The organism is Paenibacillus sp. FSL K6-1330 (assembly GCF_037976825.1).
Taxonomy (GTDB): Bacteria; Bacillota; Bacilli; order Paenibacillales; family Paenibacillaceae; genus Paenibacillus_AQ.
On the sequence record NZ_CP150269.1, the window covers coordinates 664,042 to 721,712 of the forward strand.

Here is a 57,671-nt window from a genome sequence, read left to right on the forward strand (position 1 = left end):
CAAGAAGCTGGCGGAATGACTTACACAGTGCAATCATGAGTTATGAGTTATGGGTTATGGGTTTTGAGTTTTGCGTGCAGACTACCGTCTGCACGCTTTTTTGTATTGGCGTTTAAAATAACGGTTGACAGAAGGATGTATATCAGATATCTTAATATTAAGTTAAGTGACTATATAAAAGTTAGTTGGTTGAAAGGGGTAAGTTTAAAGTGTTCAAACGTTAGCGAAGATGAAGCAGGTTAATCATTCTATATGTATATATCTTTAAGTTAAGATATCGTAAGAATGGTATCGATGAATTTCTATAAATAATAAAAATGAATATGGAGGCGTATAAAATGGCTATAGATATTGGATTGTTGTTACTTCGTTTGGTGGTTGGGTTGTCGTTCATGGCGCACGGTGCACAGAAGCTGTTTGGATGGTTTGGCGGTTACGGGCCGAAAGGGACAGGCGGCTGGATGGAATCGGTTGGCATTAAGCCTGGTGTCGCAATTGCGGTGTTGTCAGGTCTGATGGAACTGGTTGGCGGGCTGTTGTTTGCTGCCGGATTTCTCACGGTGCTCGGTGCAGCGCTGATCACACTAACGATGCTGGGTGCAATTGTGAAGGTGCATGGCCGGAACGGGTATTGGTCTACAGCGAATGGATATGAGTATAATCTGCTGTTGATCGCAGTCGCAGTTGCACTGGCACTCACGGGTGCAGGTGCATATTCACTGGATGCGGTAATCTTTAACTAATCGATAATGGGGGCGTGCAGATATGAGTGATCTGACAACATTAATTAAGAGCCGGAGATCGGCTAATCTGTTTATGGAAGGGATTGAAATCCCGGATAAGGATTTGAATGATATATTTAATGAAGTTAAATATGCACCTTCGGCTTTTAATTTGCAGCATACACACTATGTTGTAGTTAAGGATCCCGATATCAAGCACAAAGTTTATGAAGCCGCCAACAAGCAGCATAAGATACTCACTGCATCGGCCGTTGTCGTTGTGCTGGGGAATAAGCAGGCCTACCGGGAAATCGGGAAAATGAACGAGGGCTTTCTGAATTTGGGCGTGATCGACAAGCTCGAATATGACATGACGGTTGAATCCGTCACGAACTTTTATGAAGCGGGTGGAGAATCCTTTATGAGGGATGAAGCGATTCGCAATGCCAGTCTATCCGCGATGCTGCTGATGATGGTGGCCAAGGACAAGGGGTGGGATACCTGTCCGATGATCGGTTTTGATCCCGTGGCTCTGCAGAAGGAACTGGATATCCCGGATGCTTATGTGCCTGCCATGCTGATCGCGATCGGCAAGGAAGATGCAAGAAAGCCACGTCCCCGGGGTTACCGCAAGCCTGTACTGGAATTTGTAAGCTATAATCAATTTTAAATGATGCATGATATGAGAGGGAGCTCCCGCTGCAGGTCTTTAGATCTGACGGGAGCTTTTTTTCATCCGCTTTGATAAACAATCCTCTCCGTTTTGACGATGATGAATATAAAGAGATCGGTGCAGCGCCAATCCTAAATACGATTGTATTCATTATATATGGGGGTGAACGAAATGAAGACGAGGAAGCGGGCGTATCAGCGATCCGGACAGATCATAGTGCTGGCTGTCATGACAATTATGTTACTGGTGGCATGCACGAAGGAGGTACCGGGATCCATACCGCAAAATAGATCGACTGCCGCCGAGCCGAGCGCAGGAGAAGCTGGGAATCCATCGGAAATGCCGGCAGCGGCAACGGTAAGCTCGCGTACGGAATTCCAGTCGGAAGATCAAAGCAATCACCAGGTTAAGCAAGAAGCGGAGTCGCCAGAGGGGGAGTCCAATTATGACCCGATTGAAGCAGTTCTCAATATGTATGAGGCGCTTCAGGCTAACGATTCTACATTATATTTCCGTTATGCTGACATTCCGAGCGTTCGTATGTCCCCCGCCAAGCTGAAGGTGTTATTCGAAGAGGCTGGCAAGCGTGAAGTGAGACCGGAACGGTTCAAGCTTTTTGATAGAGAAGGGCTGGATCGGGAGAGCCGTCAGATGTTAGCTCTTACGTACGGCAGCCAAGCCGAAATTGTGCTGGAAGAGCTTAGTCAGGGCGATCATAACCTGTGGTTTGTGACGGCGTTTACGGATGGACTTAAAGTGGTAGAGCAATCCACGGTCTATCCCGGAGCCTACGAGCTTGGAAGAGAGGCGACAATGGAAGAACTTATCGCGATAGAGATCCAGCATACGGCTGAAGATAGGGAATTTCTTGCGGCAAAAGCGAAGCAGCCTGTATGGAACCCGGTGCAGACCGTTTCCTTACTGTACCAGGCAGCGCAGGCGGAGGATGCAGAAGCCTTTTATGCGATGTCCGGTGGGGGCGAGGGATACTTTTCGGGTCAGTACGCCCGGGACATGGTGGAATTTACGGAATGGATGAAGTCTTTTGAAAGCGTGCAGCATATTTCAATCGAATCGGTTCCGCCGGAGAATATGGCCGGGAGTTATAGAGAAGAATATAATAAAAGCTTTGGCGACACATGGCAATTCATTGTGGCTTGGGACCCGAAGCATGAAGCAGGCTACCAAGGGACATACTGGATTATGGCGCCTAGCGAAGACGGAATTCAATATGTGGTAAAGCAGACGCTTACCGCCAATCTGGAATCTTTTTTCAAGTGAGGAATGGAATACATACATAACGAAGACAAATATAGCAGCGCCGCTCATGAAGTGAACGATGACCAAATCGGGTCACAATTCAAGAGCAGGGCTGCTATATTACCGTCAATGGGCTTGGTTGAATTACGGCTGAAGATTCTGGAGCATATCCATCGTTTCGTTTATTTTAGTAATGGTTTGAACGATGTTGGAATTCTGGAAGTCGGTCACTCCGTTTTGAATTTGATCCATGTAGCCGTTGATGTCAGTCAGCAGCGTGTCATTTAAACCGACCAGATGTTCATGGATGTTCTGCGCAAAAGCAGGGGCTTCAATGCCGTTAAACTCCGAGATCCGGGTTTTCATCGCTTCGAGTTCCTTGGTCAGCGTTTCCTTGGCATCTGTATTCGTAGCGGCTTGTTGGGCAAGCTCCGGAATAGACTCGGCAAATTGGGATGTTTCATTAATAAACGTGGTAGCTTCTTTTGTATAATCCAAAGAATTGTTCACGCTGTCCACCAAGGAGCAGCCGGAGAGAACTCCCAGTACAAGTGAAATCAACAATAATCTTTTGATCATTCTCATCCTCCTGTCGTCTAAACGCAGTTCTTATACGTTGTATACGTATGGCCAGGAGAATGGTTGTATTTTTTTCGCGGATTAATATTTCCCCAGCAGCCAGCGAATAAGCTCAATCAAACCCGCCAGGATGCCGCCGGACCAGGGGCTTTCGACTGAAGGAGCAGGCTGCTCGGGCTGGATGCCTTTCCCCAGCGAAGTCACGTCAACGGAAGAGGAGGAACCGGTATTTCCGCATAGATGGGGTTTGAGCTTTTGTCGGCGAACACGATATATTCCTTGCCTGTTTCAAAGGATTCCCAGCCATTGGAATAAAGAGTGACGGTATGGGAATCAGAATCTCCTTTCCACCATTCGGCAACCTGAAATACATAGCTGCTTTTGGATATATCGGCTTTAGGGTTGGACGAGGCCAACGTGCCCCTGAATACCGCATCCGAGGTTTTTAATTCTTCGGTAAGCTTTCGAGGCTCCGCGCATGACAATGCGGATGCCGTGGAGTGATCTGCGCCTAGCCATAATCCGACAGTAAGGGAAAGAGCGATCATGGCGAGAGACCCTTTTTTCATATCGACGCCTCCTTTCGGGATGATTATGTATTTAGACGAGGAGGGTTTCACCATTGTTGCAGCGTTACTTGGAAATAAATTCGACGCAAAAAGGCTCCGAGGAGGATTAAGTATTGAATTCTTAGTTTCTGCCAGAAGCGCAAATACCCCGCAAGCCAAAATGGCTGCGGAGTAGAATTGAAACTGGGCGCGCGTATCGCGGGTCGATTGCTTTTTTCACGATCAGGATTAGTGGTCCAGCATGTGAGCGGGAATAGCAGTTAGATCTGCTTTGCTTCCAGCCGTTTGGCGATGATGGACAGAAGATAATTCAGCGTGAAGTACAGCAACGACGCAAAAACAAGGGCGGGAATAACATAGTCATAGCTGGAACCGCTAAGAATTTGTACGTTGCGCATCAGCTCAGGCAGCGAAATGATCACGGCGAGCGAGGTGTCTTTAATGAGCGAGATGAACTGGCTCACCATGGGAGGGGACATCCGGCGCAGCGCTAGCGGGAGAATCACGTGCCGCAGTGTCTGCATATAAGAGAGACCCGACGCCCGGGCCGCTTCGATCTGGCCTTTATCCACCGATACGAGGCCGCTGCGGACAATTTCGGCGATCATGGCTCCTTCAAAAATGCTCAGGCCGACGACGGCCGCCCAGAAAGTGGGAATTCGAATCCCGGTCTGCGGCAGAACCATGCCGATGAAGAAAATGATCAGCAGCAGCGGCAGATTGCGGATTATATCCACCAAAAAGGCCGTTGTCCTCGACAGGAAGGGCGTTTTCGTATATCTCACGGTCCCGAGCACGGTTCCAATGATGAAGCTGAACACAATGGATAAGCCGGCAACCTGCACCGTGATCCAAAAGCCTTGAAGGAGATATCGCAGATTCGGCCAGGAGTACGCACCGATAAAATCCATCTCATGCCACCTCCTGTTTATTAGGCACACTTGCGTTTAATGTCAATTGCTTCTCGCAAAGCGGCGCTCCATATAATGGACGGCCAGGCTAAGCGGTATGGTCAGGAGCAGGTAGAACAGGGCTACAAACGTATAGACGGGAATGCCTTTGAACGTGCTCAGGTTAATCAGATCGGCATAATACATCAGGTCGAGTCCGGCGATAACGCCGAGGACCGAGGAATTCTTGACCAAATTGATCAATTGGTTGCCGATGGCCGGCAGTACGATTTTGATCGCCTGCGGAAGAATGATGTAGCGCATATTCTGGATATAACTCAGCCCGGAAGAGCGGGCCGCCTCCGACTGTCCGGAGGGCACCGCCTGGATCCCCGCCCGAATGGCTTCGGCAATGAATGCAGCCGTATACACCATCAGCCCGAGCGTACCCGAAGTAAACGGGTCAACCGGTATGCCGAGAGAGGGCAGGCCCAGGAAAAAGAAAAAGACAACCACCAGGAGCGGAATGTTGCGGATAAACTCTACATAGATGGTGCCGATGGCTTTCAATATGCGGAATGGGGCAATCCGCAGGATGGCGATCAAGGTGCCCAGCACCAAGCTGCCGATCAATCCAAGCAGGCTGGCGAGAATGGTCTGGCCCAGGCCAGCCATGAATTGATCCCAATGCTCTACCAGAATGTTAAAATCCCACAAGGTCAAAATGCCTCACCTCCAATGGGGGATGATGATCGGGTGGCTGGTCGAAAGAAGCCAGGCAGCTCCGCCCCGCAATAGGGAGGAACCTGAATGGAGCCATGACGTCTTAGGACCGGCCCGACCATTACATGCTTGCGGTTATTCCGGTTTCACGCCCATCCATTGCTCATACAATTTGTCGTATTCACCACTATCCTTCAGCTCCTTCAACAGCTCGTTGACGGTTTTCACAAACTCTGGATTTCCTTTTTTGATGGCCATGCCGTATGGTTCATCCGTAAAATTGCCGCCGACCAGCTCAAAGCTCGGGTCCTGCTGCTGCATGCCGAGGAGGATGGAATTGTCGGTGGTCAGGGCATCCCCCTGTCCCGCCTTGAGTGCGGTGAAGGCGTCCTGATAATTCTCGAATTCGAGAATGACGGCGTCGGGCGCTTTCTCACGAATATTTTGCGCAGAGGTAGAGCCCTTTACCGTGAGCACCTTCGTATCCTTGTTCAAGCTTTCCAGACCCGTGATCGGGCTTCCCTTCTTCACCAGCAGCGATTGGCCGGCTTCAAAATACACATCGCTGAAGTCCACCTGCTCCTTGCGCTCCTCCGTTATGGTCATCGTGGCGATAATGATGTCGATGTCCCCGTTCTTCAGCATGTCGATCCGGGTTTTGGAGGTAACCTCCTTCAGCTCGACCTTGGTCTCGTCACCGAGAATCTTTTTGGCCAGCGCTTTGGCGATGTCGATATCGAAGCCCTCTACATTGCCGGTGGCAGGGTCCTGCAATCCGAACAGCTTCGTATCATATTTCACGCCAGCTACAAGCTTGCCGCGTTTTTTGATCGCCTCGAGGGTATCCGTATTGCCGGAACCCCCGCACCCTGATGCGACCAGCATCATCACTAACACCAGAAGGGCCGCACTCCACCTGAAAGGCCTCGTAAATCTTTTCTTCATACACCAGATCCCCCTTAAAGATATGAATTCTCTGAACAAGCAAACTCCTAACGGCGCGTTGTCCGAGCGTGGACTCCTTGTCTCTTGCGGCAGCCATCATGACAATCCTAAAAAGCAAAGCGGCAATTCCTTTTCCACCCCTACGCACCAAGTCCGGGTTAGTGATGCAGCAGGCGGCTCAGGAACGCCCGTGCTCTCTCTTCCCGCGGCTGATTGAAAAAATCGGAGGCGGGTGTATCCTCGATAATCCGGCCTTCGTCCATAAAGACGATTCGATCTGCGGCTTCGCGGGCGAAACCCATCTCATGGGTAACCACGGCCATAGTCATGCCTTGATGAGCGAGTGAACGCATGACATCCAGCACTTCGCCGATCATCTCCGGGTCAAGTGCGGACGTCGGTTCATCAAACAGCATAATCTTCGGATTCATGGTCAATCCGCGGGCAATCGCCACCCGCTGCTGCTGACCACCGGAGAGTTGGGAAGGATAGCTGTCCGCTTTGTCCGCAATTCCGACTCGCTGCAGGTACTTCATCGCTTTTTCCGTCGCTTCCGCTTTGGACATCCCCAGCACCTTCATGGGTGCGAGAATGATGTTGTCGATCACCTTTTTGTGCGGGTACAGGTTGAAATGCTGGAAGACCATCCCGATATCCCGCCTAAATGTATTGATGTCGATCTTTCGGTTATGCAGCTTGACGCCATTCACGACAAGCTCGCCATCCGTAATGCTTTCGAGCCGATTGATACACCGCAGCAGCGTGCTTTTACCGGAGCCGGAAGGTCCAACGATGACAACGACTTCCCCCTGGGAAATGGTTAGGTCGATTTCTTTCAGAACATGGAAGGTTCCGAAAAATTTGTTGACGCGGCTAAATTCAATCAGTAGAAATCCCCTCCTATTCATTTCGAATTGGACGCTTGCATGCATGTAAGCTTGTGACCTGTCTTGGTGCCAGGCCCTTTTTACACTGGTATGGCAAAGGGAGCTTGTTCCATGCCACTTTTAGGAAAATTTAGTATCCAAGCGGTGGGGAGTGAGATATAATAGGGGGCGTATTCATATGAAGGAGGCCACATGGATAAACGTGCAAAAATAACTGAAATCGACCTGGTTCGGGGCTTTGCGATGATGGGCGTGCTGATGGTGCATGCGACGTCGTTCGCCACAGTTCAGATGCGCGGGGACGATTTTTTTGGCTTGTATAACTTCCTGAACATATTCTCGAAGGTTGGAACGACGACTTTCATATTTCTGAGCAGCTTTGTGCTGTTCTATAACTATTATCACCGCCCGTTCAAAGGCCGTGACTTGGCACGGTTCTTCAAGAACCGGCTGATGTATATTCTGGTGCCGTATCTGCTGTTCTCGGTGTTATTCTTTACGGTGGCCTGGTATCATCGCGGGGGGGAGTCAAATCTGGCGGCAATGCTGGAGAGCTTCTGGCCCAAGCTGGCGACGGGGAAATCTTACACGCACTTATATTTCATCTTCATTAACATCCAGTTCTATCTGCTGTTCCCGCTCGTGCTGATGCTGCTGAAGCGATTCCGCGGCTTCGCGGCGGTCTGCGTGCTGGTCGGCATTGTACTGCAGTGGGTGTTCTATATCGGCAATGATGCCTGGTGGGACGTAACGAACCGGAACAGCTGGTCGCTGTCGTTTCTGTCGTATTATTTTCTCGGGGCATGGATCGGCATTTATTATGACCGGGTCAAGGATTGGCTGACTTCAGCGCAGCATGCCGCAAGACCAGCCCTGCGCAAGCTGGGCTGGGTCGCGCTCTGGGCGATTTGGCTGGGCGCCGCCCTGGTGCATATCGGCCTGCGATACAATCAGCGACTGCTAGGGACGGAATATCATCCGCTGCTCTACGATGCCTTCTGGAATGTGCATACGTTAACCACTGCCCTGGTCATGCTCCAGGTCGCGCTGGTATTCGGGAATAAGAGGGTATGGTGGTTGAACGGATTCAGACGGCTCGGGGTGTATTCCTTCGGCGTTTATCTGGTGCATCCGCTGGTCCTGCTCTTCTACCGGGACTTTCCTCCGCAGACGGAGAATTCCTGGCTGATGCTGGCTTGGTATGCCGGCGGGCTCGTCTGCGCACTGGCGGTTTCGTATGTAGTGGTCTACAGCATTAGCCGTCTCGGGGGCTGGACCTGGATCTTTTTCGGCAAACTGCCGGGCAGCTTGCGGACGGGAAGATCACCCAATCGTCCTGTTCCGGCTCAGCCGGTTACGGAGGCATCATCGTAAGTTCGATAAAGTGGAAAAGGCGCAATCTTCGCAAAGAGGAGAGCGCCTTTTCTTTTTGCCCGAGTGGCGATATTTCAGAATGATTCTCTGATTTTCGGAATGAGGCTTATCATCTGGGATGTCATGCTATATTTGGTTTGATACTCGGTCTGTGGGTGGTACGAAGACGTTGCTAAGTACAGGTCAATTACATTCGTTACAGACATGAAAAGCGAGGGAGTGCCAATATGAAGGATAGCAGAGATTCCTTAGTAAACGGTTTCATAAAGGCGGACGGCAAGCGCATAGTTAATGGAGATGGTCAGGAAATTCTGCTGCAGGGAGTCGGGCTTGGCAGCTGGCTGCTGCCGGAAGGGTACATGTGGAAGATGCCGGAGCAAGGAGACCGACCTCGGCGCATCGAAGGCATGGTTAGGGACCTGATCGATGAGGAAAAGGCGGCGGCTTTTTGGGAAGCCTATTATGAGCTTTATATCGCGGAAGCCGATATCCGGCAGATCGCTGCCGAGGGCTTTAACTCCATCCGGGTGCCGATCAATGCCAGGTTTATGATGGCGGAAGGACAGCAGCCGCCTTTTGTATATCACGAAGGCCATTTGAAGCTCATCGATCGGGTGATCGATTGGTGCAGGACGTATTCGCTGTATGTTATTCTGGATTTGCATGGCGCGCCAGGCGGACAGACCGGCGCGAATATCGATGATTCCGAGCGGGATTTGCCAGAGCTGTTCACGGATCGGCTGAATGTGGAGCGAACCGTGGCGCTGTGGCGTATGCTGGCAGAACGCTATAAAGACGAGTGGATCGTGGCCGGTTACGACCTGCTTAACGAGCCGCTGCCTGACTGGTTCAGCGAGTATCATGATCGGGTGATGCCGCTGTATAAGGAAATCACCGCGGCTATACGCGAAGTGGACAAGCGCCATATGATCATTTTGGAAGGTGTCCACTGGTCAACGGATTGGAGCATTTTCGACGAGAAATTTGACGATAACCTGATGCTGCAGTTCCATAAGTACTGGAATAATCCTGACACGGAGAGCATTCAGAAGTATCTGGATCTTCGCGAAGAATGGAATGTGCCGATCTTCATGGGTGAAGGCGGCGAGAACAACCCGCAGTGGTATACGGGCGCATTCCGGTTGTTCGAGGATCATAACATATCCTGGAACTTCTGGACCTGGAAGAAGATGAACACTCAAAACTCGCCGTTCTCGATCCGCATGCCGGAAGGCTGGGAGAAGCTGACGGGTTACCTGGAAGGCGGAGAGAAGCCCTCTTCAGCCGAAGCGGAAGCGATTCTGGGCGAATATCTGGATCATCTTCCACTGGCAGCCTGCGATGCTTATCCGAACGTATCCCGGTCATTGCTGCGCCGGCTGCCCATTCAGATTCCGGCAGAGTTTTACGGATATCGGGGTGAGGGTGTCTCTTATCATATTGAGGCGAAGGCCAGTCAGGATATCGGGTTCCGGGTTCATGACGGTGTTCCGATGCGGATGATGACGGGCAAGGCGGAGAAACCAAGCTACGCTCCGGAAGGCGGCAAGCCATGGATAGAGGATAACCTGGTATGCGTGCAGCTCCGGGAAGGAGATTGGCTCGCTTATGATGCGAATTGCGCTTCCGCAGACGTTTTTCATCTGGACATTCGGGGACGCATTCCCGAGGGGACGGTGGATTTGATGCTCCAGATCGGGGATCGGGAGCCTGAGCTTATCTCCTTGTCTGACTCTGACTCTGACTCTGGCGAAGGACAGTGGGACATCCATAGGGTGGCTGAGGCTATGCCGATTGAGGAAGGCCCTGTGAATCTGGTGTTCATGGTAAATAAGGGCCGAATCGAGCTGGATTGGCTGGAATTTATTGAAGCGCGTATAAATTTATAAGGTGAAGGGAAGATAGAGCTATGACGAAACAAGCTGTAATATCAGAAGGGTTGTGCCAATGGCTGGATGGCTCGGATCTGGAGTCGAAACAGTACGAAGCGATGTTGCTGTTGAGCGTAACCGAGGATGGATGGCCGCATACGGCCATGCTCAGCGTGGGGGAGGTTTTGGCCTTAGACCGAAGCCGGCTACGACTTGCGTTATGGCAGGGGACGACTACGACTGGCAATCTTCTTCGGTCCGGACAGGGTACGTTGGTGGCGATTCATGATGGAGCGGCCTATTATGTTCGGCTGCGTCTTCAAGCGCTTCCCGATCTGCCGGATGCTAAGCATCAGCTGCAGCGTTTTGATGCGGAGGTAGTGGCTGTTCGCGAAGATACCGCCAACTATGCGGATATTATTTCGGCCGTGAAGTTTCAACTGCACAACCCGGAGGAAGTCTTGCAGCGCTGGAAGGAAACGCTGGAGGAATTACGAAAGTAAACGTTTACGGCGTGAAAAACTTGCTCAAGATCTAGCTCCCGGCATATGCCGGGAGTTGTATATGCCTACTCATGCCTAATCGGAATGATGCCGAAGAAAATAACTTTAATTTTTCCGCAGAATCTTTTGCATTGGTATTTGCTATCGGCAGTAAAATGTGTTAAGATATGAATATCGAAATCGACCTGAATTCACATATTGTAGAGGGTTGTCATTTCTGGTAACCTTGTGCAATATGTGAATTTTTTTATTCCGTCTGCGAAGAAAAAAGGTCATGTAAATATATATCAAGGAGGATTCCCCCATGCAAACAGGAACTGTTAAATGGTTTAATGCTGAAAAGGGCTTTGGTTTCATCGAAGTTGAAGGCGGTAACGATGTATTCGTTCACTTCAGCGCGATCCAAGGCGACGGCTTCAAAACGCTTGACGAAGGCCAACGCGTTGAATTCAACATTGTTGAAGGAAACCGTGGACCACAAGCTGAGAACGTTGTTAAATTGTAATTACAATTGAAGACTGCCCTTAATGTGTGACATTAAGGGCAGTTTTCTTTTATACGGCGTTTCTATTTTCTAAGACGAGAATAAGGAGGAGCGTTCATGTATTCGCGTAAAAACTCGATGGAGAGTATTCCTGAAGAAATAACAGAAGTATGGGCATGCACGAAGGAAGACTGCAAAGGGTGGATGCGGGACGATTTTGCGTTCGACACGGAACCAGTATGCCATTTGTGTCAATCCCCTATGGTCAAAGAAACGAGAAGCCTGCCGCAGCTAGTTAATACCAATAAACAACAGAAATCTCTGGCTAAGGGGATTCAGATCGAGCGCAAATAGCAGCTAATACCTAGAGAAAGCGCTGGGCAAACACAAATTCTTCTTGAAGCTACCTTCGGATTTTATGGTAAATCCGTCTATTTCTGTTTCATTTGAAGGAGAATGGTTAGTAATATGTGTACCCTTTCGTTCTCATTCAGAATGATTTACAGCATAAGGGACGCAAAATTCAAAGGAGTGAAATGTATTGAACACGCAAACCGAGGTACTGAAGCGAAACATTGACAACATGATCAGCCAGGATAACCAAGGCGGCTTGAACGATCAGGAGAAATTCATCATGCAAAAGCTGATGCGTGAGAAATACCAACAGGAACACGAAAGCAAACAGGAACAACGTGAGGAAGACAAAGGGGAATAACTGGGGAACCGTTTGATATACTTGAGGATATAAACGATAAACGTCGCCGCGACGATCCAAGGGATCGCTTGTGGCGAACAATCGTTAGCAAGAGGGAAGGCATGAATGGCAGCTATGGAGGCTGCTGTTCATGCCTTTTTTTTGTGCCTGGAATGAGCACAAGGCGCAATATTTCGTTTTTAGGATGCATTTTTTCGTAAATGCCGAAGCCTACCCGAAAAATGAGCCCCTTGAAACGAAATCTGAAACCTTTCGTGCAGAGAAAGGACGATCTACAATATAAACATAGAGAATGTAAAGGTTTTCAAAATGATAGGATCAACTTGGAGGTCATAACCATGCAAAATCAACTTCATGCCGATGTTTCCGAAACCGGTGTCGGTCCCGCAATGGAGCCTTCTGTACAGAAGAAGCTTGACAGAAAAAGATGGCTCAGAAAGCTCTATGGCCAACGACATCTTCAAATTATGGCGCTGCTCGGCGTTGCGTGGATGATCATCTTTAACTACATTCCGATGTACGGTGTCATCATTGCATTTAAAGAATTCAATATCGTGAAGTCCATCGGCGAAGCTCCATGGGTTGGACTTGAGCATTTCAAGGAGTTTTTCTCAGACGAGGACTTTACGAACGTGATGCGGAACACGCTCGGGATCAGCTTGCTGAAGCTGTTTATCGGATTTCCGCTTCCGATCATTTTTGCACTCTTTCTGAACGAGATCCGGTCCGTTCGCTACAAGAGGACCATTCAGACGATTTCTTATCTGCCTCACTTCTTGTCATGGGTCATTCTGGGCGGCATTCTGATGACCTGGCTTGCGGATATCGGGATTATCAACAATCTCTTGTTGGCTCTGCATATTATCGATGAGCCGATCACCTACCTGGCCGAACCGAAATACTTCTGGGGAATTATTATCACTTCGGATATATGGAAGGAGCTTGGGTGGTCCGCGATTATCTATCTGGCGGCCATTGCCAGCATTTCGCCTGAAATGTACGAGGCGTCGACGATTGATGGCGCAGGTCGGTTTCAGAAGATGTGGTACATCACCCTTCCCAGTATCAAATCGACCATATCCATTCTCTTCATTCTTGCGGTTGGTGGTGTGCTGAACTCCAACTTCGATCAGATTTTGGTGCTCCGAAACACGCTGAACGAAAGCGCGAGCAACGTCATCGATATTTTCGTCTACCACACCGGGATGCAGAACGGACGATACTCCTACGCGCAAGCCGTTGCATTGTTCAAGTCCGTCATTGCGATTATCCTGCTGTTGATCGCGAACAAGGTGACCAAAAAACTGAACGACACATCACTATTCTAGCGAGACCAGCGAGAAGGGAGACGAATAATCCATGTTTAAACGCAGAACCAAAGGCGAAGCCTTCTTCGATATATTCAATAATTTCGGCATGCTGATCGTATGTTTTCTGACGATCTACCCGATCTGGTACGTGCTGGTGAATGCCTTCAACGACGGGCAGGATGCCATGCGCGGAGGGATCTACTGGTGGCCGCGGATGTTCAGCCTCGAAAATTTCAGCGCGGTGTTCCAGAGCTCTGGCATCATGACGGCGATGGGCATTACCGTAACCAAAACGGTGATCGGCGTGTTCATTCACGTCCTCTTCACCGCCATGGTCGCTTATGCATTTTCGCGGAAGGGTCTTATTGGCGGTAAAATCTATATTTTGCTGGGAACCGTAACGATGTTTTTCGGCGGCGGACTGATTCCTACTTATCTGTTGATCAAGGATTTGAATATGCTTGACAGTTTCCTGGTTTACATCATACCAGCCATGTTCAGTTTCTTTGATCTTATTATCTTCATGACCTTCTTCCGAGAAATCCCGGACGGTTTGGAGGAGGCTGCGAAGATTGACGGGGCTAACGACTGGTCGATCTTCCTCCGGGTCGTGCTGCCGGTATCCATGCCGGTTATCGCGACAATCGCGTTGTTTCATGGGGTGTTCCAGTGGAATGACTATTTCACCGGCGTCATCTACATCAACAATACGGATCTGCAGCCGATCCAGACGTACCTATATAAGGTCGTCGCACAATCCAGCTCCAATCAGATGATGGCTCAGGTTCCGGGCGGCGTTGCCAAGACAGTCACCTCCCAATCGATCAAAATGGCGACCATGGTCGTAACGACGGCGCCGATCGTATTTGTCTATCCGTTTCTGCAGCGGTACTTCGTCAAAGGAATGATGATCGGCTCCATTAAAGGTTAATTCTCGGTCTCTGATCATGCAGCTTTCCTCTCCCGGGGGGAGGGGAAGTTCTTACAGGTAGCTTCTCTTGCCTAATTTGGCGGGAGTTCTATATAATCATATTTTTAAATAAGAAAAGGGGTAAACACATGAGCAAGATGCTTAAGCCAAAGAGCCTTCTGTTGTTGATGTTCGCACTGGTCATGGCCTTTACAACAGCATGCTCGTCCGGCGGTGATAATAGCGGCGCGTCGGAAAAAGAAAAAGAGGAAGAAAAGCCGGCAGAAGAAGTAAAATTGACTCAGGATCAGCCGGGATGGGAAGTCGACACCTCCCCGATTACATTTGACTGGTACATCAACTTTGCCTGGTTCCCGAACAAATGGGGCGAGGACATTACTTCTCAATACGTAACCAAAAAGACAGGGGTTAATCTTAATCTGATCGTACCTGCGGGGAACGAAGCCGAGAAGATGAATACGATGATCGCTTCCGGTACATTGCCAGATTTTATTACGCTAGGGTGGTATGAAGACGCTGTCAAAAAGATGATTGAAGGCGATCTGGTCCTGCCGCTGAACGAATTGGCTGATCAATATGATCCGTATTTCTATAAGGTAACGGACCCTGCGAAAGTGTCATGGTACACCAAGGATGATGGTAACATTTACGGTTATCCGAATGCCTCCTCATCACCGAAGGACTATGAGAAGTTTGGCGACAACATCACATCGAACCAAACCTTCTTGGTACGCAAAGACATGTATGAGGCACTGGGAAGCCCGAATATGCGCACACCGGAAGGTTTCCTGAAAGCGCTTGAGGACGCCAAGAAAATGTTCCCGGATGTGAACGGGCAGCCACTCATTCCGTTTGGATTGCATGATTTCCATGAAAAAGGAAACAGCTCTTTGGAGGGTTACCTGCAGAACTTCCTTGCCATTCCACAGGATAAAGACGGGAAATTGAATGACCGTACAACAGATCCGGAATATGTAAAATGGTTGAAAACCTTGCGTCTTGCTAATGAAAAAGGATTGATGTCTAAGGATATTTTCGTGGATAAACGTCCGCAGATGGAAGAAAAAATCGCACAGGGACGCTATTTCGCGATGCTGTACCAACGCAGCGATATGGCGAACCAGCAGAACGCGTTGTATGCAAACGATCCGAATTCCGTCTATATCGCTGTGGATGGGCCGGCTAACACCAATCTGGATCAGCCGACGCTGTCGGGTCCTTCGATCTCCGGTTGGACGGTAACCTTGATCTCGAAAAACGTAAAAGACAAAGCGCGTGCCATTCGCTTCCTGGATTACCTGATCTCCGAAGAAGGTCAGCGTGATACTTACCTTGGCGAGAAAGGCGTGACATGGGATACGATCGATGGCAAAGACCAATTCCTACCAGAGGTTGCAGAGCTGTTGAACAGCGACCGCGGCGCATTCGACAAGAAGTATGGAGCATCCCATACCTTCTGGATGATGATGGATAACAACGTTACGCAGCCTTGGGCGCCTCCGGCCGTGGAACCGTTCAAGCAGATGGAAGACTGGACTCGTGGAAAGACCGAGAGCTTCTCACAATTTGATCAACTGGATCCGGATGCAAGCTCCGAGGAAGGCATCATCAACGACAAGGTGTTGAACGAGTGGGGTAAAATCCTGCCGAAGCTGATCTTTGCCAAAACGGATGCCGAGTTCGATCAGATTTGGAACGATTACCAAGCGAAGCGTGAATCGCTGGGATTTGCGAAAGTGCAGGAATACAGACAGAAAGAATACGAAGAGAACGTGAAGAAGCTTGAGGAATTCTTGAAGTAAGGATGATCCGCTCAGGCGGATGAACAAAATGAAGACTCAAGGTACCCTATTATCGATTTTGTCGAAATAGGGTGCCTTTTGTCGCATCACGAGCTAATATAGGAGGGTATCCGATCGGCTGATGCAGCCTTACCATTCATGGCTCGGCTGCGGTCATACATAGAAAACGGGAAGTGACAGTCATGGTGACACGAATAAGATCGCTTATTCAATCGTTTACTTATTGGTTTGGCCGCAGGTCGATGCAGAGTCGTTTGGTTGCTGCGTATATCTTGATTTTGCTCATTCCGAGCATTATCGTATCGAACTATTTTTTCAAGCAGATCCGCGATACCTATATCAGCGATGCGCTCAACCAGAACTCGTTCCTGTTAGAAATTGAGAAGATGAACATGCTGAACCAGATTGAGGCGATTGAGATGGCCGCTCAGCTGGCAATTTCGGATGACGGGATCAAGGATTATCTCCGGATCAATGAAGAACCGGAGCCGGCGTGGTTAATCGATTTGGCTTGGGGGCCCTTCAAGGATATCCAACGGATCCAAACCAACAATCCGAATATCACGCACCTTCGGTTATATACGAATAATTCCAACGTAACGGAAATGTGGCCTATCATTTTCCAGGAGAAACGGATCGCAAGCGAGCCGTGGTTCCCTAAGATCAAGGATTTGAACGGTGGGGAACTCTGGGTATTCAACTACAGCGATCCCGATATTCTGCAGCGTTACGCTGCCGATGCCTCCGAGGAGCTGCCGAAGGTGTCCTTGATTCGCCAAGTCCATAGCGGGAGTTACCGTGGCGTGATCCAGGTGGATATGCTGCTCAAGCACTTTGCTCCGAAGACCTTTGCCGGTATCGTGGATGACAGCTCGCAGATGGCCATTGTCGATCAGGAAGGACAGCTGTTCATGGACAGAAGCCAATCGTTTATGACCAGTCACGAGGGACTCCGAGATGAGGTGGCGATCCAATTCGCCAATCTGAAGCAGCAGGCGGGTGACTTCGAGGAAACAGTACATGCCCGGTTCAGTTTAAACGGCTCCTCGTTCCTGCTGATTGCGACACCGATGGAACGGCTTCATGCCCATGTGCTGAATATCGTTTCACTGGAAGGGGCGCTGAATAACGTATCCAAAGCCCAGGGGCAGATTATCGCGGCGAATATTGTATTGATTTTTCTGCTGTCGATCATTACGTATTACCTGAATTCCATTATCCTGAAGAGTTTACGCCGTTTAACGGAGACGATGAAGAGAGTCCGCAAGGGTGAAGTGACTGCGACGATTGCCATCCAGGGCGGCGGCGAGGTGGGAGAGCTGGCGCATCATTTTAACAAATTGATCCGCACCATCAATGAACTGATTGCCCAGGGTGTACGCAAGCAAGCGGTGACCAAAGAAGCGGAGCTGCGAACGCTGCACAGCCAGATTGACTCTCATTTCCTATACAATACGCTGGAAAATATAAAGATGCTGGCCGAAATCGAGGGGCAGCGCACAATTTCAGACGCGCTGACCTCCCTTGGTGGGATGATGCGCTATAATTTCAAATGGTCGGGGGAGTACGTCAAACTGAAGGATGAAATTCGCCATATTCGCAATTATATTGATGTCATGAATATCCGGTTTGATGAGCCGATCCGGCTTGAACTTAACATTCCGTCTGAATTCATGGAGCTCGAGGTATTGAAAATGTCGCTGCAGCCCATCGTGGAAAATGCCGTCAAGCATGCCTGGCCCGAGTTCCCGGATCAGGAGAAGCGGATCAAGATCGATGCTATTGCCTGGGAAGAGAACCGGATCACGATTAACGTCACGGATAACGGCATCGGGATGGAGCCTTATCGGCTGGGCAGGCTGAGCGAGATTCTGCGAACGGCGGACAACGAGGAACTCCCCTCCGTAGATTACGGGCGAGGTGGAGTGCAGGCTGGAGGAATCGGACTTCGGAATGTGCACCAGCGAATCCGGTTGTTCTACGGGAATGAATATGGAATCGAAGTGAAGAGCGAAGAAGGGGAGTTCACGCAGGTGACCATGACATTCCCTAAGGTTCTGTTAACAGGAGGAGGCAGTGGACATGAGAAGTCTGATGATCGTGGATGATGAGAAGAATATCCGGTATGGGCTGAGAACGATGATTGAACGGGAATTCCCGGATCAATACGAGATCCGCTTGGCTGCCCAGGGGCAGGACGCGCTGGATTCCTTCCGCGAAGAACCGGCTGAGATCGTCATTACAGACATTCGGATGCCGGTCATGGACGGGATACGCCTCATTGAGGCGCTTGCTGGACTGGAAGAAACAACGGGGGTTAAACCCGTCGTTCTAATCCTGAGCGGATATGACGATTTTGAATATGCGAAGGCGGCGATCCATTACCAGGTGAAGGAGTACCTGCTTAAGCCGATTCGACGGGATGAGCTGTTCGCTGCCCTCCGAAAGACAGAAGAAGCCTTGATCCGGCAAGCGGAAGTGCACAACCAGGTGGCGGCCAGTGAAGTATATCTTCAGCAGCTGCAGACCCATCGGCTGAAGGAGCTGCTGGAGCTGCCCCAAGGGCTGGGGATGGACATGGAGGCTGCCGCGAGCGAAATCGGGTTTGAATCATTCGTGAAGCCATTCCGGGTAGCGGTGATGAAATACAAGTACGAAGACGGCAATTCCATGAATAAGGATGAGCTGAAGCAATTGATTGATAACATGAGAGCTTCAGTGGAAGGACGGATCAACGCTTGCTTTCTGGACAGCAAGGGGAGGGTCGTGCTCATCGGTAGTCCGGACGGGCAATTCGAGAAGCTGGCACGGCAGTTTACCGAGCGGGAGATGGACGGGCTCTTCGTTGGCATTAGCCGGGAAGGCTTCCGGATCGAAGATATCCGCATCTGTTACATTCAGGCGCTGAACGCCTTGAGCTACACATTCATCCATCCCAACGTCAAGCTGATGAGCCATGATGATATTCAGGGAGAACTGCGCACGTATCCGGTGCCGGAAGAGAGTATCCGCAAGCTGGGAAACATGCTCGGCACAGAGCGGGAGCGGGAGATCCAGGCGCTGCTGCTGGATATTTTTCATATCGGAGATATGCCGCATGTGGCCATCGATTATTTGGAGTTTGTCAGCAAGCGGATCAATGAGCAGGTGCTGGATGAGGTATTCCGTGTGTACGGGGAATCCATGGTGGAAGTGTTGAAGCTGTACCGAAAGGTGGGAACGATGGACAATTACCGTCATTTTCACACCTATTTCAGAAATCTGGAGCATTTGCTGCTGCACGTGAATGAATATGTTAAAGGGATTCGTTCCGCCCACAGTGAGCATTCCGAGATCAAGGCAGCGGTGAGTTACATGGAGGAGAATTATCACAGGCCGCTGAACATGGCGATGGTCAGCAATTATGTGTCTTTGAATTATTCATATTTCAGTGAAGCGTTTAAGGCCCATACGGGTGAGAACTTTGTGGTATATCTTAAGAAGCTGCGGATTACGAAGGCCAAGGACCTGCTCCAGGATGGTGCCATGAAGCTTGCTGACATTGGCAAAGCGGTCGGCTTCGAGAACACCAAACAATTCTCGCGCGTATTCAAAGAGCTGGAAGGGATCTCGCCGCATGAATATCGGATCAAGGTACAAACGGGTGCGGGATTGCAGCATGAATAGTCCGGCTAACGTTTTGGCATGGTCCCGCCGCATATCTTGAATTGGCGGGATCGATTTTTTTTGCGCTGGCGACGATAGATCGCATCTCGTTTTATCCTTAATATGGTAAAATAGAAAAGTCGGAGGTGCGTTATGTCGAATGCAGCGAAATGGATCTGGGTATGGATTGTTGCATTGGTGCTGGTATGCACCGTGTTTCTGATTGAACATCAGAAGAAGATCGAACAGGGGACACAAATGACCTTGCAAAGCATATTGGGCACATCTCTATTTCAAATATGGAGTCATTACACCGACATTCTGGAGTTGAAGTCCATGCCCCTTCATGAAGCGCGCCTTGCAGAAGTACGGCTGAAGCTGGCAGCTATCGAGGCGTATTCCAAGACAGCGGATGAAGCCGTCCGTTCTCAGCTGCTTAACCCCATCGCTGCAAAGTTCCTGGCTCTGTCTGACAGCATAAGGGAGAGTTATGTGGAGAACGGGCGCTTTTCGGACGAAGATATCGAGAAATACGCGATTATTATGCGGGATTCGGAAGCATTGATTCCTCTGATGTACAAGGTCTATTACGTTTCGGAATCGGTTGAGGGGGGCGAAGTCAACCTGGACATCTCCGATTACGGCGAATTGGTAGCGCTTAACAACCGGTTAAAGCAGGATCTGGATGGTTTTACTACGAAGAAGTAATTTAGTGAATCCAAGGACCCAGAGAAGAACGATAGGATGATAGAAAAAAAGACACCGGATCGGCTTTCCTGGGACATACCTGGAATTCGCGATCGGGTGTCTTTTCTATATGCAGGATTATGTAATCCCCATGTTATTTATTGAGCTGCAGTCTCTAATGTGGACAGCGTCATTTCCATTTTGCGGGTAATTTCTTTCTGCCATTTCACATCTCCAAGCTGGATCGCAAGGTTCAGCAGGTCCAAATAATCATCGATTTGCAGAGAACAGCGGCGGGAAGTCGTCTTCATAAGTCAATCGGCTCTCCTTTATATATAAACTCTCCAAGCGAAGCGTGTAGGAGCTCAAACGTCCATTCTCAACACATTCTCACTTGTCCGGTAATGATAATCATTATCATATGGCTAATTCTCATTATAAAGAGTTCCCGCACAGGTTGCAAGTCACTTTCTTAGATTTTTGCGTAAAAATGAATTAATTCATAAAGAACCGCTGCCTGTATTTACGCGGCGAGATCCCTTCCTGCTTCGTGAAACAGGAGGTGAAGTACGCTGCATGATTGAAACCGACCTCTTCAGCGACCCGACTGATGCTGAAGTCCGTCTGCATGAGGAGCATTTTGGCCTGCTCGATCCGGTAGCGCTGCAAATATTCAACAGGCGAACAGCCGAATTCCTTCTGCATGCAGCGTGCGATATAAACAGGGTGGAAGTTAATGCGTTCGCCAAGATCCTGCACCTTGAACTCCTCACGGTAATGCTTCCGCAGATACGCCGCGGCCTGCTCGGCACAGGCAGAGGAAGGGGAGGACACCGGTGTATCCAGTGCGGCGGCCAGCTGTTCGATGAGCTCTTGGAACACCACCTGCTGCCGCCATAGAAATTTGGCCTGGTGACCGTACTGAACGAGCGAAGACATGGTAGCCAGGAGCTCCAGGGCCTTTTCCGGTTGAGGAAGGGTGCCAAATTGGGGGATATTAACGGAAAAATAGTTCGGCGTCATCGCCTTCAGCTCCGGAGCCTCTTCTCTTCTAGGCGTTTGGCAGGCCTCGTCCGCATGACACTCCCCGGAGGTTTGGAAATGAAGCCAGTAATAATCGGTCTCCACCGTGCATCCCTTCGTGCCGAAATGATGCGTATCGGGACGCAGGATGAGGAACATGCTGGGTTCGATTTCATAAGGAATGCCATTCTCTGTGACATGGAGCTCCCCCTTCATGACCACGAGCAGGTCAAAGATACCGATGTTTTTACGGTTGGGATGTCCGCTATGAATAGGAGCGCGGGTGAGCCCGCTATTGATATATTCCGGCAGCGGCGGAACGGTAAAATTCAGGATTGTCATAAGAAAGCCCTTTCGTGATTCTTGAGGTTTGAATTTTGATAGTTTTCGTTCGGATAATGATATTATAACTCCAGTATACCATCTATAATCTGAGAAGGTTAAAGACCGTTTCATCATGAATTGTGTTTAACCCTTACATCATGGGCGGAGGTTGGAATGTTGGATAAAAACACAAACAAATTTACATTATGGGTTCTCGCATGGCCCATATTCATCGAGCTGTTCCTGCAGTTTTTGCTGGGAGCGGTGGATACATTGATGGTCAGCCGGATTTCCGATGATGCGGTTGCGGTGGTTGGCTTCTCCAATCAGTTGTTTCAGGCTATGACAACGTTGTTCATGACGGTTGCCAGCGGTGCCGGCATTCTCATCGCTCAGAAGATTGGTTCGCATAAAACGGGCGATGCCCGAACGATCGGCATCATGGCGGTGAGTGTCACCACGATTATCGGATTGGTGTGCAGCGGGATATTATTTGCGATGCCGGAGGCCATCGCTTCGGTCCTCCAACTGCCGGACCATTTGCTTCCGCTTGCCGGAACGTATATCTCCATTGTCGGCGGCGGGATGGTGCTGATTGCCATGATGGCTACGATGAGCACCGTCATCCGGAATACCGGCAATACGCGTGCACCGATGTATGTCGCGATCGGAATGAATATCATTCACGTTGTTATGAACTATGGGTTTATTTTCGGCGCTTTCGGGTTCCCGCAGTGGGGACTTACCGGTGTCGCGATCTCGACGGTGGTCAGCCGTCTGCTCGCTGTGCTCTTACTGCTGTATATATTCCTTCGTTCATTTGAATATCGGATCAAATGGAAGGAATTCCGTGTGTTCAACCGTCCGCTGTTCGGCGAAATTCTGAAGATTGGATGGCCGCTCGGCATCAATATGTCTTGCTGGGTGTTCACGCAGCTGATCATCTATTCCTTCATTGCAACGTTGGGCGCTGCCGAGCTGGCTGCCCGTACGTATATGAATACACTGGAATCCTTCTGCTTCTTGCTGGGTTCTTCGATTGCGATGGCTGCCCAGATTCAGATCGCGCATCTGTTTGGCGCGGGCCGGATCAAGGAGGCTTATCGGAGCGCGTATCGCGCGCTGGGCGTCGGGGCTGTTTATGTTGTAGTCAATGCCTTCCTTCTGTATGTGTTCGGGAAGCAGCTGCTAGGGCTGTTTACGGACGATAAGACGATCATTGCGATAGGCGCATCGCTCCTGGGCATGAATCTAATTCTACAGCCGGGCAAAATGCTCAACATGGCCCTCGGCAACTCGCTTAACGCCGTCGGAGACACGAGGTTTACAATGTATATTTCCCTGGGCTCGATGTGGCTGGTCGCGACCGTGCTCTCTTATGTACTTGGCATTCACATGGGATGGGGGCTCATCGGCATATACTCCTGCATGATTGCCGACGAGTATTTGCGGGGCGTGCTGTCCTTCTTCCGCTGGCGCGGGCAGAAGCACTTGAGAAAGGCAGAGCAGGTAGAGCCGGCGAGCCATCAGGGGGCGTCAATGGAGCCAATGCCAGCGCAAGCATAATGATGGGTTATGATATGAAAAAGGATACTTCGGCCGTGCGGCATCGGGGTATCCTTTTTTTGCCATACTATAAAAATAACGCATTCGAAAACTTTTTATCCGCATGGCGGGGTATTGTAAGTGATTGGCCAAGTGAAAGGAGGCAAGTACGGTTTGGTAAACGACCTTATACAACGATTAAAGATGGAATACAGCGACGAACTGTTTGAACAACTGTATCGGTTATATGCGGATCGGGCGATTCGAACGGCAACCGCAATCACCGGGAGTCCGGCAAGCGCCGCCGATGTGGTCCAGGAAACGTTTATCCGGGTTTACCGCAATCTGGAGTCCTATGATTTGAGCAGGCCCTTTGATCCGTGGTTCAACCGGATTCTCTATAACGAGTGCAACCGGTATTTGAAGAAACATGCGAGGGTGGTGCCTTCCGAGATTTCGGAGGAGAGGGATATTCCCTCGGAGAACGACACCTACGATTTTGACCGGCACGGCGAGGTATATGAGCTGGTGCAGCGGCTGGATGATCAGCACCGGATTCCCGTCATTTTGAAATATTTAAATGATGTTACCGAGAAGGATATCGCGAACATGATGGAGCTGAACGTCAACACGGTGAAGTCCAGGCTGTTCAAAGCGAGAAAGAAATTAAAGGAATGGATGCTGCAGAATAGGGGAGGGAATCAGCATGGGACATGATCCATGGGATCAAGAGATTGAAGACGGCCTGAAAAAGGGTACGGATGACGCGATGCGACATAAAGACGAGATTTGGATGGTGATCAAGGAGCGGATCCATAGCGAGCAAGCCCAGCGGCCTGCGGAAGCTGAGATTCCCTTCGCACCGCGGGAATCGAAAGGGCGCCGCCGTTCGGGACGAAGAGCGGTAGGATGGATCGCGGGAACCGCCGCTGCGGCAGCCATTGTGCTGACCGTCAGCTTCCAGACGGCACCGGTTCAGGCATTTATTGATCAGGTGAAGGAATGGTTTGCTCCCCAGAAAACGGTCGAGCAGGAGCTTGAGGGCACGCCGGAAACAAGCGTAGATCAGCTGCATGAGGGTGCGGATTACGTCATTTACATTGATGAGAGCCGGTTTAAAATGGTTCATGAATCGGGCGTGGACCGCATTGAATTGAAGGAGAAGCCGACGGATGATCGCTATCCGGAAGTGTTCATGGAAATCTCGCAGGAGGGCATCGATCCAAAGACCGCCGCGGAGCGGATCCAGGCGGAGCTGCAAGCGTATCCGAAGGTCGAGTCGAATTCGGTGGATGAACCGATTCAAGGCTGGGAAGTGCGTGCCGTTGGCGGAACCGGCGGCAAAGAGTGGGATGATCCGGTTATACGGTATTACGTATTTGATAACGGGCAGGGCGGCAGCTTTGTCGTGAAGCAGCAGTATTTCCTGGAGGCTTCCGAAGGCTTCGGTGCGCGTTTTCATAACATGATGAAGGAATTCCATATTACGACCAATACAAATGCAGAGTCTGACAGTAAGTAGATAGCTTCAGTTCATGATATAAACAAGGATAGTCCAATCGAATGATGAGAGGCTATCCTTTTTAAGTGATTAAAGATCGGTTAGAAGTGCTAGCAGATAACTATATGTAATGTTATATAACATTATCAAGGTCTAATGAATATATTGAGCACTCCCTAATTCTGGGATATATTGTTTTTAATTTATTGAAAATGCCCATAAATCAAATGATAATGATGGATATCTTTAATTGGAAACGCTTTTCCTATTGCATGTTCGATTTGTTATATTAAATAACATTAAATAGAATAGCTCTAACGAAATCATATTTTAATGTTATGTATTATGACATAAAAAGGAGAGTGCCATAATGAAACCAAAGTCAAAACGTCCTTTAGCGGTCTGGAGTACCGCTGCATTCACCGCTTTTGTTGTTTCTTTATCTCCTCTTGGAACCTATGCGGCACATGCTGCCACAGTGACGGAAGTGAAAGGAACGGTTAGTACGGCTGCACCCGTACAGACTCCTGCAACGCCGGGAAGGAATACGACGGTACCTCCTCTATCGGAAGCTTCTAAGCAATCGACCAAGCCGAATGTGCTGGTCATTGCGACAGGCGGGACTTTGGCAGGCCAATCGACGGATGCCACCAGTTTTCAATCTTATCGGGCGGGTACGCTGAAGATTGAAGATATGGTGGGCGAACTTCCGAATACGGACAAGATTGCGGATATCAGCACGCTCCAGTTCGGCAACTCCGGGTCAAGCGCTTATACCATGGCGGATTTATACGATCTTTCCCGGACCGTCGACAAAGCGTTGGAGGTATACGATGGCGTCGTTGTGACGACGGGGACGGATACGATGGAAGAGATCGCGTACTTCCTCGATCTGACGGTGCAAAGCGACAAACCCGTCGTTATCACGGGTTCCATGAGACCTTGGACGGTGATTGGTTCCGATGCCCAAGCGAACCTGTACAATGCGATCAAGCTGGCTGGAAGCGGCCGTACGGAGTCCTTCGGCACGGTGCTGATGCTGAATGATACGATTCATCTGGCACGCGGCGTAACCAAGACCAATGACTACCGTACCGACACGTTCGAAACGCCTATGCTGGGCGCGGTCGGGTATATCGATGACGAGAATATCCGTATCTACCGGGCTCCCCTCCGTGCAATGAAGGGGGAAGGTCAAGGCAAACCGGTGTTTGACCTGAGCAAAATCTCTAAAGGGGATCTGGCGAAGGTCGAAATTGCGATCTCCTATCAGGAAGCCGGCGGCGGTGCGATTAAAGGCTTTGTGGCAGACGGAGCCAAAGGCATCGTCACTTCCGGCACTGGTGCAGGCGGCATCTCGAAAGAGATGAGCGCGGCCCGCAAGGATGCTATCGAGAAGGGGGTGGTTTTCGTAACAACAACCCGTACAGGCTCCGGCAGCGTATACGGCGGCGGAGAGGGTATCATTTCAGGTGACAATCTTAGCCCTCAACAAGCCCGCGTTCTGCTGCTGCTCTCCTTGTCCTTTACGGATGATTTCAATACCATTAAGGGTTGGTTCGCAACCTACGGAACACCTGAAGTGTAATCTTAGTTACTCTATTTGGCTACTCCTTATTCCTACTGAACCATGAAATTCCTTCCACCAATATATTTGCCGCCAGGGATAACCTGGCGGTCTTTTTTTGTTCGAAAGCACGAAGGGACAAATGGCTATTTGCGGCTGTCAGATTCAGCGGCTGAAAATAACATTGCTGCCAATCGGATTATAGCCGAGGAATTCGGGATCAACCGGATGGTAACAGGGGTGTGAGCGTTGAGGATATTTTCATCGATTTATTGCTTTCTATGTCAGCTATTTGTATACTTTACAATAGTAAACGATTACTATAAGTGAGGGATCCTATGAAGAAGCCGACCACGATACATGATATAGCGAAGATGGCAAATGTTTCTTCGGCGACGGTTTCGCGCGTGTTAAGCAACAGCAGTTATCCTGTCAGCAAGGAGCTTAAAGAGCGCATCCAGCAAATCGCGAAGGAGTCCAATTATATTCCGAATATGCTCGGCAAACAGCTGAAGAAGAATAGCAGCAATACAATCGGAGTCATCATACCTTCTATTGTGAATCCATTCTATTCCTCCGTCATATTCGGGATCGAAGAGGTGGCTCGGCAGAATAGTTTTACGGTTATCGTATGCAATTCCCTGCAAGACCCGGCGCTGGAAGATGAATATTTAAGGACGATCATGGAGAAACAGGTCAAAGGCCTGATCATCTCCTCGATCTCCAAGGATAAGAGCCAGTTGACTCAGTTGATGAAGCTTGGACTGAACGTCATCGCCATCGATCAGAAGATCGACGAGGATAACATTAACCAGATTGAGTTCGACTATCACAAAGCCGGTTACATCGCAACCAAGCATCTGCAGGAGAAGGGGCATGAACGCATCGGTTACGTTACTTCCAAGCTGGATCGCCCAAGTCGCCGAAGCATCCATCAGGGTTATATGTCGGCGATGAAGGACGCGGGTCTCAAGCCGCTGGTGGTCGAGTCACCGACCGAAGAAGTGTATAATGCGATTACCGAATTCGATACGGGCAAGCAGCTCACGCAGAAATTGCTGGAGCATTCTTCGCCGCAGCCGACGGCGATTTTTGCATGCAACGACATGATGGCCTTCGGGGTGATCAACGAATTGTCACAGCGTAATATCCAAGTGCCGGAGCAGATTTCAGTTATGGGCTTTGACGGCATTGATGTTGGGCAGATGATTCATCCGCCGCTTACAACGATTAAGCAGCCCGATTACGAGATGGGGAAGATGGCCTGCAAAATGCTGCTGGATATGATGCAGGGCGACGATAGTCCGATGTTTGATGTTATGCTGCAGCCTAAATTGCTGGAAAGAAAATCGGTCCGGGATATCCGGGAAAACAAGTGAATACAAGGATGGCATAAAGCCCGGGCATCATTGCTCGGGCTTTATTTGTTTTCAGAATAAAAGATATCGATTACTATTTTTTTGTCTATCCTTCTCTTGATTCAACAAGTGGAAAACAATGCCTATTAAACCTCGGAATACCTTATGTAACGCTTGAATTCAGACTTTTATAATAAAAAAACATCGAAGAGAGCATAGAAAGCTCTATTCAAGAAAGGGCTTCCATGCTATACTCGTTACAGAAATCGATTACTATAAAAATAATGCCTTTTGGAATGAGTTGGAGCAGAAAACACGCAATCCTGTTTTGTAAACAAAAAGGAGGGTTTTCAATGTCAAAAAAGGTAAAGGTATTCACCCTGATACTGGCGTTTATGATGATTTTCACGGCATGCTCCTCATCCGGAGGATCAACCGACGGGGAAACTCCGCCGGGCGAACCGGGAGGCAGCAAAGACAAAGTGACGCTCAAGATTGGGCTTCCCGGCAGTTATGAGGTGACGAGTAAGGAAATTATCGATGGCTTTATTGCTTCCCATCCCCACATCAACGTTGAAATTCAAGAAGCGCCATGGGGGGACTTTACGTCCAAGATCGCCACGCAGATTGCAGGCAACACCATGCCGGACGTCTGGTTCCAAGAGAACGCCACCATACTTAGCTACGGACAGCGCGGTGTAGCAGAGGATTTATCCTCTTACATTGAAGCTGATTTGAAGGCAGACGAATACATCGATGGCTTGTTCTCGGCCAAAACGCCTGAAGGCAAGATCTGGGGTGTACCTCACGGTATTAACCCGATTGCACTCGCGTATAACCAGGATGTTTTTGAGAAAGCCGGCGTGCCAGTGCCCACCGACGACTGGACCTATGACGACCTGATTGAGGCCTCCAAGAAGCTGACGATCAAAGAAGGAGACAAAACGAGCCAATTCGGATTTATTGGATCCTTTTCCATAACCAATGGCTGGTTCCCTTGGATCAAGCAGGCAGGCGGCTCTGCCCTGGACGATACCCTGACGAAATCGCGGTTTGACGATCCCAAGACTGCGGTCGGTTTACAGCAGCTGTATGATGGGCTGGACCAGGGATATTTTGCGGATATCGACTTTCTAAAAGCGAACGGCGGCGAGCTCGAAGTATTCGCAAGCGGCAAGGCTGCGATGTACTTCCTCCAATACAGCTTGCAGGTGAATATGAACGAGAGTTTTGCCGATACGAACTGGGATGTTGTCAAAATTCCGAAAGGCGTTGACGGCAAACGTTATGTTCCGATGGTAGCCAACACGTGGCTGGTCTCCTCCAGAGCGAAGCAGGAATCGAAGGATGCCGCCTGGGAGTTCCTGAAATATTACCTCGGCGATGAAGTGCAGGACATGATCGTCAAGACGGGGTCCACGCTTCCCGTGAAGAAGTCGGCACTGGATCAATTGAAGGACAGCACAACCAAACCGCTGAACAAAGAGGCTTTCACGGACGGCATTAACGAAGGCGGCGTTACCCTGGATGAAAATGCTACTTGGAGCGAATGGCGCATTCTGGTGCAGCAGGTGGTCAATGAAATCATGGTAGGCAATGTCTCGGTTGAAGACGGCGTGAAAGATATTCATACCAAAGTTCAGGACGTACTGGACTCCAGTAAATAGCTTCATGGGATAAGAGCGGTGCAGTCTTGACGACGTATCGGGCTGCACCTCTCTTCCCGCTATCGAAAGGTAGGTGTGTCATGCAGAAACAAGGGTACTGGGGCTATATATTCACATTGCCGTTTGTCATTAATGTCGTGGTATTCCTCTTATTTCCGATTGTATTCTCAACATATATTTCCTTCACGGAGTGGGACTTGTTTAACGCACCGCGCTGGATCGGGCTGGATAACTGGGTGCGCGTATTGAACAAACATGAATTCTGGGTATCCATCCGAAATGTCTTTATGTTTGCACTCATCTTCGTGCCGATTCAGACGATCATGGCGTTTGTGATCGCCTTTATGCTGAATCAGGCCATTCGGGCCAAGGGGTTGTTCCGCTTGTTCTATTTCCTGCCTGTCGTTACTCCGTGGATCGCCGGCGGCGTGGTCTGGGTGTGGATGTTCAACTACCAATACGGCGTCATCAACTGGGTGTTGGAATCCATCGGCCTCGATCCTGTGAAATGGATAGATAGCAGCAATTGGTTGATGGTCGTCTCCAGCATCGCGATTGTTCAGGTATGGAAGGGCGTTGGTCAATCCATGATCATGATCCTGGCCGGGATGCAAAATGTTCCGAAAGAGGTGCTGGAAGCCTCGCAAATCGACGGAGCCAACGGCTGGAAGCAGTTGACGAAGGTGGTGTTCCCGATGGTAACGCCGATGGTATATCTCGTTATGATTCTGTCCACCATCTCGGCGTTTCAGGCATTTGATGTGTTCCTCGGCCTGTTCGGTTCCATCACCACGGGAATTCCGGAACGGAACATGGTTCCGAACCTGCTAGTGTACCGGGATGCGTTCCTGCTCTTCAAAATGGGACCGGCATCCGCAACGGCCTGGCTGCTGTTTGTCATTATTCTAGGCTTCACCTTGTTCCAGAAGTATTTTGAGAAGAAGTGGGTGCATTATGACTAAGACTACTCACCCCTTACTTAAGGTGCTCATGTACCTGCTACTGATTGTCGGTGCGGTATTCATGGTGTTCCCATTCATATGGATGCTGTCCACATCGCTGAAAACGGTAGGCGCCATCTCGCAGATGCCGCCGCAGCTCATCCCGAATCCGGTGAATTGGGATAACTATGTGACGATATGGAATAAAGTCGACTTCGGTCGATACACCCTGAACAGTTTTTTCATCGTCTCGATCGAGATGGTTGGATCCTTGATCTCCTGCGCGTTTGTGGCCTTTGGACTTGCGATGTTCACCTTCCGGCTGCGGGGGCTCATCTATATGATCATGCTGGCAACCTTAATGATTCCGTCTCAAGTGACCATGATCCCGACCTATTTCATCTGGAAGGAATTTGGCGCATTGAATTCGTATTACCCTTTGATCGTGCCCAGCTTTCTGGGCGGGGCGTTCGGTATTTTCCTGATGCATCAGTTTATCAAATCTTTGCCTAAAGAGCTGTATGAATCGGCTACGATTGATGGCTGCAGCCCGCCGGGCATATTCTTCAGAATTTATTTGCCGCTGTGCAAGCCGGCGCTGGCGGCGCTAGGAGTATTCACTTTCATGGGGGCGTGGAACAACACGCTGGGACCGCTGATTTACCTGCAAGACAAGGAATTATATACATTGCCGCTCGGCTTGCTCTACCTGAAATCGGAGAACGTCAACCAAGCAATGCTGATGGCAGGGGCCGTCATTACGACGCTTCCAGTCGTCATCGTCTATCTGTTCGCGCAGAAGCAATTTGTTCAGGGTATCGCTTCGACAGGGATGAAGGGCTGAAGGAGGAACTTACGACATGAAGAAGTACGTACTGGTCGGCGCTGGGTCAAGAGCGCTGTATATGTTTGCTAAACCGATGGTAACCGATTGGAAGGGGAACGTTGCCTTTGAAGGCGTGTATGATGCCAATCCGGTGCGGGCGCGCTTTCTTAGCGAGGAATGCGGGGGAGTTCCCGTATATGATGATTTCCACGGCATGCTTGCGGCTGTGAAGCCGGATGTTGTCATTGTGGCGAGCACGGATTACACGCACCATACCTATATCGTGCAAGCCTTGAGAGCCGGCTGTGATGTCATTAGCGAGAAGCCGATGACGATTGATGAAGATAAATGCCGTGAAATTTTGCAAGCGGAGCAGGATAGCGGTAAGAGGGTGACGGTTACGTTCAACCTCCGGTTTGCGCCTTATTTTGCGACCGTGAAGGAATTGCTGCTGCAAGAGGTCATCGGGGATGTCTACCATATTGATCTGGAGTGGTTTCTGGACCGCCGGCATGGCGCGGATTATTTCCGTAGATGGCATGCCGAGATGAAGAACAGCGGCGGACTGCTGGTTCACAAGTCCACGCATCACTTCGACATCATGAACTGGTGGATGAACAGCCGTCCTGTGGAGGTCCATGCCTTTGGAACGAGACGGGTGTATGGGGACGATCGGCAGGATCATGGAGAACGATGCCTTACTTGCCATCGGAAAGACGAGTGCGAGTTCTATATGGATATCGAAAAGGATCCGTTTCTTGAAAAATACTATCGCCAGGCTGAAGAAGCGGACGGATATTTCCGGGACCGGTGCCTGTTTGACAGCCGGATCGACATTTATGACACGATGTCGGTCAATGTCCGGTATGACAATAATGCAATGCTGACCTATTCCCTCGTCGCCTATAGCCCTTATGAGGGCTGGCGCGCTGCGATCAACGGCAGCAAAGGCCGGATCGAGGTCTCGAATATATACAGCAACGCGGATATGAAGCAAGGGGAAGCGAGCAGGATTCATATCTTCAGAACCGATGGCACGGAAGAGGTGGTCGAGGTCAATACATCGGCCGCCGGTCATGGCGGCGGGGATGCGAAGCTGCGCAAGGCGCTGTTCGAAGGCGGAATCGAAGATCCTCTAGGTCAACAAGCCGATAGCTGGGTAGGCGCCGAATCCCTTCTGATTGGTGCTACAGCCAATCGTTCCATTGCCGAAGGCCGGGCGATGAAACTTCCGGACGTTTCGCCGAAGTTTGTCAACGGGAGTTCACCGAGATGAACAGCGTTCAGGAACTGGAGCAGTATATCTGCACATTATACGACACGAGGGATCAGTTGAAGGTGCATGTGTTTGAACGTTCCGATGCCGCATTTGCAGCCGGGGATGTCATTCGGGATGCCATCGTCACACCCGAAGCGGCGAGAAAGCGGCAGGAGGAGATCAGGGGGGCTTTCCTGAGGTCCATCGGCGGGCTTCCTGATACGTTTACGTTTGCCAACCTGGAAAGGGAAGAAGGGACGTCATTCGTGGAGAGGATACAGCCTGGCGTTTCTTTGCCGAATGTATACTCGAACAAGGCGGCAGGGCGAATCAGTAAAAAGGCAGAAGGGACTTCAGAGGGCGCGTCGCTCGTCAGGCTCCGTTCCGGGCGCGCAGCGGGAGAAACAGGTGATGATGGAGCGCAAGCCAAACATCAGCCTCCGCTTAATGCACATACGGCGGGTGTCGTTAGCGGAGCTGGCTTTCAGGTAGAGAAGGTCATATTCGAGTCCAGTCCGGGGTATTATGTCACTTCGAATCTGTACCTGCCCGATCACCGGGAAGAACGTTCCGCGGCCGTCCTGTTTCTGAGCGGACACGAGCTGGGGGCGAAGCATGATGCCTATTATCAGCGCGTGATTCAGCACTTCGTTCGGGCCGGCTTGATTGTGTTGGCAATCGATCCGATCGGGCAGGGCGAGCGCCTTAGCCTTCATGATTTCGAAGATCGGGAAGGAAGCGTCATATGGGGAACGAAGGAGCATCAGCAATACGGCGTTCAGTGTCATATGCTCGGCGACAGCGTAGCCCGCTATTTCGTTCACGATGCCATGCGTGCCGTCGATTACTTATGCGAACGGCCCGATGTTGATCCGGCCCGGATCGGCGTAACGGGGAACTCCGGCGGCGGAACGCAGACGGCCATGATGATGGTTTGCGATGAACGCATTGCGGCAGCGGCTCCCGCCACATTCATCATGAACCGGCAGCTGTACATGCATGCCGGCGGCGTGCAGGATGCCGAGCAGGTATGGCCGGGTCTGTCCGGGCTGGGTTACGACCATGAGGATCTGCTTATCGCTTTTGCGCCGAAGCCGCTGATCGTGCTGGCGGCGGAGTACGATTTCTTCCCGATTGAAGGCACGCGGCGTACCGTGGAGCGAGGAAGACGCTTCTGGGAGCTGCTGGGTCAACGCGATGACCTGCAGCTTGTGACCGACGCCTCGACGCACCGCTATACGGACCGGCTGGCTGCGGCTGCGGCGGCATTTTTCGTCCGGCATCTCGAGGTGAAGGTTACTGCCAATGATGCAATGAAGAGAGAGGCACTGCCCCCGGAACAACTATGGTGCAGCCCCAGCGGTCAGGTGTACCGGGATAAGGCTGATGCAAGGTCGATCCGGGACTTCAATGCCGATCGCTGCGACCAACTGGCAGCAGCCCGGTCGCTGCTGCCGACGCAGCAAAGACAGGATCAAGCAAGGCAGTGGCTACTGGAGAGAATCTACGCCTCCCGCAAGCCTTGCGAATTGAACCCGCGCATTATTCGGCTGGGCGCAGTGGAGGGCCTTGAGGCCGATTATCGCCTGTGGTGGTCACAGGAAGGCATCATGAACAGCGGTTATGTATTCCGACTGGCCGGGGATATAACCGAACGAAAGCAGCCGCTGACCATTGCGGTTTGGCGGGGAGGGACTCGCCGATTGAAGGATCACTGGGCCTGGATTCAGGAGGCCTGTCAATCCGGCCGCGCCGTACTGGTGCTGAATACGTCCGGGGTCGGTCCTCATGAGCCTTATCCGATATACGAAAAACCTGCGCATTCCTATTTTGGCGTGCTGCATAAGCTTGCCGATGATTTGATCTGGCTCGGGGACAGTCTGGCTGCGCTGCGCACGTACGATGTCCTCCGGTGCATGGAGGTCATCTCCCACTTTGATGAGTGGCAGGGGGGAGCGATCCCGTTCTATACCGTGGATCGAGAAGGGCTTTACGTGCAGCTTGCCGCGGAGGTTGATCGAAGAATCGGTGCGATCACGGCCATTCATCCTTTGAGCAGCGCAGCCGATCTGGTCAGGGCACGGCTGCTTGAGGAGGAAGAAGCGATGAGCGTTGTGTTTCCCGGCATTTTGAAGGTGCTTGATCCCTCCGAGCTGAACGAATCGTGGGGAGTAGTATATTGCGGGCAACTAGAGGGAAAGGAAGTGGAAGGACATGAGTAAACCAAAACCATTAACGGTCACGCTGGTCGGAGCCGGTCTTCGCGGCATGATATACAGCGATTATGCGCTCCAGCGACCTGAGGAGATGCAGATTGTTGCCGTTGCCGATCCGGATGAGGTGCGGCGAAGCCGCTGCCAAGCGAAGTACGGGATAGCGGATGAGCGATGCTTTACGAGCTGGGATGAGCTTTTTGCTGGGCCCCGTCAATCGGATGCGGTCTTCATCTGTACGAGGGATCGGGACCATTATGAGCCGACGATGAAGGCGCTGGCAGCTGGGTACCATGTGCTGCTGGAAAAGCCGATGTCGCCGGAGTGGCAGGAATGCATCGATATGGGCCGGCAGGCGGAAGCCTTCGACCGTACGTTAACGATTTGCCATGTTCTCCGTTATGCGCCTTTTTTCCAAGAACTTAAACGTTTGATTGATGAAGGACGGATCGGTCGTCTGATGTCGATCCAGCACAATGAGAACGTCGGCTATTGGCACCAGGCGCACTCGTACGTGCGGGGATATTTTAATAACAGCGAGTCATCCAGCCCGATGATTTTGGCCAAATCCTGTCACGACCTCGACATTATGCAATGGCTGGCGGGAGGACAATGCCTGAGCGTTGCCTCCTATGGCCACCTGTCGCATTTTCGTCCGGAATCAGCTCCGCCTGGCGCGCCGAAGCGCTGCCTGGATGGATGCCCGGTATCCCATGAATGCCAGTATTATGCGCCGAATACGTATCTGATCGAGAATGCGGGTTGGAAGGGCGAGGCCGCGAGCAACGATCCGAGTTACGAAGCGCGTTACCAAGCGATGTTGGAGGGTCCTTTTGGCCGGTGCGTGTACCATTGCGATAACGATGTCGTGGATCACCAGGTCGTCAGCATGGAATTCGAGCATGACATTACGGCGGTGTTCACGATGAGCGCGTTCACGGAGAAATGCAACCGTACCATCAAGCTTATGGGGACTGAGGGCGAGATTAGGGCCACGATGGAAACCAACGAGATCGAGATCCGCCGCTTTGGCAGCGGCAAGCAGGAAATGATCCAACTCGTCGATCCGGAAGGACATGTAGGACATGGAGGCGGGGATATGCGCTTAATTGAGGATTTTGTGAAGTCGGTCAGATCCCAGGGGCAGCATAACAGCTCAACTTCTGCCCAAGCGTCGATACAGAGTCATCTGATGGCCTTTGCCGCCGAGCGTTCCCGCGTAGAGAAGCGCATGGTGAGGCTGGAGGAATTTATGAATAGCGACATTCTGGCTTAAATTTACAACGCTGTACAACAAGGAGGAATTATCATTATGCAATTGAACATATTGGAACATGCGGATCAAGCAGGTTTGGAGGCAGCCCGCGCTTGCGAGGCGATTCTCCGCGACACGATCGCGGAAAAAGGAAAAGCGCGCATCGTCCTGTCAACGGGCGCGTCGCAGTTTGAGTTTTTGTCGCAATTCGTGAAGCTGAATATGGAATGGGATAAGATCGAGATGTTCCATTTGGATGAATATATCGCGTTGCCGGAATCTCACCCCGCGAGCTTCCGTAAGTATTTGAAGGAGCGTTTTCTGAAATATGCGAACGTCGGCCAGGCATGGCTCATTGACGGGGAAGGAGATCCTGAGGAAACGGTGAAGCGGTTGAATGAAGAGATTGCCAAGGCTCCTGTGGATCTGGCCCTGATCGGCATTGGGGAAAATGCGCATATTGCCTTTAATGATCCGCCGGCCGATTTTGATAATGAGTCGCCTTATACCATCGTGAACCTGAGCGATACGTGCAAGAGCCAGCAGGTAAGGGAAGGCTGGTTTGCATCGAATGAGGAAGTGCCGAAGCAAGCGATAACGATGACAGTCCAACAGATTTTGAAGAGCCGCCATATCGTCTCGGTCGTGCCTCATCAGGCCAAAGCGGCTGCCATTCAGAATACCATTCAAGGCGCGGTGGACAACCGGGTGCCAGCTACCATCTTGAAGACGCATCCCAGCTGGATGCTATATCTGGATAAAGCATCGGCAGCGCCGATTTATCAATGGGCGTAGTTAGGGGGACGCCTATGTTGTGGCGTGGAAAGCTCCCGCATACCGGCGAATCGGTTGAGGTAGAGGCGGCGTTAGACGGACGGATCGCGGCTATACGCCGGTTGGGACAGAACGATAAGACGGCGTTACCTTGGATCAGCAGCGGCTGGATCGATGTGCAGGTTAACGGCTTCGGGGGATACGACTTGAATGGGACCGTGACGTCGCAGAGCGATATTGAAGGCGTGACGCGTGCGCTGCATCGGCGAGGGGTTGCCGCATACTTGCCAACGGTCATCACGGGCAGTTATGACCGGATGCGTCAAGCATTTAGCGGGTTGTCCCGGTATGTCCAGTCCGGGGAGTTCGGAAGTGCCTCTATTGCCGGCATTCATATGGAAGGTCCATATCTATCCGGTGAAGACGGCAGTCGAGGGGCGCATCCGAGGGAGTATATCCGGAATCCGGATTGGGATGAGTTTCAGCGGCTCCAGGATGCGGCTGGCGGGCTTATCCGGATGGTGACGCTCGCGCCGGAGCGCGAAGGCTCGGTTCCTTTTATAGAGAAGGTAGTCAAGGCGGGCGTGGTTGTGGCGATCGGGCATACGATGGCTACAGGGGAGCAGATCGATCGGGCGGTGCAGGCAGGAGCGACGGTATCGACTCATCTGGGGAACGGTTCACAGACCGTTCTGCCGCGCCACCCCAACTATATCTGGCATCAGTTGGCGGACGACCGGTTATGGGCAACCTTTATACCGGACGGTCACCATCTGGCGCCCCCTGTGCTGAAAGCGATGCTGCGGGCGAAACGGGACAAATCGCTGCTTGTCAGCGATGCCGTCATGTTCGGCGGCATGGCTCCCGGACGGTACAGCAGCCTCATCGGAGGCGTGGTCGAGCTGACGGCAGACGGGCGCCTGTATACGGTAGAGAATCCGGAGATACTGGCCGGATCCGCTTCTTCGCTGGACATTGGCATTGCGAATGCGATCCGCTATACGGATATGACGCTGGCGGAAGCGGTAAACGCGGTCACCATCCGCCCGGCTGTGGTACTGGCTATGCCGCAATTGGGCGGGCTTACGATCGGGAATCCGGCGAACTTGACGCTGTTCGACTGCGATTCAGACGGATCGGGTATGGCTGTCCGGGAGACAGTTGTGGCGGGCGAGACGGTGTACGGTCCTGTTTGATGGACCAATACAAAAAACCATCCTTATGCGAGCGATCATTGCGTTAGCTCGCACAGGGATGGTTTTTCTTTTGTTTTTATTTTTCGATATGCTCCACAAACCAACGGACGATATGACTCAAGCGTTTCACCCGCAGATGCGGATGGCCGCTTCGGGACAAGTTGTGATCCGCACCCGGGAAACGGATGAACTGAGTTTCCCGGCCGAGTCGCTTCAAAGCGATAAACAGCTGTTCTCCCTGTTCGATCGGGCAGCGGAGATCCTGTTCTCCGTGAAGGATGAGAAGCGGCGTATGGACGTCCTTCACGTAAGCGAGCGGGGAATGCTTCCACAGCTTCTCCAGATCGTCCCACGGATTGCCCCAGATCTGATCCTGCGTAAAGGTGTAGCCGATATCGCTGACGCCGTAGAAGGAGATCCAGTTCGATATCGAGCGCTGGGTTACCGCAGCCTGGAACCGGTCGGTATGACCGACGATCCAGTTGGTCATGAAGCCGCCGTAGCTGCCGCCAGTCACGCCAAGACGGGAAGCGTCGATATAAGTGTAGGTATTCACAACATAATCCACGGCTTCCATCAGATCCTGGTAATCCCGTCCGCCGTAATCTCCTCTAACGGTATTAACGTGTACCTGACCATACCCGTGGCCACCCCGAGGGTTGGTGTAGAATACCGCATAGCCGGCTGCAGCAAGCAGCTGGAACTCATGCATGAACGTATGTCCGTACATAGCTTGCGGACCGCCGTGAATCTCAAGCACGGCTGGGACCTTGGTGCCTTCCGTGAAGCCGGCAGGCTTCATGATCCACCCTTGAATCGGCCAGCCGTCCGCCGTCCGGAACGTAAAGGACTCCGGCGTGCTTAACGTAAGCTCGTTCCACAGCTCCTCGTTGCAGTTTGTCAGACGCTTCTCCTCGTTCTTAGCGATAGAGAAGCTGAACAGATCGCCAGGCTGCAGCGGGTCGGCAGCGGCGAACACCACGTTCTCCTCCGGTGTCAGAGCGAATTGGTACACCTCTCGTTCGCCCGATACGACCAGCTCATAGGATGAACCGTCCAGAGCAAAACGTCCAATATGAACACTGCCATCCTGGCTGAGCTGGATGTATACGGATTGGCCGTCCTTACTGAACAGCGGAGGCGTTCCGGCTCCAGCTCTCATGTCGCTGACCGCGGCGTGCCCCAGCTGAATATCCATGTCCGTGAAGAGCACGCGGGATTTTCCGCCCGATAGCGGAACCAGGTGGATTTTGGTCAGGGTGGCAAAACCACAGCTGAGGTCGCTGGCAAGCATGAGCATATACTGCCCGTCCGGGGTGAATGCAATGGAACCGATCGAGAGGGTTCCATCCGTCAATTCGGTTACGGATCCGCTATCGAGGTCCATGACAAACACATCGCCCGTCAAACGAAAATCCGGATCCGGGAATTGCTCCGTGGCAAGGCAGGTGCTGTATGCGATGCGGGTGCCGTCCGGTGACCAGGCGAAGGCATGTATATCAAAATCTCCTTCTGTAATTTGCTTGCATTCTTCCGTTGCCGGATTTACGAGGTATAGATGATGTCGACGTTCATTCCACAATCCTGCGCCATCGGCTTTATATTTAATGCGATTAATGATTTTTTCTTCAGGGAGCTTGTTTTTGTCGTCTTTGTCTGATTCTTCGCTTTCCGTAGATTCGGCTGCTTCCGCCTCACTTCTAACAAGTAGGCGTGCGCTATCCGGGGACCATTTAAAAGTGCTGACACCGTGCTTCATGTCGGTAACCGGCCTTGCTTCCCCGCCGTTGGCAGGCATGATCCATACCTGCGGCTTATCGCCCTTTTTGCGCAAGAAAGCAAGCTCCGACCCGTCAGGGGACCAAGCGGGTGCTGCATCCGCCTCGCCGGACGTGAAGGGAACATCCTGGTCTCCTTCTGCAGGAAGCAGGCGGATATGGGAACGGTAACCGTCGTACTTTTCGCTGACGGATTTATGTACATAGGCTATGGCTCCACTAGCTGGAGATACGACAGGGTCATTCACCCAGTGCATCCGGTACAAATCCTCTGGCGTTATGAGTCGCTTATCAGACATGAATCATCCTCCTAATCTTCTTGTGTGAGTTAAACATCATTATCCCAGATAATGGTATGGAAATCTAGATGAAAAGTGAAAGGGGAAATGTGAACGTTTCGTACCAAATGCTAGTAAAACAGAGGGGAAATTACAATAATTCTAGATTGTAAAATGAAGCTCTAGAACTGAAAACAGCTCATTAATTTTCAACTGGTCAATTTAGAAGCGATACGGTGTGCTTTTTGTTATAATTGAGACAGGCTCTCAATTAGGAGTATGTAAAATAAAACCAACTATATATAGCTCAGGAGGAAATAAGATATGAACGTAAGTGAAGCTATCCGCACGCGCCGCAGCCTTGGCAAGGTCAAGCCTGACGCTGTACCGCAGGAATGGATTGAACAAATCGTAGAAGCGGGAACCTGGGCGCCGAACCATAAGCTCACGGAGCCGTGGAAATTCTTTGTCATGCAAGGGGAGGGCCGCGACGTGCTCGGCAACGCACTTGGTGACATTCAGGCGGCAGGTGGTGATGATACAAGTGAAGAGGCTGTAATTGCAGCACGCGAGTCAGGACGTACAAAGGCGTACCGGGCTCCGGTTGTTATCGGTGTGGCGGTCGAACCGTCCACGGACCCCAAGGTGATTGAACTTGAAGAGTACGGAGCGGTGTTTGCCGCTATTCAAAATATGCTCCTGCAAATTCATGAGCTTGGCTTGGGTGCAGTGTGGAGAACGGGCGAGCCGTGTTTCCATACGCTGATGAATCAGGCGTTTGGATTGAAGCCTGAAGACAAAATGCTGGGTTTCCTGTACATCGGCTATCCGGATATGGAACCTAAGCAGGGGAAACGTCAACCGGCAGCGAACAAAACGGTATGGCTGAATAGTGCCGCAGACCTGTAGTTGATCTACCCTCAGCCGCAAAAATCCGGTATAATGAACCCTAAGTTTGTCTTAAGGGTGTTACGGCATCCGGGCGATTGACACTAGGGGAGTGTACATGGATGAAATTTCGGTTTAAGCAGTGGGATCTGGGGAGCAAGTTTATTTTTATAGCCACCTGTTTAGCGATAGCCTCTTTCTTTTTTAAATGGCTGGATATCGGCGTGGCTGCAGAGAATGGTTTCTTGCAGGGCGGCGTGTTTTTCATCGTATGTTTCATCTATCCATTTTTGAAAGTGGTCCGCGAGAAGAAGATGAACAAGCTGATTGCCTACGTTTTTGCGCTGGTCGCTATATTTTTGACGATGACGTACGTGTCATCCAAAACCGTAGATTTCTTCGGCCAGACAATAAGAGGGGCGGCGGCAGGGCCGTATTTGTTCTTGGTGTCATGCGGACTGCTGAGCTTCGGTATTTTTAGACGCAGGTACTAGACTCGCTGCGCATGCTTTTGTATATGGCGTGATAGGAATGAAGGGCTGAACCCGGAGGCGACATGCCTCTGACAGGGACGGCCCTTTTTCTATTTTGAGACAGATCACCACTGGGTGAGAAGGACAAAGCCGCTGATCGACACCGCGTAAATGATTAACAGCACCACGGCGTACTTTTTGGCACGGATGTTCAAGTTGAAGACGGCGGAGAGTCCGTTGTTGATTATATTTCCGATGAATAGAATGAGCATGAGCGCGAGTGCAGTGATCGCAACGATGAGCGTAGCGGTTTCCATGGGTTCGTGAATCCTCCTGTTTTAGCTGCTAGTAACGTATAAGATATATTCCATTGTAACGGACGAAGTTTAAACCCCGGTTAAATGTAGTTAAAAAATGAATGCACCTGGCAAGTGGTGTAACGTTGAGCGGGATACTGGGATTTTGATATACTGGAGAAAGCGACTTTACAACCGCTGCATTACATCAACAGGAGGGATTTCAGAATGGCCAATCAAACTTTTACCGATGGACCTACTTTGAATGACGGCGTAAAAATGCCGTGGCTGGGCCTTGGCGTATGGAAGACCAAAGAAGGCGAAGAGGTTATTCAGTCCGTAAAATCAGCAATCGCTGCAGGGTACCGCAGCATCGATACAGCTGCCATCTACGGCAATGAAGAGGGCGTAGGGCAAGCCATTCGCGAATCCGGAGTTTCGCGGGACGAGCTGTTCATCACCACCAAGGTGTGGAATGATGACCAGGGGTATGAGAAGACGCTGCAAGCTTTTGAGACGAGCCGCAAGAAGCTCGGGCTGGATATCGTTGATTTGTATCTCGTGCACTGGCCGGGAAAAGATAAATACCTCGATACGTGGAAAGCATTAATTCATCTGCAAAAAGAAGGACTCGTGCGTTCCATCGGGGTCAGTAACTTCCGGATCCGCCACCTGCAGCATATCATCGAGGAAACGGGTGTCGTACCGGTTGTCGACCAAGTCGAATTGCATCCGCTGCTCTCTCAGAAGGAGCTGCTAGGGTATGCACGCGAGAATAATATCGTCCTGGAGGCGTGGAGTCCGTTGATGCAGGGCAATCTTGATCAACCAGTGCTCGCGCAGATCGCGGAGAAATACGGAAAAACCACGGCGCAAGTCATTCTGCGCTGGGATATTCAGAACGGTGTCATCGTCATTCCGAAATCGATTAAAGAGCATCGCATTCGCGAAAATGCGGGCATCTTCGATTTCGAGCTTTCGGCGGAGGATATGGCAGCCATTGACGGCTTGAACCAAAACAAACGTTTTGGCTCCAATCCGGATGAAGTCCTGTTCTAAATTTCGCTTCCATATAAAAAGAGCGAGCACAACCCTGAATGAGGGAAGTGCCCGCTCTTTTTTACGTTATTTATCAGGATGGAGTTCGTCTTGCAGTTATCGTTCTTCGAGCCCATCCGCAGGCAACAAAGGTTCACCAATCGTACCGAGCTTTCCCTGTATTAGATCTTCGTGCAATCTTTTCAGCCAGTTCAGGTCGGTCTTGGCATGTTCATACATCCCGATCATCAGATGCTGGGCGCTGCGGGGGACGATATGTTGGTGTTCCACGTATAATTGATATGCCTGGTTCACCCGATGCTCTGCTTCCCGGATACGGGACTGCAGGATCGGGGCCAGAACGGCCGGGTCCGCGAGTTGCGAGAACGGCAGCGCAATATAGAGCGGGTGATGCACGGGCTCGATGTCCCTGAATTTTTTGAGCAGCAGCTGCTCAAAAAGCTTGCGTCCGGCATCCGTGATCCGGTAGATGGTTTTGTCCGGGCGGCTATCGCTCTGTATGGTTTCCACTGCTTTGATATATCCGTTCTCGGCAAGCCGGTCTACCGCGTAATAGAGAGAGCCCATCTGAAGCTTCGTATACTGATCCATGCCGCGATCCTTCATTTTGATCCGGATCTCGTACGGATGATGGTCTCCTTCCAGCAGCAAGCCCAGGATGGCCAGCTTCATCGACATGACATTAGGCTCCCTTAGCCTTGGCAGGCACGGTCACCCGCTCGTTGCCCATCATGAGCACAAACACGAGAGCCAGTACCGCCGGCACAAGCGCCCACAAGAACGTATTCGCAATGGAATCCGCCAAGGAAGTCGTAATCTGTTCACGCACGTTCGGCGGAAGCTGCCCCATCACTTCAGGTGAAAGAACGGCATCCGCATTTAACTCGGCACCGGCCGGCGCGTTTCCTCCGGCTTCAGCAAGTCGGCTGTTCAGGCCGTTGCGCTGGATGATCCCGAAGATCGTAATCCCCACCGTCATGCCGAAGGAGCGAAGGAAGGAGTTCGTCGATGTTGCCGCGCCACGCTGTCTGGCATCAAAGTTATGGATGGAGGCCATGCTGAGCGTGGAGAACGAGAACCCGACGCCAAAGCCGGTCAGGACCATGAAGATCGTCAACAGGTAGCGCGGCGTATCTAGGCTTATCGTGCTCAGGCAGAAAATGCCTGTGATAAAGCACAAGACGGACAGAATCATGATGTTTCTAAACGAAGTCCGGGTCGTCAGTATGCCGCCGCCTTGGCTGCCGAATACGCTGCCGAGCATCATCGGCATCAGAATGAGGCCCGAATTGGTTGCTGATCCACCGTACACGCCGCTAACAAAGATCGGGATGTAGATGGTTGCCACGATAAAGGTTGCTCCATAGAACAAGGCAACGATATTGCTCGAAGCAAACAGGCGTTTACGAAACATTTGGAACGAAATAATGGGTTCGGCTGCCCGGGTCTCTGCGAACAGAAACGCAATAAACAGAGCAATGAATCCCCCGAACAAGCCTAGAATTTGCGGTGAGTCCCATGCATAGGTTTGCCCGCCCAGTTCCAGACCGAACATCAGGCAGATGATTGCCCCTACAAGCGTTGCGGCTCCCGTCCAGTCAATCTTTTGCTTGGCATGGGAACGGGTCTCCTTATAGGAGGTCATGATGAAAATAAAGGATACAATCCCGATTGGAACGTTGACATAGAATATCCATTCCCAGCCAACGCTATCGGTAATAAAAGCACCCAGCAGCGGTCCCATAATGCTGGAGGTACCGAATACGGCACCGAGCAAACCCGTCATTTTACCGCGCTTCTCCGGCGGGAACAGGTCAAACACGATGGTAAACGCAATCGGCATTAGAGCACCGCCGCCGATTCCTTGAATCGCCCGGTAAATAATAAGCTCTGTCATGTTGTTGGCCATCCCGCAGAGGGCGGAACCGATCAAGAAGACAACCAATCCGAATATAAAGAACCGTTTCCGCCCGTACATATCGGACAGCTTGCCGAAGATCGGTGTGCCGGCCATTACGGCAACCATGTAGATTGAGGTTACCCAGACGACTTGGTCAAAGCCCTGGAGATCGCGGATAATCGTCGATAAAGCCGTGGCTACAATCGTGTTATCGATGGCGGCCATGAAGATGCCGAGCAGCAGACCGGCCACGACCAATTTGATGTTGCTTTGTTGTGCATTCATGTTAAGAATACTCCTTTTCCATATTCAACTATGTACATATTATTCAAATTTGAATAATTCGGTGGTTATATTGTAGCCGGATTAACAGATGTTGGCAAGATGTTTAATGGCACTGCCTGTCTCTACATTCTGGACAAGAAAAAACAAGGCCAACCTAAAGCTTACGGGATGACCTTGCAATAATAGGGAATCGGCTGCCGGGATGCCTTCGCGTCAAAACGCACTGTTAGCTGCTTCCAGTTAATACTTAACAGTTCATCTGCGGCGATTTGGGATCCAACTGCATAAATTCGATCCGATTGCCGTCCGGGTCCCTGGCCCAGCACTGCCAGTTGAAGTCTTTTCCTTGGACCGGCGGGACGTCGAGTTTCACGCCCTGATTGCGGAGATGATCCGCGATGCGCTCGATATGTTCCACCTCGAGGCAGAGATGGGAGAATCCGACGGGCCGTTCTACTTGCTCCGGTTTCTGTTGCCCACCATAAAACAATTCGATAAACTGTCCGTCACGCACCTTAATGTACTCGATCCAGGGTTCACCTTGATCGTTAGGAATATCAAAAGCACGGGTGAAACCAAGAATATCACAGTAAAAATGCAGAGACTTCTCCATATCGGCGACATCGAACGCCAGGTGGGCGATTCCTTTAATCATGACAGCATTCCTCCTTGGTATGTATCAACGCTTAAGGATCAGGCGAGTTCATAAATCTATTGTAGCTTATTCTGTATACGCTTCCATATATATTTGCAAAATCGGAGGAATAAAACCGGCTGTTATTCTTCGCTGAGTCAGCGCCCGGTTGAGTCAATCCGGGATACAACCGTAGCCTGCTATTGTTATGCCCTCATGCAGATGCCAAAAACCCAAGACCTGCTAAAACAGGCCTTGGGTTAGGGTAATCATCGTATTACGCAGTCATTGTTAGCATTGCCTACACGCAGGCAAAAATCTTATTCGTAGGTCAGGCTGTCCAGAATTTCCTTCACGCTCAGTTCAGCGCAAGCCATGGAAGTATCGGCAACGCCATAATACATCTTCACGACATCGCCATCGACCAAAGTGCCGCAGGAGAAGACAACGTCTCCGAAGAATCCGTTCTTCTCATAATCGGCTTCCGGCTCCATGATCGGTTGATTGGAGCGGGCGATGACTTTGGAAGGATCGTTCAGATCCAGCAGCAGGGCACCCATGCAGTAGCGGTGATCCAACGTTGCGCCATGGTACAGCTCCAGCCAGCCTTTTTCCGTGCGGAATGGTACGGCACCGCCGCCCATGCGGCCGCTGTCCCACATGCCGTTGCGCAGGCCTGCGAGATGTTTATGGTTGCCCCAGTATACGAGATTATCGGATTCGGCGATCCACATTTCCGGGTTGCCTGTGCTCTTGGTCGTAGGACGGTGCAGCGCATAGTATTTGCCGCCGATTTTCTCAGGAAAGATCAGCACGTCCTTATTGTCCGGTCCGAAAATCATCCCGTGATGCGTAAAGTTCACAAAATCCCGGGTCGAAACCATGGATTCACCTACGCCTACCGGAGATACAGCGGAGAAGTAGATGTAATACGTATCGCCGATCTGTGTAACGCGCGGGTCTTCTATACCGAAGGTTTCCAGCGACTGCGCGGGATATACCAGCGGCTTGTCGTCGATGGTAAAGCGATGCCCGTCCGTGCTGCGTGCCACTCGAATATAGGATAAGGAAGTCAAATATTCGAAGGTAGCGCTGTGATTCACATTGCGAATGACACGGGGGTCGGAGAAATCATAACGAGCATCGTCGGTACGGAATTCCAAAATGTCCAGCTCCTGTGTTTCTGCATTGAATACAGGCGCTTTGACAATCATCGGATCGGCGCTGATCGGGCGCTCCGCGACCCGAAGCAGCAGCAGCACTTCGCCGTTATATTCGGCAACGCCTGCGTTAAAGGCGCCAATCACTTCAAAGCCGGCATGATACGGCTTCACGTCGGCCGGTGTAATCAGAGGGTTCTCCTCATATCTGTATATATTCATGGTTGTTTACCCCTATCCAATATTCTTATTTATTTTGAGCTTGTCGTCGCACCCTGAAAGGCAGGAAACGGAAACCGATCTGCTTACTGTTCAAATTGGAGGAACGGATCCCGGATGGTTATGCGATGCGCTTCCGCATCGCTGATGCCGGCATAGAGATCGGCGGTTCCGTCTGCATGGCGAACGAGTCCTCCGCTAAATACAACGTCAACCAAATCCGGACGCTTGGTTTCACCAGGCAAGAATTCGGCACGTACGGCAATCAACTCCATATCGCTAAACTCGCCTGTCTGCGGGTCTAGCGCAAACACCATCGGATAATAGTGGCGCTCCCCGGCTTCGTCGAAGCTTGCCACATGGCCGAGCACGCCGACAAGCCCATTGCTCAACAAGTGCAGCTCGTTGGCTCCGCCCCATTCCGCATCGATGAATTGGTCAGCCAGAAGGGGGGCCTCGTTAACGAGTTCTACCGTCACATCCTCCAGCGAGCTCACCTTAGTAAACCCGATTTTACCTCGGCCGCCTTTTTCGCCTTGGGGACGGGTGAACACGCCGATTTCGCCGCCGGCCAGCTCCGTGAGGCGTAGATCCTTCATTGCATCGGGACCCGTGAAGAATAGGGAGAGCTCATTCAGCGTTTTGCCTTTCCAGAATACGGTTCTCCACATCAGTGCATTCTCCATCGTGGGGTGAGGAAAGATTTCAACGCCACCCAGAACCAGTTCGCCATGGATAAAGGTGAAGAACGGATCCTGAAGCGTAAAGACTGGGGCTCCTTCATTCGGTACCCAGATGCCGTCCTGCTCCACGAAGAAGCGGATTTCCGAATGCTCGCTGTCTCGCGATTCCACCCGGCCCGCAATGACGGTGACTCCATCAATCCGGAAGGGCGCCGTGATATTATATACATCTTTGTCGCCTACACCTGAAAACGAAAGCTTGACCGGGTTCTGAGCCGTGGATTTCTTGTTTTGATATTCTTGCAACAGGGTTGCGCATGTTTTTACAGAGGATTTATGCAATGCCACCGTATGATGCCTCCTTATATGAATCATAAATAATTGCGTGTTAGGATACCCAGACCGCAGCTGTGTGCGGCGGGATTTCGATTACTGATCCGCCGAGGGATGCCATCTCGCCGCTTGCAGCAGCCAGCTCCAACCTCTGGGAGGACCAATCGGATAGGTCCAGCTGAAGCGGCTGATCAGCGAATTGAAGGACAATGACGGCTTCCTCGCAGCCGGATCGTCTGGTATACGCAATTGCCGATCCCTCCAATTGCTCCAGCTTTACGTAATCACCGGAGGAGAGGGCAGCATGTTGGACTCGAATCGAGAGCAGCATTTTATAAAAAGAATACATGGAATCCGGCTGCTCCCGTTGCGCTTCCGCATGGATGTGTTCGTGCCCCGGCCCCATCCCGATCCAAGGAGCCTGATCAGAGAAGCCACCGTATCGACCGCCATTCCATTGCATGGGGGAACGGGAATAGTCGCGGCTCTTGACCCGGGCCAAGTCCAAAGCCTCCTCTTCCGTTTTTCCATTCTGAAGTGCGGCTTCGTAGTGGCCGAGGCCCTGGATATCTCTCATGTCCTCGATCCGGTGCGCGATATGGTTCCTCATCCCGATCTCGTCGCCATAGTAGATGAACGGAATGCCCTTCGCCGTTAACATGAGAGCTGCCATCAGTTTGGCTCTCTGCTCCTCAAGCTCCGTATCGCCTTTGCCAAATCTCGAGATGTGGCGCTGCATGTCATGGCTGCTGAAGAACAAGGTAGGGAGCTGATCGGATGCGTGCTGGTCTTCCATGCGTTTAATCTCGTTAAATAAATCCTCCGGCCGAAATTGCTCCTGGCTTCCCAGGTTGAAGTTGAACACCACATCGAGAAGGCCGCTGCCGCTGTAATGGCGCAGGATGTCCATATCCTCAGAACCGACCTCACCTACCATAAAAATGCCTTCCCGCTCATGCACATAACGGCAAATGTCGCCGATGGCTTCCACAATCCCGTCTTGGTTCTGATCGTACCGGTGAATCTGTTCGCCGTTGTCATCTACCGGATTATCCTGGAAATCGCCAGAGACCTTAAGGAAATTGATGACGTCCAACCGGAAGCCGTCGATTCCCTTATCCAGCCAAAATCCCATAACATCCTTCATGGCCCGCCGGACTTCCGGGTTGGCCCAATTCAGATCCACCTGTTCCTTGGCAAAGGCATGGTAATAATACTGTCCAGTGCCTTCATCCCATTCCCATGCGCTGCCACCAAAGAAGGACTCCCAGTTATTCGGTGTCCCTTGATGAACGGGAGACTTCCAGATATACCAGTCGCGCTTCGGGGAAAGGGTAGAGGATTTGGACTCCTGGAACCAGGCATGGGCTGATGAGGTGTGATTCAGCACGAGATCCACAATGACCCGGATGCCCCGCCGATGGGCTTCATGAATGAAACCATCGAAATCTTCCATCGTTCCGTATGCCGGATCGACGGCGTAGTAATCCGAAATATCGTAGCCATTATCGATCTTGGGCGATGGATAGAAGGGAGTCAGCCAAATACCGCCGATGCCGAGTTCCTTCAGGTAATTCAGCTTGGAAGTGATCCCCTTAAAATCTCCGAGGCCATCCCCGTTGCCGTCGCAGAAGCTTGGCATGTAAATTTCATAAAAGACGGTTTCTTGCCACCACTTTTTTTGGTTTCTGTCCATACGTTTCCACTCCCAGATGAAAGCTGTTTTCATCCCTTTATTTAAGAGAAGCCAGGATAGGGAGGTTGTAAAGTACAGACCCTCATATTCGAGCTTCCTGCAACGTTCCGATGCGCCTTTTGAAGCCAACGGCGTTTTATTTGAGACTGAACTGCATGCCTTCCTTGAATTTTTTGCCGAAGATCGCGAACATGATAATAATCGGCACGGTGAGCAGGACGGATGCCGCATAGAGCGGACCCGGGTAACTGCCGTATGGCCCGAACATCTGGGACAAGAGTACGTTGAGCGTCAGCATGTTGTCGCTGCGGACAACGATCATATCCCATAAAAGCTCGGTCCAGCGCTCCATCAGCAAGAAGAGGAAGATCACTGCAGTGATGGATTTGGACATGGGCAGCATGATTTTGTACAAAATCTTGAAGTCCGATGCCCCATCCAGCTTCGCTGCTTCGATAAAAGCATCCGGCACGGCTTTGAAAAAGTTGGTGTACATGAAGATCGCCCATAAACTGATGGCTTTTGGAATGATCATCGCCCAGTACGTATCGTAAAGTCCGACCTTCTGGATAATGAGAAAGTTCGGAATCAAGAGAATGATCGCCGGGAAAAACATATGGAACAACACAAAGTTATTCACGGTGTCGCGTCCCCGGAATTTCAATTTGGACAGCGCATAGGCCACCATGATTCCGAACAGCATCATAAGGAAGGTGGAGGCTACCGAGACGATGACGCTGTTGAAGAAGGCGTTCATCCATGGCCGGGCAATGCCAACCTCGCCCCCGGTAAGAAGCCATTCATAAGATTTTAAAGAGAATTTGCTTGGAACGAGCTGCCTGTCTACCTGCGCCCAATCGGCAAAAGAGTTGAGCACCATGTACAAGTAGGGGTACACCATGACGAGAAGCAGAAGGGTTGCCAGTACATAGCGGCCCGCAAGACGACGTTTACTATATTTCTTAGACCCAACCATTTCGTTTCCCCCAGCTTTCCAGCAGTTTACGAATCACGAAGATGGAGATGAACGTTACGATGGATGCCATAATGGCAATCGCAGACGCATATCCGGCTTGCAAGTTCGTAAAGGCTTGATTAAAGATTTCCATCTGCCATGTATTGGTTGCAAAGTTCGGTCCGCCGCCTGTCAGCTGGTAAACTTCCGTGAAGATGCCGAAGGTTACGCCGAACGAGAGAATGAGTGTTGTATACAAGGCAGGGTACAAGAGCGGCAGCGTGATTTTCCAGAATCGCTGCCTGTCGGTTACCCCATCAATGGCAGCTGCTTCATAGACTTCCTTATCAATGCTTTCAAGTCCCGAAGTCAGGATTAAGGCGTAATAACCCGTGAACTTCCAGGCCAAAATCAGACCGACGATAAACAGCGCCGAGAACGGTGAGCCGAGCCAGTCGATATTGATCCCGAAGGTGCCTCTCAAAAATTCATTGACCGGACTGTTGTAGGACAAGAAGCCTTGTACAATCAGGGAAGCAACAACGCCTGAGGACAGATACGGCAGGAAGAAGCCGATCAGGTACACGCTTTTGAACTTGGGCAATCCCTGAATAACAACAGCGACGGCGAGCGACATGGCGGTTACCAGTGGAACAAACAGCATCATGAACTTGTAGGTAACCCAGAAGGCGGATTGCACCCCGGGTGCGGCCATGGCCTTCCGGAAATTATCCAGCCCTACAAAATCAAATTCAGGAGCAATCAGGTCCCAATTCGTAAAAGAAAGGTATAAGGACCAAAGGAGCGGTCCCAGGAAAAATACCAATCCGAAAATAATGTAGGGACTGGCAAAAAGCCAGCCCAACTTATTGTTTTGCTTATTAATCATGATTAAAGTTCACCTTCAATCGCTTTCTTCATGTTATTCCAACCGGTTTGCGGATCGATTTCTCCGCGGATGACCTTATTAAATGCTTCTTGTCCAATCAAGGTTTGAAGCTCATTAAACTTCGGATTATCCATGGCTGGAACGCCTTTGGACACCGCTTCTGCATAAGGAGCCAGTTCCGGTTTCTCGGCGAGGATCTGCTTGAAGCCTTCCACTTCGTTCAGATCATCGCGCGCCGGAGGCAGGTTGGTTTGCTTGAACCATTTCACGTCATTTTCCTCGTTGGAATAAACCCATTTCAAAAATTCGGCGGCAGCCTGCTGCGATGCTTCCGGAGCTGCGGAGAAGATAACCAGGCCTTTTGCATCCGCGTAGGTTTTTGCATCTGCCGGATCCATATGATCCGGTACCGGAGGCAGGGTCAGGGTGAAGTTTTCTCCGTATTTAAGTTCAGGATATTTCGTTGCCCACATATCGAATGTCCAAGGACCGATATCAGTGAATACCCCCGCACCGGTTTCGAATGGATCGGTTGCATTCTGCGCCAATACACCGCCAGCTTTACGAAGGTCATCAACGAAAGTCAGCATTTCCACCCCAGCTTTATCGTCCGCGACAAGGTTTTGGCCTTCGATAAATTTGTTGCCGTCCGAAGCTGCGTTGTAGAGCAAGAAGAAATCGAACCAGCGTTTCCAGGCCGTAGGGTCTGCAAGGTCGGCGCCTTTAGCCCACATATATTTATCCGGATATTTCGCTTTCAGCTTCGTTGTGGCTTCCAGAACTTCACTGTACGTTTGAGGCGGCTCATTATATCCGATCTCTTTCAGGAAATCCGTACGCCATCCGATCAGCATCGGGTTAGAGTAGATCGGCAATACATATTGGTGGCCGTCCGCGAATTCCCAAGGAGCGATCGTTTCGGTCATGTTACGGGACTCGACCATTTCCTTAAATTGCGGCAGTTCATCAAGAGCTACAAGCGCTTTACTATTGGATAGCTGCGCGGCGAATCCGCGGTTAATATTCTCAGCTACCGTCGGTGCATTCCCGCCTGCGATGGATGCCTGAATACTTGCCTCAGAGCTTGGTGATTCTTTAATCGCGCTAACGTTTACCTTTACGTCCGGATTCACGGTTTCGTACTCTTTGGCCATCTCTTGCCAAAATGCTTGCTGCGGCGGGTTAGGTGCCGCCCAGAATTCGACGGTGGTTACGCCGTCTGCGCTTTGACCGCCATTGCTGCCGCCGTTGCCGCAAGCGGCGAGTACCGTTCCGCCTACCAATGAGATTGCTAGAAGCAAAGAAATTCTTGATTTTTTCATATTGACCCTTCCTCCTAAATGCAAGATGTCTACCAAACGTTGACACTGCTATTTTTGTAACGTTACAAAATAGGATTACTAATTACTGAAAGCGTTGTATTCACATTATTATTCATGACTAATAGTTTTGTCAACGCTTTAACCTGCGAAATACAACAAACAATTAATTCCTGTGAGGTAGATCACATGAATATATTACTTTACATAATTATTTTGTAACGTTAAAATAATGTTTGTAATGTTCGGGCGAGAGCTTTCAAATCTCTGTTTGTTTTCGGTATAGTATGATGAGAATCCATTCGTCCTATACAACTATTCTTACTATAAAGAGAAAGGAACGTTATCCTTGACCAAGCCAAAAGTTACGATGCAGGACATCGCAGAACACTTGCAAATCTCCAAAAATTCGGTTTCGCAAGCACTATCAGGTAAAGGCGGTGTCAGCGAGGAGACGCGCAAGCTCATCATGCAAACGGCCGATGAGCTGGGCTACATCTATACCGGAAATCGCAAGCGATCCTCGGATCAAGAGGACAAGGAAGAATCTACAGGCAGTATTGCTTTAGTAGCAACGGATTTTGCCTTCTCTATGCGGGGCTTTTTCGGGGAAATCTACCTTACTATAGAAAATGAAGTGCAGAAGAGAGGGAAGAAGCTGCTGATCCAATCCATTTCCCAGCAGATGATGAAGGATCAGACGCTGCCCCCTTTTATCGAGGGAAGGGAAGTTGACGGGATCTTGATCCTTTCGCATCTTAGTACCGAATATATGAACACCTTGATCGATACCGGTATTCCTACCGTGCTCATCGATCATCACCATCCGGATGTGCAAGCCGACGCTATTCTTACGAACAACCGGTTCAGCGCCTATCATGTCGTTAAGTACCTCTATGAGCTCGGGCATACACGCATCGGCTTTGTCGGCAATACTTCCTTCTCCCCGAGCTATTATGAACGTCTGGAAGGGTTCCGGCTTGCCCATCATGAACTCGGCATTGAGCTGCACCCGAAATGGATTCTTAGCGACGCGCTGGAAGATCAGGAATTTATGGAGAAGCGGCTGCAGGGGCTGGACGAACAGCCTACTGCCTGGTTCTGCGTGAATGACGGTCTCGGGTTTATCGTGAATTCGACCATTTATAATATGGGCTATCAGATTCCGGGCGATATTTCCATTGTCAGCTTTGATAACGGACAGCTTTCCAGGTTGGCTACGCCCAAGACAACCACCATGGGAGTGGACCTGAGACTATTCGGCAAAACGGCGATCCGGCAGCTGTTCTGGCGAATGAAGCAGCCGGACGCGCCGCATATGGAGCTGCTGCTACCAACAACACTTATTGAACGCGATTCGACATCGGCTCCGCGCAATTAACATAAATGATTCGATGATTTCGAGATGGAGGCATTCACAATATGACCACTCAAGCACAAGAACAAGCTGTACAGGCATATGACCGATGGCTGAACAGCGGGGTGATTGACGAAGCGTCCAAGGATGAGCTTCGCGCTATTGCACATAACAAGAGCGAAATCGCAGACCGTTTCTATAAGGAACTGGAATTCGGAACCGGCGGACTGCGGGGCGTGATCGGCGCAGGCAGCAATCGTATCAATATCTATACCGTGGGGAAAGCAACCCAAGGGCTTGCTGCTGCGCTAAAGCAGGAGTACGAATCGCCTTCGGCGGTGATTGCGTACGACTCTAGGCATTTTTCTCCCGAATTTGCGCTTGAAGCGGCACGGGTGCTCGCAGGGAATGGCGTTAAGGCCTATGTATTTCAAGCTCTCCGTCCGACGCCTGAATTGTCTTATGCCGTGCGGCATCTGAACGCAGAGGCGGGAATCGTGATTACCGCAAGCCATAATCCACCGGAATATAACGGATATAAGGTGTACGGTCCGGACGGTGGGCAGATTACGCCCGATACGGCAGCCAGAGTGATTGAGGAGATCGGGCATGTCGCTTCTTTTGAAGAAATCCGTAAGTTGGACCGGGCAGAGGCGGAAGAGAGCGGCCTGCTCGTATGGCTCGGCCAAGAGATCGATGATGCTTATACCCTCGCCGTTGCAGGCATAAGCCAAAATCCCGGAATCCTACCTGAAGCCAGCATCAATTACCGAATCGTATTTACGCCGCTGCATGGAACCGGTAACGTTCCTGTACGTGCTGTTCTAAAGCATCTGGGTTTTCAGCATGTGGATATCGTGCCGGAGCAAGAACAACCGGATGCCAATTTCTCAACCGTGCAATCGCCTAACCCCGAAGAACATGCCGCATTTGAGATTGCCATTGCCCAGGCCAAGGCATGCGCGGCTGACCTCATTCTGGGAACCGACCCGGATGCGGACCGCATGGGGGCTGCCATTCAGAATGATCAAGGACAGTATTTCATCCTTAGCGGCAACCAGTCCGGTGCCATCATGGTGCACTACTTGCTGGAATCCATGAAGAAAAAAGGAACGCTTCCGGAGAATGGTGCGATCATCAAGACGATTGTGACCAGCGAAATGGGAGCTGCCATCGCGGCTGCATACGGCATGACCGTCTTCAACACGCTGACTGGATTTAAATACATCGGGGAGAAAATGACGCAGTTCGAGAAGACCGGAGCGTTTACCTTCATTTTTGGTTATGAGGAAAGTTACGGTTATCTTGCCGGCAGCTATGCTCGCGATAAGGACGCTGTCGTTGCAGCCATGCTCATGGCCGAGGCGGGTGCTTACTATAAAACGCAAGGTAAGTCTTTATATGAAGTGCTCCAAGAGTTGTACCGAACCTACGGCTATTTCGCCGAGAAGCTGGAGACGAGAACGCTTAAGGGCATTCAAGGTATACAGCTGATTGCAGGCATCATGAGCGCTTGGCGTGAATCGGCACCAAGCGAAGTGGCGGGGATTGAACTCATCGGAACCGAGGATTTCAGCCGGGGACTGCATGGTCTGCCGCAAGAGAATGTGCTGAAATTCCATCTTGCCGACGGCAGCTGGTTCTGCCTTCGTCCGTCCGGCACGGAGCCGAAGATCAAGTTGTATTTTGCTGTTCAGGGCAGCAGGTATGAGGATGCACAGGCTAAGATCGCTGCGCTTACGGAAGATGTAATGGCTCGAATTGATGTTTATATCGAACAGCATCAGACATAGAAAAAAAAGGACTGGACCTGATCGTTCGCTGAAGAACGGGAAAGGTTCAGTCCTTTTTGGATATCGGCCAGCGGTTGGAAGGCAGGTGGGTATCATACTGCGTAAGAATTGCAAAAGCTGCGATAATCGTTTGTATTAATGATTCCAGGAACTACTGGTCTAACGCCTCTGATGCACCGGAACTTCTTTACGCCCCTGTTTCATGGGCGACTGGCATAAAGGACAGGCCTTGCTCTCCCGATCCCGTGCGCCAGCGGCGATTCTCGCGTTGACTCGCTGCCAGCCTTTGCAATTGGCGCTGGTGCACAGCCACACGTCGACGATCTCCGTTGCAGCGGGTGCAGTCTGATGCTGTAAGCTGGGAGCGGAGCCTGATCCTGAACCGATGCGTTGGCTCCTCTGGCTGGCAGTGCTTACCGTTGCCCGCCCAGCAGGTGAAGGCAAGGATGAGCGCTTGGCTGAGGTTGAGGTCTCTATGCGGACCGTACGCTTTGCCGTAAACGTCGATCGCGGCGTTGACCCGCCGCCCTTGCTTGGGACGCTGTTGCCTTGCTTGCTCTGCTCGTCCGTAACGAACACATCGCGGAAGAAGCGGGAAACCTCCGCTTTTCGCCCCCGATAAAAGCCAGGCGAACTGACAATCAATTCATCCCGCGCCCTAGTGATAGCGACATAAGCCAATCTGCGCTCCTCTTCGAGCGCATCCAGCGCCTTATCTTCTTTGTCCGATAGCGGACGCTGATCCTCCCTGCGCTCGGCGTCCAAAGCGGACGTATGCGGCAGAATGCCCTCGCTTGCCCCGATCAGGCATACTGAGGGAAACTCCAGCCCTTTGGATTTATGGATCGTCATTAACCGGACGGCATCGGCATGTTCGTCCCGTTTCATGGCCGCCATTTCCTTATGAATGATGATCAGTCGATCGACAAATTCGACGAACTCAGCGATATCGCCAAAGCGCTTCGCCGAAGCCTCCAACTCATCCAGACCTTCCTGTATGAATTCCTTATGGAGGGTGATTTCCTGGCGCTCGTCTGCCTCCAGAAACTTGTCATAGAATTGGCGCCTCATTTCCTGTACCGCCTGAAGGGGCTCCATCGCCTTTAGTCCCTTAATGAGCTTTGTGCGATCTCTAATATTCTCGATCTGAAAATCCTTCAGGCCGGGAAAGGATAGAAGATGCGATAGAGGCCCTTTCTTGGGACGCGGAGCATCCTGCTGCCGGATGAAAGCCATGCCTTTATCCCGGTTCATGTACAGCGTATGGAGCATGCCCTCCATGGCCGTGAAATTGCGTCGGTCCAGCGACAGCCGCAGATGGTCCATGAGCGGTTTGACGATCCACTGTTCGTAGAACAGATCTCCATTCTCGTAATGAATGAACGGAATCTCCCGCATCACGAGCTGTTCAAAGATAGCCCGGCTGTTGTTCGCGGTCCGGTACAGAATCGCATGATCGCGGTACTGCTTTCCGTGCTCCCGGACCTGCTCGGTAATATGGGTCAGCAGTTGCTCCGCTTCTTGGTCGGGATCGCCTGGACGAAGGTATAGCGGTACGCTGCTGCTTTTGCGGGTCGAACGCAGCTGCTTGGGGCGGCGCCGTTCATTGACGCGGATAATTTCGTTCCCCAGCCCGACGATCGAGGAGAGAGAGCGGT

The 57,671-nt window shown here is 51.0% G+C and carries 54 protein-coding genes (2 of these 54 only partly in view); 34 read left to right on the forward strand and 20 right to left on the reverse strand.

Annotated features, from left to right (window positions below):
* The 4 genes from NYE54_RS02880 to NYE54_RS02895 form a co-directional block, all read left to right on the forward strand.
* Positions 1–19, forward strand: partial view of a LamG-like jellyroll fold domain-containing protein gene (locus tag NYE54_RS02880; protein ID WP_339269891.1) — the final stretch only. It extends 2,387 nt beyond the left edge of the window; only the last 19 of its 2,406 coding nucleotides appear in the window; its start codon lies beyond the left edge, outside the window; the stop codon is at positions 17–19.
* Positions 20–338: 319 nt separating this feature from the next.
* Positions 339–743 carry a DoxX family protein gene (locus tag NYE54_RS02885; protein ID WP_076322356.1) on the forward strand — a complete coding sequence of 135 codons (405 nt, stop codon included), beginning with the start codon at positions 339–341 and terminating at the stop codon, positions 741–743.
* 22 nt (positions 744–765) lie between these two features.
* Positions 766–1,392: a nitroreductase family protein gene (locus tag NYE54_RS02890; RefSeq protein WP_339269893.1), complete on the forward strand. Its 627-nt coding sequence runs from the start codon at positions 766–768 to the stop codon at positions 1,390–1,392.
* Positions 1,393–1,566: 174 nt separating this feature from the next.
* On the forward strand, positions 1,567–2,676 hold the full coding sequence (locus tag NYE54_RS02895) for a hypothetical protein (protein WP_339269895.1): 1,110 nt from the start codon (positions 1,567–1,569) through the stop codon (positions 2,674–2,676).
* Positions 2,677–2,799: 123 nt separating this feature from the next.
* Here NYE54_RS02895 and NYE54_RS02900 read toward each other — a convergent pair whose 3' ends face one another.
* The 6 genes from NYE54_RS02900 to NYE54_RS02925 form a co-directional block, all read right to left on the reverse strand.
* On the reverse strand, positions 2,800–3,234 hold the full coding sequence (locus NYE54_RS02900; protein WP_339269896.1) for a DUF6376 family protein: 435 nt from the start codon (positions 3,232–3,234) through the stop codon (positions 2,800–2,802).
* Positions 3,235–3,434: 200 nt separating this feature from the next.
* Positions 3,435–3,803: a hypothetical protein gene (locus tag NYE54_RS02905; RefSeq protein ID WP_339269897.1), complete on the reverse strand. Its 369-nt coding sequence runs from the start codon at positions 3,801–3,803 to the stop codon at positions 3,435–3,437.
* Positions 3,804–4,063: 260 nt separating this feature from the next.
* Entirely contained in the window at positions 4,064–4,714 is a 651-nt protein-coding gene (locus tag NYE54_RS02910) for an amino acid ABC transporter permease (protein WP_076322351.1), read from the reverse strand.
* Positions 4,715–4,756: 42 nt separating this feature from the next.
* Positions 4,757–5,410, reverse strand: a complete 654-nt coding sequence (locus NYE54_RS02915) for an amino acid ABC transporter permease (RefSeq protein WP_202618860.1) — start codon at positions 5,408–5,410, stop codon at positions 4,757–4,759.
* A 141-nt stretch (positions 5,411–5,551) separates the two neighbouring features.
* Positions 5,552–6,361, reverse strand: coding sequence for a glutamate ABC transporter substrate-binding protein (locus NYE54_RS02920; protein ID WP_076322350.1), 810 nt, complete (start codon positions 6,359–6,361; stop codon positions 5,552–5,554).
* 158 nt (positions 6,362–6,519) lie between these two features.
* A complete protein-coding gene (locus NYE54_RS02925) occupies positions 6,520–7,293 on the reverse strand; it encodes an amino acid ABC transporter ATP-binding protein (protein WP_339269898.1) in 774 nt (257 codons plus the stop codon).
* 147 nt (positions 7,294–7,440) lie between these two features.
* On the opposite strand from NYE54_RS02925, the gene NYE54_RS02930 reads away from it, so the two are divergent.
* The 12 genes from NYE54_RS02930 (at position 7,441) to NYE54_RS02985 (ending at position 20,591) form a co-directional block, all read left to right on the forward strand.
* Positions 7,441–8,622, forward strand: a complete 1,182-nt coding sequence (locus tag NYE54_RS02930; RefSeq protein ID WP_339269900.1) for an acyltransferase — start codon at positions 7,441–7,443, stop codon at positions 8,620–8,622.
* Between the two features lie 227 nt (positions 8,623–8,849).
* The gene (locus tag NYE54_RS02935; protein WP_339269902.1) at positions 8,850–10,511 is read left to right on the forward strand and encodes a cellulase family glycosylhydrolase; all 1,662 of its coding nucleotides are present in this window, start codon (positions 8,850–8,852) and stop codon (positions 10,509–10,511) included.
* A gap of 20 nt (positions 10,512–10,531) precedes the next feature.
* The gene (locus NYE54_RS02940) at positions 10,532–10,996 is read left to right on the forward strand and encodes a pyridoxamine 5'-phosphate oxidase family protein (protein ID WP_339269904.1); all 465 of its coding nucleotides are present in this window, start codon (positions 10,532–10,534) and stop codon (positions 10,994–10,996) included.
* Positions 10,997–11,300: 304 nt separating this feature from the next.
* Positions 11,301–11,501 carry a cold-shock protein CspD gene (gene cspD / locus NYE54_RS02945; RefSeq protein WP_006207896.1) on the forward strand — a complete coding sequence of 67 codons (201 nt, stop codon included), beginning with the start codon at positions 11,301–11,303 and terminating at the stop codon, positions 11,499–11,501.
* 96 nt (positions 11,502–11,597) lie between these two features.
* The gene (locus NYE54_RS02950; protein ID WP_071222231.1) at positions 11,598–11,834 is read left to right on the forward strand and encodes a cold-shock protein; all 237 of its coding nucleotides are present in this window, start codon (positions 11,598–11,600) and stop codon (positions 11,832–11,834) included.
* A gap of 187 nt (positions 11,835–12,021) precedes the next feature.
* Positions 12,022–12,195, forward strand: a complete 174-nt coding sequence (locus tag NYE54_RS02955; RefSeq protein WP_179090623.1) for a hypothetical protein — start codon at positions 12,022–12,024, stop codon at positions 12,193–12,195.
* 338 nt (positions 12,196–12,533) lie between these two features.
* The gene (locus NYE54_RS02960; protein ID WP_339269907.1) at positions 12,534–13,523 is read left to right on the forward strand and encodes an ABC transporter permease subunit; all 990 of its coding nucleotides are present in this window, start codon (positions 12,534–12,536) and stop codon (positions 13,521–13,523) included.
* A gap of 31 nt (positions 13,524–13,554) precedes the next feature.
* Complete coding sequence (locus NYE54_RS02965; RefSeq protein ID WP_339269909.1) at positions 13,555–14,436, forward strand: carbohydrate ABC transporter permease; 882 nt, start codon at positions 13,555–13,557, stop codon at positions 14,434–14,436.
* Positions 14,437–14,564: 128 nt separating this feature from the next.
* Positions 14,565–16,238 (forward strand): extracellular solute-binding protein, encoded by a 1,674-nt coding sequence (locus NYE54_RS02970; protein ID WP_339269911.1) that lies wholly within the window; start codon positions 14,565–14,567, stop codon positions 16,236–16,238.
* Between the two features lie 182 nt (positions 16,239–16,420).
* The gene (locus NYE54_RS02975) at positions 16,421–18,346 is read left to right on the forward strand and encodes a sensor histidine kinase (protein ID WP_339269913.1); all 1,926 of its coding nucleotides are present in this window, start codon (positions 16,421–16,423) and stop codon (positions 18,344–18,346) included.
* Positions 18,321–19,904 (forward strand): helix-turn-helix domain-containing protein, encoded by a 1,584-nt coding sequence (locus tag NYE54_RS02980; protein ID WP_339269915.1) that lies wholly within the window; start codon positions 18,321–18,323, stop codon positions 19,902–19,904. Before NYE54_RS02975 ends, NYE54_RS02980 begins: the two co-directional genes overlap by 26 nt.
* A 132-nt stretch (positions 19,905–20,036) precedes the next feature.
* Positions 20,037–20,591, forward strand: coding sequence for a hypothetical protein (locus NYE54_RS02985; RefSeq protein WP_339269917.1), 555 nt, complete (start codon positions 20,037–20,039; stop codon positions 20,589–20,591).
* 137 nt (positions 20,592–20,728) lie between these two features.
* Here NYE54_RS02985 and NYE54_RS02990 read toward each other — a convergent pair whose 3' ends face one another.
* On the reverse strand, positions 20,729–20,881 hold the full coding sequence (locus NYE54_RS02990) for a hypothetical protein (RefSeq protein ID WP_179090620.1): 153 nt from the start codon (positions 20,879–20,881) through the stop codon (positions 20,729–20,731).
* A 184-nt stretch (positions 20,882–21,065) separates the two neighbouring features.
* Entirely contained in the window at positions 21,066–21,935 is an 870-nt protein-coding gene (locus NYE54_RS02995) for an AraC family transcriptional regulator (RefSeq protein ID WP_339269919.1), read from the reverse strand.
* Positions 21,936–22,091: 156 nt separating this feature from the next.
* Here NYE54_RS02995 and NYE54_RS03000 point away from each other — a divergent pair, with 156 nt between their 5' ends.
* From NYE54_RS03000 to NYE54_RS03060, 13 genes are all read left to right on the forward strand, one after another.
* Positions 22,092–23,483 carry an MATE family efflux transporter gene (locus NYE54_RS03000; protein ID WP_339269921.1) on the forward strand — a complete coding sequence of 464 codons (1,392 nt, stop codon included), beginning with the start codon at positions 22,092–22,094 and terminating at the stop codon, positions 23,481–23,483.
* A gap of 153 nt (positions 23,484–23,636) precedes the next feature.
* The gene (locus NYE54_RS03005; RefSeq protein WP_339269923.1) at positions 23,637–24,179 is read left to right on the forward strand and encodes a sigma-70 family RNA polymerase sigma factor; all 543 of its coding nucleotides are present in this window, start codon (positions 23,637–23,639) and stop codon (positions 24,177–24,179) included.
* Positions 24,169–24,984, forward strand: a complete 816-nt coding sequence (locus NYE54_RS03010) for a hypothetical protein (RefSeq protein WP_339269925.1) — start codon at positions 24,169–24,171, stop codon at positions 24,982–24,984. The genes NYE54_RS03005 and NYE54_RS03010 overlap by 11 nt, the downstream gene beginning before the upstream one ends.
* 346 nt (positions 24,985–25,330) lie before the next feature.
* Positions 25,331–26,551: an asparaginase gene (locus tag NYE54_RS03015; RefSeq protein ID WP_339273375.1), complete on the forward strand. Its 1,221-nt coding sequence runs from the start codon at positions 25,331–25,333 to the stop codon at positions 26,549–26,551.
* A gap of 317 nt (positions 26,552–26,868) precedes the next feature.
* On the forward strand, positions 26,869–27,909 hold the full coding sequence (locus NYE54_RS03020; protein WP_339269926.1) for a LacI family DNA-binding transcriptional regulator: 1,041 nt from the start codon (positions 26,869–26,871) through the stop codon (positions 27,907–27,909).
* 332 nt (positions 27,910–28,241) lie between these two features.
* The gene (locus NYE54_RS03025) at positions 28,242–29,555 is read left to right on the forward strand and encodes a sugar ABC transporter substrate-binding protein (RefSeq protein WP_339269928.1); all 1,314 of its coding nucleotides are present in this window, start codon (positions 28,242–28,244) and stop codon (positions 29,553–29,555) included.
* Positions 29,556–29,635: 80 nt separating this feature from the next.
* Complete coding sequence (locus tag NYE54_RS03030; protein ID WP_076322333.1) at positions 29,636–30,517, forward strand: sugar ABC transporter permease; 882 nt, start codon at positions 29,636–29,638, stop codon at positions 30,515–30,517.
* Complete coding sequence (locus NYE54_RS03035) at positions 30,510–31,340, forward strand: carbohydrate ABC transporter permease (protein WP_339269930.1); 831 nt, start codon at positions 30,510–30,512, stop codon at positions 31,338–31,340. The genes NYE54_RS03030 and NYE54_RS03035 overlap by 8 nt, the downstream gene beginning before the upstream one ends.
* Positions 31,341–31,356: 16 nt before the next feature.
* Positions 31,357–32,598, forward strand: coding sequence for a Gfo/Idh/MocA family oxidoreductase (locus NYE54_RS03040; RefSeq protein WP_339269932.1), 1,242 nt, complete (start codon positions 31,357–31,359; stop codon positions 32,596–32,598).
* Positions 32,595–34,802 carry an acetylxylan esterase gene (locus NYE54_RS03045; protein ID WP_339269934.1) on the forward strand — a complete coding sequence of 736 codons (2,208 nt, stop codon included), beginning with the start codon at positions 32,595–32,597 and terminating at the stop codon, positions 34,800–34,802. The genes NYE54_RS03040 and NYE54_RS03045 overlap by 4 nt, the downstream gene beginning before the upstream one ends.
* Positions 34,795–36,069, forward strand: coding sequence for a Gfo/Idh/MocA family oxidoreductase (locus NYE54_RS03050; protein ID WP_339269935.1), 1,275 nt, complete (start codon positions 34,795–34,797; stop codon positions 36,067–36,069). Before NYE54_RS03045 ends, NYE54_RS03050 begins: the two co-directional genes overlap by 8 nt.
* 36 nt (positions 36,070–36,105) lie before the next feature.
* Positions 36,106–36,843, forward strand: a complete 738-nt coding sequence (locus tag NYE54_RS03055) for a glucosamine-6-phosphate deaminase (protein ID WP_339269936.1) — start codon at positions 36,106–36,108, stop codon at positions 36,841–36,843.
* Between the two features lie 14 nt (positions 36,844–36,857).
* On the forward strand, positions 36,858–38,018 hold the full coding sequence (locus NYE54_RS03060) for an amidohydrolase family protein (RefSeq protein WP_339269938.1): 1,161 nt from the start codon (positions 36,858–36,860) through the stop codon (positions 38,016–38,018).
* Between the two features lie 76 nt (positions 38,019–38,094).
* Here NYE54_RS03060 and NYE54_RS03065 read toward each other — a convergent pair whose 3' ends face one another.
* The gene (locus tag NYE54_RS03065) at positions 38,095–40,095 is read right to left on the reverse strand and encodes a S9 family peptidase (RefSeq protein ID WP_339269940.1); all 2,001 of its coding nucleotides are present in this window, start codon (positions 40,093–40,095) and stop codon (positions 38,095–38,097) included.
* A gap of 303 nt (positions 40,096–40,398) precedes the next feature.
* Between NYE54_RS03065 and NYE54_RS03070 the strand changes: the two genes are divergently transcribed.
* Positions 40,399–40,983, forward strand: a complete 585-nt coding sequence (locus NYE54_RS03070; protein ID WP_098741697.1) for a nitroreductase — start codon at positions 40,399–40,401, stop codon at positions 40,981–40,983.
* A 101-nt stretch (positions 40,984–41,084) separates the two neighbouring features.
* Entirely contained in the window at positions 41,085–41,456 is a 372-nt protein-coding gene (locus NYE54_RS03075) for a hypothetical protein (protein WP_339269942.1), read from the forward strand.
* 104 nt (positions 41,457–41,560) lie between these two features.
* Here NYE54_RS03075 and NYE54_RS03080 read toward each other — a convergent pair whose 3' ends face one another.
* Entirely contained in the window at positions 41,561–41,752 is a 192-nt protein-coding gene (locus NYE54_RS03080) for a hypothetical protein (protein ID WP_339269944.1), read from the reverse strand.
* Positions 41,753–41,959: 207 nt separating this feature from the next.
* On the opposite strand from NYE54_RS03080, the gene NYE54_RS03085 reads away from it, so the two are divergent.
* Positions 41,960–42,790, forward strand: coding sequence for an aldo/keto reductase (locus NYE54_RS03085; RefSeq protein WP_339269945.1), 831 nt, complete (start codon positions 41,960–41,962; stop codon positions 42,788–42,790).
* Positions 42,791–42,886: 96 nt separating this feature from the next.
* Here the strand turns inward: NYE54_RS03085 and NYE54_RS03090 are convergent, their stop codons facing one another.
* The 9 genes from NYE54_RS03090 to NYE54_RS03130 form a co-directional block, all read right to left on the reverse strand.
* Entirely contained in the window at positions 42,887–43,468 is a 582-nt protein-coding gene (locus tag NYE54_RS03090) for a PadR family transcriptional regulator (protein ID WP_339269946.1), read from the reverse strand.
* Positions 43,469–43,472: 4 nt separating this feature from the next.
* Positions 43,473–44,975, reverse strand: coding sequence for an MDR family MFS transporter (locus NYE54_RS03095; RefSeq protein ID WP_339269948.1), 1,503 nt, complete (start codon positions 44,973–44,975; stop codon positions 43,473–43,475).
* Between the two features lie 247 nt (positions 44,976–45,222).
* Complete coding sequence (locus NYE54_RS03100; protein ID WP_339269950.1) at positions 45,223–45,630, reverse strand: VOC family protein; 408 nt, start codon at positions 45,628–45,630, stop codon at positions 45,223–45,225.
* Between the two features lie 299 nt (positions 45,631–45,929).
* A complete protein-coding gene (locus tag NYE54_RS03105; protein ID WP_339269952.1) occupies positions 45,930–46,991 on the reverse strand; it encodes a glycoside hydrolase family 130 protein in 1,062 nt (353 codons plus the stop codon).
* Positions 46,992–47,074: 83 nt separating this feature from the next.
* Entirely contained in the window at positions 47,075–48,019 is a 945-nt protein-coding gene (locus tag NYE54_RS03110) for a DUF1861 family protein (protein ID WP_339269953.1), read from the reverse strand.
* A 40-nt stretch (positions 48,020–48,059) separates the two neighbouring features.
* Complete coding sequence (locus NYE54_RS03115) at positions 48,060–49,700, reverse strand: alpha-glucosidase (protein WP_339269955.1); 1,641 nt, start codon at positions 49,698–49,700, stop codon at positions 48,060–48,062.
* A 136-nt stretch (positions 49,701–49,836) separates the two neighbouring features.
* The gene (locus NYE54_RS03120; protein WP_339269956.1) at positions 49,837–50,676 is read right to left on the reverse strand and encodes a carbohydrate ABC transporter permease; all 840 of its coding nucleotides are present in this window, start codon (positions 50,674–50,676) and stop codon (positions 49,837–49,839) included.
* Entirely contained in the window at positions 50,663–51,541 is an 879-nt protein-coding gene (locus tag NYE54_RS03125) for a sugar ABC transporter permease (protein WP_235201867.1), read from the reverse strand. The genes NYE54_RS03120 and NYE54_RS03125 overlap by 14 nt, the downstream gene beginning before the upstream one ends.
* A gap of 5 nt (positions 51,542–51,546) precedes the next feature.
* Positions 51,547–52,866, reverse strand: coding sequence for an ABC transporter substrate-binding protein (locus tag NYE54_RS03130; RefSeq protein WP_339269957.1), 1,320 nt, complete (start codon positions 52,864–52,866; stop codon positions 51,547–51,549).
* Between the two features lie 346 nt (positions 52,867–53,212).
* On the opposite strand from NYE54_RS03130, the gene NYE54_RS03135 reads away from it, so the two are divergent.
* Positions 53,213–54,244 (forward strand): LacI family DNA-binding transcriptional regulator, encoded by a 1,032-nt coding sequence (locus tag NYE54_RS03135; protein WP_339269958.1) that lies wholly within the window; start codon positions 53,213–53,215, stop codon positions 54,242–54,244.
* Positions 54,245–54,285: 41 nt separating this feature from the next.
* Complete coding sequence (locus NYE54_RS03140; RefSeq protein ID WP_339269959.1) at positions 54,286–56,013, forward strand: phospho-sugar mutase; 1,728 nt, start codon at positions 54,286–54,288, stop codon at positions 56,011–56,013.
* Between the two features lie 159 nt (positions 56,014–56,172).
* Here the strand turns inward: NYE54_RS03140 and NYE54_RS03145 are convergent, their stop codons facing one another.
* A protein-coding gene (locus NYE54_RS03145) for a UvrD-helicase domain-containing protein (RefSeq protein ID WP_339269960.1) crosses the window boundary here: on the reverse strand, positions 56,173–57,671 show its 3' portion. The gene runs 964 nt beyond the window's last position; the window shows 1,499 of its 2,463 coding nt (coding positions 965–2,463); the start codon falls outside the window, past its right edge; the stop codon is at positions 56,173–56,175.

What these genes read in the sequence shown, in the direction of transcription:
- NYE54_RS02885 (WP_076322356.1), top strand. Translation starts at nt 339, where the DNA reads ATGGCTATAGATATTGGATTGTTGTTACTTCGTTTGGTGGTTGGGTTG.
- NYE54_RS02890 (WP_339269893.1), top strand. Translation starts at nt 766, where the DNA reads ATGAGTGATCTGACAACATTAATTAAGAGCCGGAGATCGGCTAATCTG.
- NYE54_RS02895 (WP_339269895.1), top strand. Translation starts at nt 1,567, where the DNA reads ATGAAGACGAGGAAGCGGGCGTATCAGCGATCCGGACAGATCATAGTG.
- NYE54_RS02900 (WP_339269896.1), bottom strand. Translation starts at nt 3,234, where the DNA reads ATGATCAAAAGATTATTGTTGATTTCACTTGTACTGGGAGTTCTCTCC.
- NYE54_RS02905 (WP_339269897.1), bottom strand. Translation starts at nt 3,803, where the DNA reads ATGAAAAAAGGGTCTCTCGCCATGATCGCTCTTTCCCTTACTGTCGGA.
- NYE54_RS02910 (WP_076322351.1), bottom strand. Translation starts at nt 4,714, where the DNA reads ATGGATTTTATCGGTGCGTACTCCTGGCCGAATCTGCGATATCTCCTT.
- NYE54_RS02920 (WP_076322350.1), bottom strand. Translation starts at nt 6,361, where the DNA reads ATGAAGAAAAGATTTACGAGGCCTTTCAGGTGGAGTGCGGCCCTTCTG.
- NYE54_RS02925 (WP_339269898.1), bottom strand. Translation starts at nt 7,293, where the DNA reads ATGCATGCAAGCGTCCAATTCGAAATGAATAGGAGGGGATTTCTACTG.
- NYE54_RS02930 (WP_339269900.1), top strand. Translation starts at nt 7,441, where the DNA reads ATGGATAAACGTGCAAAAATAACTGAAATCGACCTGGTTCGGGGCTTT.
- NYE54_RS02935 (WP_339269902.1), top strand. Translation starts at nt 8,850, where the DNA reads ATGAAGGATAGCAGAGATTCCTTAGTAAACGGTTTCATAAAGGCGGAC.
- NYE54_RS02940 (WP_339269904.1), top strand. Translation starts at nt 10,532, where the DNA reads ATGACGAAACAAGCTGTAATATCAGAAGGGTTGTGCCAATGGCTGGAT.
- cspD (WP_006207896.1), top strand. Translation starts at nt 11,301, where the DNA reads ATGCAAACAGGAACTGTTAAATGGTTTAATGCTGAAAAGGGCTTTGGT.
- NYE54_RS02950 (WP_071222231.1), top strand. Translation starts at nt 11,598, where the DNA reads ATGTATTCGCGTAAAAACTCGATGGAGAGTATTCCTGAAGAAATAACA.
- NYE54_RS02960 (WP_339269907.1), top strand. Translation starts at nt 12,534, where the DNA reads ATGCAAAATCAACTTCATGCCGATGTTTCCGAAACCGGTGTCGGTCCC.
- NYE54_RS02965 (WP_339269909.1), top strand. Translation starts at nt 13,555, where the DNA reads ATGTTTAAACGCAGAACCAAAGGCGAAGCCTTCTTCGATATATTCAAT.
- NYE54_RS02970 (WP_339269911.1), top strand. Translation starts at nt 14,565, where the DNA reads ATGAGCAAGATGCTTAAGCCAAAGAGCCTTCTGTTGTTGATGTTCGCA.
- NYE54_RS02975 (WP_339269913.1), top strand. Translation starts at nt 16,421, where the DNA reads ATGGTGACACGAATAAGATCGCTTATTCAATCGTTTACTTATTGGTTT.
- NYE54_RS02980 (WP_339269915.1), top strand. Translation starts at nt 18,321, where the DNA reads ATGAGAAGTCTGATGATCGTGGATGATGAGAAGAATATCCGGTATGGG.
- NYE54_RS02985 (WP_339269917.1), top strand. Translation starts at nt 20,037, where the DNA reads ATGTCGAATGCAGCGAAATGGATCTGGGTATGGATTGTTGCATTGGTG.
- NYE54_RS02990 (WP_179090620.1), bottom strand. Translation starts at nt 20,881, where the DNA reads ATGAAGACGACTTCCCGCCGCTGTTCTCTGCAAATCGATGATTATTTG.
- NYE54_RS02995 (WP_339269919.1), bottom strand. Translation starts at nt 21,935, where the DNA reads ATGACAATCCTGAATTTTACCGTTCCGCCGCTGCCGGAATATATCAAT.
- NYE54_RS03000 (WP_339269921.1), top strand. Translation starts at nt 22,092, where the DNA reads ATGTTGGATAAAAACACAAACAAATTTACATTATGGGTTCTCGCATGG.
- NYE54_RS03010 (WP_339269925.1), top strand. Translation starts at nt 24,169, where the DNA reads ATGGGACATGATCCATGGGATCAAGAGATTGAAGACGGCCTGAAAAAG.
- NYE54_RS03020 (WP_339269926.1), top strand. Translation starts at nt 26,869, where the DNA reads ATGAAGAAGCCGACCACGATACATGATATAGCGAAGATGGCAAATGTT.
- NYE54_RS03025 (WP_339269928.1), top strand. Translation starts at nt 28,242, where the DNA reads ATGTCAAAAAAGGTAAAGGTATTCACCCTGATACTGGCGTTTATGATG.
- NYE54_RS03030 (WP_076322333.1), top strand. Translation starts at nt 29,636, where the DNA reads ATGCAGAAACAAGGGTACTGGGGCTATATATTCACATTGCCGTTTGTC.
- NYE54_RS03035 (WP_339269930.1), top strand. Translation starts at nt 30,510, where the DNA reads ATGACTAAGACTACTCACCCCTTACTTAAGGTGCTCATGTACCTGCTA.
- NYE54_RS03040 (WP_339269932.1), top strand. Translation starts at nt 31,357, where the DNA reads ATGAAGAAGTACGTACTGGTCGGCGCTGGGTCAAGAGCGCTGTATATG.
- NYE54_RS03045 (WP_339269934.1), top strand. Translation starts at nt 32,595, where the DNA reads ATGAACAGCGTTCAGGAACTGGAGCAGTATATCTGCACATTATACGAC.
- NYE54_RS03050 (WP_339269935.1), top strand. Translation starts at nt 34,795, where the DNA reads ATGAGTAAACCAAAACCATTAACGGTCACGCTGGTCGGAGCCGGTCTT.
- NYE54_RS03055 (WP_339269936.1), top strand. Translation starts at nt 36,106, where the DNA reads ATGCAATTGAACATATTGGAACATGCGGATCAAGCAGGTTTGGAGGCA.
- NYE54_RS03060 (WP_339269938.1), top strand. Translation starts at nt 36,858, where the DNA reads ATGTTGTGGCGTGGAAAGCTCCCGCATACCGGCGAATCGGTTGAGGTA.
- NYE54_RS03065 (WP_339269940.1), bottom strand. Translation starts at nt 40,095, where the DNA reads ATGTCTGATAAGCGACTCATAACGCCAGAGGATTTGTACCGGATGCAC.
- NYE54_RS03070 (WP_098741697.1), top strand. Translation starts at nt 40,399, where the DNA reads ATGAACGTAAGTGAAGCTATCCGCACGCGCCGCAGCCTTGGCAAGGTC.
- NYE54_RS03075 (WP_339269942.1), top strand. Translation starts at nt 41,085, where the DNA reads ATGAAATTTCGGTTTAAGCAGTGGGATCTGGGGAGCAAGTTTATTTTT.
- NYE54_RS03080 (WP_339269944.1), bottom strand. Translation starts at nt 41,752, where the DNA reads ATGGAAACCGCTACGCTCATCGTTGCGATCACTGCACTCGCGCTCATG.
- NYE54_RS03085 (WP_339269945.1), top strand. Translation starts at nt 41,960, where the DNA reads ATGGCCAATCAAACTTTTACCGATGGACCTACTTTGAATGACGGCGTA.
- NYE54_RS03090 (WP_339269946.1), bottom strand. Translation starts at nt 43,468, where the DNA reads ATGTCGATGAAGCTGGCCATCCTGGGCTTGCTGCTGGAAGGAGACCAT.
- NYE54_RS03095 (WP_339269948.1), bottom strand. Translation starts at nt 44,975, where the DNA reads ATGAATGCACAACAAAGCAACATCAAATTGGTCGTGGCCGGTCTGCTG.
- NYE54_RS03100 (WP_339269950.1), bottom strand. Translation starts at nt 45,630, where the DNA reads ATGATTAAAGGAATCGCCCACCTGGCGTTCGATGTCGCCGATATGGAG.
- NYE54_RS03105 (WP_339269952.1), bottom strand. Translation starts at nt 46,991, where the DNA reads ATGAATATATACAGATATGAGGAGAACCCTCTGATTACACCGGCCGAC.
- NYE54_RS03115 (WP_339269955.1), bottom strand. Translation starts at nt 49,700, where the DNA reads ATGGACAGAAACCAAAAAAAGTGGTGGCAAGAAACCGTCTTTTATGAA.
- NYE54_RS03120 (WP_339269956.1), bottom strand. Translation starts at nt 50,676, where the DNA reads ATGGTTGGGTCTAAGAAATATAGTAAACGTCGTCTTGCGGGCCGCTAT.
- NYE54_RS03130 (WP_339269957.1), bottom strand. Translation starts at nt 52,866, where the DNA reads ATGAAAAAATCAAGAATTTCTTTGCTTCTAGCAATCTCATTGGTAGGC.
- NYE54_RS03140 (WP_339269959.1), top strand. Translation starts at nt 54,286, where the DNA reads ATGACCACTCAAGCACAAGAACAAGCTGTACAGGCATATGACCGATGG.